Source organism: Thiothrix nivea DSM 5205 (assembly GCF_000260135.1).
In the GTDB taxonomy this organism is placed as follows: Bacteria; Pseudomonadota; Gammaproteobacteria; order Thiotrichales; family Thiotrichaceae; genus Thiothrix; species Thiothrix nivea.
Window position 1 is genome coordinate 2,458,047 of sequence record NZ_JH651384.1, and the last position, 57,549, is coordinate 2,515,595.

At 57.0% G+C, this 57,549-nt stretch carries 53 protein-coding genes and 1 pseudogene (2 of these 54 running past the window's edge); 20 read left to right on the forward strand and 34 right to left on the reverse strand.

The genetic code is table 11. The features are described from left to right. A protein-coding gene (locus tag THINI_RS12405) for a universal stress protein (protein WP_002708914.1) crosses the window boundary here: on the forward strand, positions 1–117 show its 3' end. It extends 375 nt beyond the left edge of the window; the window shows 117 of its 492 coding nt (coding positions 376–492); its start codon lies off the left edge, out of view; its stop codon occupies positions 115–117. Positions 118–272: 155 nt separating this feature from the next. Here the strand turns inward: THINI_RS12405 and THINI_RS12410 are convergent. Together THINI_RS12410 and acuI are read right to left on the reverse strand one after the other, a co-directional pair. Further along, positions 273–1,367: pseudogene (locus tag THINI_RS12410) on the reverse strand (DUF3616 domain-containing protein). Positions 1,368–1,382: 15 nt separating this feature from the next. Then, entirely contained in the window at positions 1,383–2,366 is a 984-nt protein-coding gene (gene acuI, locus THINI_RS12415; RefSeq protein ID WP_002708915.1) for an acrylyl-CoA reductase (NADPH), read from the reverse strand. 175 nt (positions 2,367–2,541) lie between these two features. Here acuI and THINI_RS12420 point away from each other — a divergent pair, with 175 nt between their 5' ends. The 4 genes from THINI_RS12420 to THINI_RS23460 are packed head-to-tail and all read left to right on the forward strand — an operon-like array spanning position 2,542 to position 5,741. Beyond that, positions 2,542–3,120 carry a ZrgA family zinc uptake protein gene (locus tag THINI_RS12420; protein ID WP_002708916.1) on the forward strand — a complete coding sequence of 193 codons (579 nt, stop codon included), beginning with the start codon at positions 2,542–2,544 and terminating at the stop codon, positions 3,118–3,120. Next, positions 3,120–3,794: an ABC transporter ATP-binding protein gene (locus THINI_RS12425; RefSeq protein WP_002708917.1), complete on the forward strand. Its 675-nt coding sequence runs from the start codon at positions 3,120–3,122 to the stop codon at positions 3,792–3,794. The genes THINI_RS12420 and THINI_RS12425 overlap by 1 nt, the downstream gene beginning before the upstream one ends. Continuing rightward, positions 3,791–5,050 carry an ABC transporter permease gene (locus THINI_RS12430; RefSeq protein WP_002708918.1) on the forward strand — a complete coding sequence of 420 codons (1,260 nt, stop codon included), beginning with the start codon at positions 3,791–3,793 and terminating at the stop codon, positions 5,048–5,050. Before THINI_RS12425 ends, THINI_RS12430 begins: the two co-directional genes overlap by 4 nt. A 1-nt stretch (position 5,051) precedes the next feature. Beyond that, a complete protein-coding gene (locus tag THINI_RS23460) occupies positions 5,052–5,741 on the forward strand; it encodes a DUF3299 domain-containing protein (protein WP_002708919.1) in 690 nt (229 codons plus the stop codon). Between the two features lies 1 nt (position 5,742). Here THINI_RS23460 and THINI_RS12440 read toward each other — a convergent pair whose 3' ends face one another. Further along, the gene (locus tag THINI_RS12440; RefSeq protein ID WP_245536621.1) at positions 5,743–6,135 is read right to left on the reverse strand and encodes a VanZ family protein; all 393 of its coding nucleotides are present in this window, start codon (positions 6,133–6,135) and stop codon (positions 5,743–5,745) included. Here THINI_RS12440 and THINI_RS12445 point away from each other — a divergent pair. Continuing rightward, positions 6,134–6,799, forward strand: coding sequence for an energy-coupling factor ABC transporter permease (locus tag THINI_RS12445; RefSeq protein WP_002708921.1), 666 nt, complete (start codon positions 6,134–6,136; stop codon positions 6,797–6,799). The two genes, THINI_RS12440 and THINI_RS12445, sit on opposite strands and share 2 nt — an antisense overlap. A 3-nt stretch (positions 6,800–6,802) precedes the next feature. On the opposite strand, the gene THINI_RS12450 is transcribed toward THINI_RS12445, so the two are convergent. The 10 genes from THINI_RS12450 to THINI_RS12495 all read right to left on the reverse strand — a co-directional run bounded on the left by THINI_RS12450 (position 6,803) and on the right by THINI_RS12495 (position 20,025). Further along, a complete protein-coding gene (locus THINI_RS12450; protein WP_002708922.1) occupies positions 6,803–7,750 on the reverse strand; it encodes a patatin-like phospholipase family protein in 948 nt (315 codons plus the stop codon). Positions 7,751–7,756: 6 nt separating this feature from the next. Next, positions 7,757–8,881: a hypothetical protein gene (locus THINI_RS12455; protein WP_002708923.1), complete on the reverse strand. Its 1,125-nt coding sequence runs from the start codon at positions 8,879–8,881 to the stop codon at positions 7,757–7,759. 234 nt (positions 8,882–9,115) lie between these two features. Further along, on the reverse strand, positions 9,116–9,592 hold the full coding sequence (locus THINI_RS12460; protein WP_002708924.1) for a hypothetical protein: 477 nt from the start codon (positions 9,590–9,592) through the stop codon (positions 9,116–9,118). Then, a complete protein-coding gene (gene xth, locus THINI_RS12465; RefSeq protein ID WP_002708925.1) occupies positions 9,589–10,356 on the reverse strand; it encodes an exodeoxyribonuclease III in 768 nt (255 codons plus the stop codon). Before xth ends, THINI_RS12460 begins: the two co-directional genes overlap by 4 nt. Continuing rightward, positions 10,353–12,425, reverse strand: a complete 2,073-nt coding sequence (locus THINI_RS12470; RefSeq protein ID WP_002708926.1) for a M3 family metallopeptidase — start codon at positions 12,423–12,425, stop codon at positions 10,353–10,355. Before THINI_RS12470 ends, xth begins: the two co-directional genes overlap by 4 nt. A gap of 9 nt (positions 12,426–12,434) precedes the next feature. After that, positions 12,435–14,858, reverse strand: coding sequence for a DNA topoisomerase (ATP-hydrolyzing) subunit B (gyrB, locus tag THINI_RS12475; RefSeq protein WP_002708927.1), 2,424 nt, complete (start codon positions 14,856–14,858; stop codon positions 12,435–12,437). Between the two features lie 31 nt (positions 14,859–14,889). Then, positions 14,890–15,984, reverse strand: a complete 1,095-nt coding sequence (recF, locus tag THINI_RS12480) for a DNA replication/repair protein RecF (RefSeq protein ID WP_002708928.1) — start codon at positions 15,982–15,984, stop codon at positions 14,890–14,892. An 18-nt stretch (positions 15,985–16,002) separates the two neighbouring features. After that, positions 16,003–17,112 carry a DNA polymerase III subunit beta gene (gene dnaN / locus THINI_RS12485; protein WP_002708929.1) on the reverse strand — a complete coding sequence of 370 codons (1,110 nt, stop codon included), beginning with the start codon at positions 17,110–17,112 and terminating at the stop codon, positions 16,003–16,005. Positions 17,113–17,335: 223 nt separating this feature from the next. Further along, complete coding sequence (dnaA, locus tag THINI_RS12490) at positions 17,336–18,730, reverse strand: chromosomal replication initiator protein DnaA (protein ID WP_002708930.1); 1,395 nt, start codon at positions 18,728–18,730, stop codon at positions 17,336–17,338. A 149-nt stretch (positions 18,731–18,879) separates the two neighbouring features. Further along, positions 18,880–20,025 carry an ISAs1 family transposase gene (locus THINI_RS12495; protein ID WP_002708100.1) on the reverse strand — a complete coding sequence of 382 codons (1,146 nt, stop codon included), beginning with the start codon at positions 20,023–20,025 and terminating at the stop codon, positions 18,880–18,882. Positions 20,026–20,231: 206 nt separating this feature from the next. Here THINI_RS12495 and rpmH point away from each other — a divergent pair, with 206 nt between their 5' ends. The 9 genes from rpmH to THINI_RS12540 all read left to right on the forward strand — a co-directional run bounded on the left by rpmH (position 20,232) and on the right by THINI_RS12540 (position 28,253). Then, a complete protein-coding gene (gene rpmH, locus THINI_RS12500; protein ID WP_002708931.1) occupies positions 20,232–20,366 on the forward strand; it encodes a 50S ribosomal protein L34 in 135 nt (44 codons plus the stop codon). 19 nt (positions 20,367–20,385) lie between these two features. Beyond that, a complete protein-coding gene (gene rnpA, locus THINI_RS12505; protein ID WP_154724409.1) occupies positions 20,386–20,769 on the forward strand; it encodes a ribonuclease P protein component in 384 nt (127 codons plus the stop codon). 26 nt (positions 20,770–20,795) lie between these two features. Next, positions 20,796–22,484: a membrane protein insertase YidC gene (gene yidC, locus THINI_RS12510; RefSeq protein ID WP_002708933.1), complete on the forward strand. Its 1,689-nt coding sequence runs from the start codon at positions 20,796–20,798 to the stop codon at positions 22,482–22,484. Between the two features lie 18 nt (positions 22,485–22,502). Next, positions 22,503–23,843, forward strand: a complete 1,341-nt coding sequence (mnmE, locus tag THINI_RS12515; protein ID WP_002708934.1) for a tRNA uridine-5-carboxymethylaminomethyl(34) synthesis GTPase MnmE — start codon at positions 22,503–22,505, stop codon at positions 23,841–23,843. Between the two features lie 219 nt (positions 23,844–24,062). Then, a complete protein-coding gene (lexA, locus tag THINI_RS12520) occupies positions 24,063–24,668 on the forward strand; it encodes a transcriptional repressor LexA (RefSeq protein ID WP_002708935.1) in 606 nt (201 codons plus the stop codon). A 115-nt stretch (positions 24,669–24,783) separates the two neighbouring features. After that, positions 24,784–25,119: a hypothetical protein gene (locus THINI_RS12525; protein ID WP_002708936.1), complete on the forward strand. Its 336-nt coding sequence runs from the start codon at positions 24,784–24,786 to the stop codon at positions 25,117–25,119. Positions 25,120–25,201: 82 nt separating this feature from the next. Then, positions 25,202–26,725 carry a hypothetical protein gene (locus THINI_RS12530; protein WP_002708937.1) on the forward strand — a complete coding sequence of 508 codons (1,524 nt, stop codon included), beginning with the start codon at positions 25,202–25,204 and terminating at the stop codon, positions 26,723–26,725. Positions 26,726–26,842: 117 nt separating this feature from the next. Next, a complete protein-coding gene (locus THINI_RS12535) occupies positions 26,843–28,039 on the forward strand; it encodes a FimV/HubP family polar landmark protein (protein WP_002708938.1) in 1,197 nt (398 codons plus the stop codon). Between the two features lie 4 nt (positions 28,040–28,043). Beyond that, positions 28,044–28,253: an esterase/lipase family protein gene (locus tag THINI_RS12540; RefSeq protein WP_154724410.1), complete on the forward strand. Its 210-nt coding sequence runs from the start codon at positions 28,044–28,046 to the stop codon at positions 28,251–28,253. On the opposite strand, the gene THINI_RS12545 is transcribed toward THINI_RS12540, so the two are convergent. Beyond that, positions 28,243–29,286 carry an IS701 family transposase gene (locus THINI_RS12545; RefSeq protein ID WP_081485941.1) on the reverse strand — a complete coding sequence of 348 codons (1,044 nt, stop codon included), beginning with the start codon at positions 29,284–29,286 and terminating at the stop codon, positions 28,243–28,245. The genes THINI_RS12540 and THINI_RS12545 overlap by 11 nt on opposite strands. A gap of 164 nt (positions 29,287–29,450) precedes the next feature. Here THINI_RS12545 and THINI_RS12550 point away from each other — a divergent pair, with 164 nt between their 5' ends. After that, positions 29,451–29,825, forward strand: coding sequence for a hypothetical protein (locus THINI_RS12550; protein WP_154724411.1), 375 nt, complete (start codon positions 29,451–29,453; stop codon positions 29,823–29,825). Here the strand turns inward: THINI_RS12550 and waaC are convergent. Next, positions 29,791–30,774: a lipopolysaccharide heptosyltransferase I gene (waaC, locus tag THINI_RS12555; protein WP_002708939.1), complete on the reverse strand. Its 984-nt coding sequence runs from the start codon at positions 30,772–30,774 to the stop codon at positions 29,791–29,793. The genes THINI_RS12550 and waaC overlap by 35 nt on opposite strands. 436 nt (positions 30,775–31,210) lie before the next feature. Between waaC and THINI_RS12560 the strand changes: the two genes are divergently transcribed. Further along, on the forward strand, positions 31,211–32,206 hold the full coding sequence (locus tag THINI_RS12560; RefSeq protein ID WP_002708941.1) for an adenosine kinase: 996 nt from the start codon (positions 31,211–31,213) through the stop codon (positions 32,204–32,206). Here the strand turns inward: THINI_RS12560 and ribF are convergent. From ribF to THINI_RS12590, 6 genes are all read right to left on the reverse strand, one after another. Beyond that, positions 32,203–33,120, reverse strand: a complete 918-nt coding sequence (ribF, locus tag THINI_RS12565; protein ID WP_002708942.1) for a bifunctional riboflavin kinase/FAD synthetase — start codon at positions 33,118–33,120, stop codon at positions 32,203–32,205. The genes THINI_RS12560 and ribF overlap by 4 nt on opposite strands. Then, complete coding sequence (locus tag THINI_RS12570) at positions 33,117–33,533, reverse strand: type II toxin-antitoxin system VapC family toxin (RefSeq protein ID WP_002708943.1); 417 nt, start codon at positions 33,531–33,533, stop codon at positions 33,117–33,119. The genes ribF and THINI_RS12570 overlap by 4 nt, the downstream gene beginning before the upstream one ends. Beyond that, positions 33,520–33,756 carry a FitA-like ribbon-helix-helix domain-containing protein gene (locus THINI_RS12575; protein ID WP_002708944.1) on the reverse strand — a complete coding sequence of 79 codons (237 nt, stop codon included), beginning with the start codon at positions 33,754–33,756 and terminating at the stop codon, positions 33,520–33,522. The genes THINI_RS12570 and THINI_RS12575 overlap by 14 nt, the downstream gene beginning before the upstream one ends. A gap of 235 nt (positions 33,757–33,991) precedes the next feature. Continuing rightward, positions 33,992–34,456 (reverse strand): tRNA (cytidine(34)-2'-O)-methyltransferase, encoded by a 465-nt coding sequence (locus THINI_RS12580; protein ID WP_002708945.1) that lies wholly within the window; start codon positions 34,454–34,456, stop codon positions 33,992–33,994. Beyond that, positions 34,449–35,723, reverse strand: a complete 1,275-nt coding sequence (locus THINI_RS12585) for a dihydroorotase (protein ID WP_002708946.1) — start codon at positions 35,721–35,723, stop codon at positions 34,449–34,451. Before THINI_RS12585 ends, THINI_RS12580 begins: the two co-directional genes overlap by 8 nt. Then, positions 35,720–36,718 carry an aspartate carbamoyltransferase catalytic subunit gene (locus THINI_RS12590; protein ID WP_002708947.1) on the reverse strand — a complete coding sequence of 333 codons (999 nt, stop codon included), beginning with the start codon at positions 36,716–36,718 and terminating at the stop codon, positions 35,720–35,722. The genes THINI_RS12585 and THINI_RS12590 overlap by 4 nt, the downstream gene beginning before the upstream one ends. Before the next feature lie 115 nt (positions 36,719–36,833). Here THINI_RS12590 and ispH point away from each other — a divergent pair, with 115 nt between their 5' ends. Further along, entirely contained in the window at positions 36,834–37,772 is a 939-nt protein-coding gene (ispH, locus tag THINI_RS12595) for a 4-hydroxy-3-methylbut-2-enyl diphosphate reductase (protein WP_002708948.1), read from the forward strand. Between the two features lie 17 nt (positions 37,773–37,789). Here the strand turns inward: ispH and THINI_RS12600 are convergent, their stop codons facing one another. After that, positions 37,790–38,374: a mobile mystery protein B gene (locus THINI_RS12600; protein ID WP_002708949.1), complete on the reverse strand. Its 585-nt coding sequence runs from the start codon at positions 38,372–38,374 to the stop codon at positions 37,790–37,792. Beyond that, positions 38,371–38,832 carry a mobile mystery protein A gene (locus THINI_RS12605; protein ID WP_002708950.1) on the reverse strand — a complete coding sequence of 154 codons (462 nt, stop codon included), beginning with the start codon at positions 38,830–38,832 and terminating at the stop codon, positions 38,371–38,373. Before THINI_RS12605 ends, THINI_RS12600 begins: the two co-directional genes overlap by 4 nt. A 216-nt stretch (positions 38,833–39,048) precedes the next feature. On the opposite strand from THINI_RS12605, the gene THINI_RS12610 reads away from it, so the two are divergent. Beyond that, positions 39,049–40,797, forward strand: a complete 1,749-nt coding sequence (locus THINI_RS12610; protein WP_002708951.1) for a sugar phosphorylase — start codon at positions 39,049–39,051, stop codon at positions 40,795–40,797. A gap of 3 nt (positions 40,798–40,800) precedes the next feature. Here THINI_RS12610 and THINI_RS12615 read toward each other — a convergent pair whose 3' ends face one another. The 11 genes from THINI_RS12615 to THINI_RS23465 all read right to left on the reverse strand — a co-directional run bounded on the left by THINI_RS12615 (position 40,801) and on the right by THINI_RS23465 (position 56,866). Beyond that, positions 40,801–42,021, reverse strand: a complete 1,221-nt coding sequence (locus THINI_RS12615; protein ID WP_002708952.1) for a glycosyltransferase family protein — start codon at positions 42,019–42,021, stop codon at positions 40,801–40,803. Positions 42,022–42,057: 36 nt separating this feature from the next. After that, positions 42,058–42,882 carry an HAD-IIB family hydrolase gene (locus THINI_RS12620; protein WP_002708953.1) on the reverse strand — a complete coding sequence of 275 codons (825 nt, stop codon included), beginning with the start codon at positions 42,880–42,882 and terminating at the stop codon, positions 42,058–42,060. Further along, entirely contained in the window at positions 42,875–45,373 is a 2,499-nt protein-coding gene (locus THINI_RS12625; RefSeq protein WP_002708954.1) for a glycogen/starch/alpha-glucan phosphorylase, read from the reverse strand. Before THINI_RS12625 ends, THINI_RS12620 begins: the two co-directional genes overlap by 8 nt. Positions 45,374–45,399: 26 nt before the next feature. Continuing rightward, entirely contained in the window at positions 45,400–46,863 is a 1,464-nt protein-coding gene (glgA, locus tag THINI_RS12630; RefSeq protein ID WP_002708955.1) for a glycogen synthase GlgA, read from the reverse strand. Beyond that, positions 46,863–49,028: a 1,4-alpha-glucan branching protein GlgB gene (gene glgB / locus THINI_RS12635; protein ID WP_002708956.1), complete on the reverse strand. Its 2,166-nt coding sequence runs from the start codon at positions 49,026–49,028 to the stop codon at positions 46,863–46,865. Before glgB ends, glgA begins: the two co-directional genes overlap by 1 nt. Then, entirely contained in the window at positions 48,994–50,376 is a 1,383-nt protein-coding gene (gene malQ, locus THINI_RS12640; RefSeq protein WP_002708957.1) for a 4-alpha-glucanotransferase, read from the reverse strand. The genes glgB and malQ overlap by 35 nt, the downstream gene beginning before the upstream one ends. Continuing rightward, entirely contained in the window at positions 50,376–52,097 is a 1,722-nt protein-coding gene (locus tag THINI_RS12645) for a glycoside hydrolase family 57 protein (protein WP_002708958.1), read from the reverse strand. The genes malQ and THINI_RS12645 overlap by 1 nt, the downstream gene beginning before the upstream one ends. Beyond that, positions 52,079–53,407: a glucose-1-phosphate adenylyltransferase gene (glgC, locus tag THINI_RS12650; RefSeq protein ID WP_002708959.1), complete on the reverse strand. Its 1,329-nt coding sequence runs from the start codon at positions 53,405–53,407 to the stop codon at positions 52,079–52,081. Before glgC ends, THINI_RS12645 begins: the two co-directional genes overlap by 19 nt. Positions 53,408–53,419: 12 nt before the next feature. Continuing rightward, complete coding sequence (gene glk, locus THINI_RS12655) at positions 53,420–54,406, reverse strand: glucokinase (protein WP_002708960.1); 987 nt, start codon at positions 54,404–54,406, stop codon at positions 53,420–53,422. A gap of 109 nt (positions 54,407–54,515) precedes the next feature. After that, a complete protein-coding gene (gene pgi / locus THINI_RS12660) occupies positions 54,516–56,180 on the reverse strand; it encodes a glucose-6-phosphate isomerase (RefSeq protein WP_002708961.1) in 1,665 nt (554 codons plus the stop codon). Positions 56,181–56,353: 173 nt separating this feature from the next. Further along, complete coding sequence (locus THINI_RS23465) at positions 56,354–56,866, reverse strand: GspH/FimT family pseudopilin (RefSeq protein WP_002708962.1); 513 nt, start codon at positions 56,864–56,866, stop codon at positions 56,354–56,356. Positions 56,867–56,990: 124 nt separating this feature from the next. Between THINI_RS23465 and THINI_RS12670 the strand changes: the two genes are divergently transcribed. After that, on the forward strand, positions 56,991–57,549 hold the 5' portion of the coding sequence (locus tag THINI_RS12670) for a fructosamine kinase family protein (RefSeq protein WP_002708963.1). The gene runs 347 nt beyond the window's last position; only the first 559 of its 906 coding nucleotides appear in the window; the start codon lies at positions 56,991–56,993; its stop codon lies off the right edge, out of view.

Consider the following 57,549-nt stretch of genomic DNA (forward strand, 5'->3'; position numbering starts at 1 on the left):
CTGATAGTGATCGGTACGCATACCCGCAAGGCGAAGGATGGCGTGCTGCTGGGTTCGACGGCGCGGCATGTGACGCAGCATAGTAAAGTGCCGGTGCTGGTGGTGCCAAACGGTTGAAAAATAGAGTAGAAAGCCTTTCAGGAAAATTATAGTAACCTGCGCAAGACACCTTATCGATCGGCAAATTACAGTTCGATCTGGATACGCCCAAAAATTTCCTGCTGACCGGGCAGGCAACGCTTGCAACTGTCAGCTGTATTTGAGGCGGCAGCTTATAGCGGGAACAGGTCGGCAATGACGGTTTTCTTGTCTGGCAGGCGTTTGGGCGAAGCCGGGTCGTACACCACCAGCAGCCCCGGTTTACCGTCAGCCAGTGGGAACAGGGCGATGCCCTCGGCATGATCCTCCGGACCGACCGGAATCCGGCGGATCGCGCGTAAGCTGTCGTTTTCCACCAGGCTTTCCCCGGCGGGATTGGCTCCGCCCTTCCAGCGGTAAACCGTCATCGGCCCGTCGAGGCTCATGGTCGGCCCGGCCAAGATCAGCAGGTCGCCACCCAGCACGCACAAATCTCGCACGCCCAGCCCATTCAGTTTGAGAAAGTGCTTGCGGTAAGGCTGGCCTTACCCCCCGATGGCAGCCAGTCTCAGCAGGGTAGGGTCGTCAGGGTCTGCCACCGGTTCCAGTTCCAGAATCACTGCCCAGCCACGTAGCACCGGCCCGCGCAGGCCAAGAAAAACGCGCCTGCCGATAGCAGCCAGCCCCTCGATGTCGAGGCCGTTATCCTTGCCGGGCAGGTCGAGAAAAGGGCTTAGATGCGGGTCACAGCGCAACGCTGCCATCAGTTCGTTGCCACTGGCGTCGCCGTGCAGGCGGGCAGCGGTCAGGGTGGTATCCGCCTGTTCCACGCTGACTTGCGGGGTGTGGATGCCTGCATCGTCTGCCACCAGCGGAATCCGCGCCAGAAGGTAGCGGTTGCCGCCACGCTTGAGTTCGGCCAGTTGCTGGAAGGCTTTTTCCAGCGGGTCATCTGTGTCCGGTTTGTTACGCGACAGGCTGTGCGAACCGGCCAGCCACAGGTAGCCGTCGGCGTAAGCCAGACCTTCCATGTCCACTTCTTCGCCTTCTTCGTCCGCTTGTGGCGGTATCGGCAGGGGGATGTAGTCCTTCACGGCAAAGCGGGTGTGGTGGCCATATTGTGGGTGAGCGTCGCTGTCGTTGCCCTGGTGGGTGAAGCGCTCCAGACTGGCGGTTTCGTCATTGACCACCCACAGGGTCTGGTCGATCTGCACAGCGCCTGATAGTGCCTCACGCAACCGGGCGTGATTGGCGGCAAAGGTGAGGTGGACAGCCCTTTTACGTGCCATGGGTATGTCAGTGCCTCACAGGCTCAGGTCGATCAGCGTCCGGCCCTGAACCTTGCCGGCAAGGATATCCCCGGCGGCTTGCGGAATGTCTTCCAGCGCAATGGCCTGGCCGATGTCGGTGTAAGCGCTTTCCGGCAGTTCAGCGGCCAGCAGTTCCCACGCACGGGTACGGCGCTCTTGTGGGCAACTAACGGAATCCGCGCCACGCAGGCTGACATTGCGCAGGATGAACGGCATAACCGTGGTGTTGAGCTTGAAGCTGTTCGCCAGCCCGCAGGCAGCTACCGCGCCGTTGTAGTCCATCTCCGCCAGCACCCGCGCCAGAATGTCGCCGCCAACCACATCGACCGCGCCTGCCCAGCGCTGCGATTCCAGCGGGCGAGCTGGTTGCGCCATTTCCTCGCGGCTGATGAAGTCCTCTGCACCCAGTTTGCGCAGGAAATCATGGCTGTCCGGACGCCCTGTCACGGCTGTGACATGATAGCCACGACCCGCCAGCAGTTGCACGGCGATGCTGCCCACACCTCCCGCAGCACCCGTGACCAGCACCTTGCCGGAATCCGGTTTCACCCCGGCATCTTCCAGCGTCATCACGCACAGCATGGCGGTGAAACCTGCCGTGCCGATGATCATGGCTTTCCGCGCATCCAACCCCAGGGGCATGGGAACCAGCCAGTTGGCTTTCACCCGCGCTTTCTGCGCATAGCCGCCCCAGTAGCGTTCGCCTACGCCCCAGCCGGTGAGGATGACTGCATCACCGGGCTGGAAACGGTCGGAAGCGGATTCCACCACGGTTCCCGCCAGGTCGATGCCGGGCACCATCGGGAAGTTGCGGATGATCTTGCCGGTGCCGGTTACGGCCAGCCCGTCCTTGTAGTTGAGGGAAGAATAGGCAACATCCACCAGCACTTCGCCTTCCGGCAGGTCGGCGACCTCAAGCTGGCGGACTTCCGCCACGGTTTTGCCTTCGTTCTGGGTGAGTATCAGCGCCTTGAACATGGTGGGGGCTCCTCAGGTGGTTATGCTTGGGTATTCGGCTCATGATAGTGGATTGGCGCAATCCAGGCTATTTTGCCGACAGGGATAAGGCACATACCATTCAGCGGTCAATTGCAGCCGTACCCCACGCTGATTAAAATGAGCCGCAACAGTATTGCAATCCCTGGAACACGACATGAAAACAACTACCCACTGGACAGGCACACTGGCCTTGCTGGCCTCCCTTATGGCCGCACCGCTGTCTGCCGACGAGCACACACACGCGGCAGGGCATGAGCAACACGGCGCGCACGAACACGGCGTCGCCACCCTTTCCCTGGCTACCGGCGAGGCAGGGTTGGAAATCATGCTGGAATCCCCCGCTGCCAACCTGCTCGGTTTCGAGCACACCGCAACCAGTGCCGCAGACAAGCAGAAACTGGCGGATGTGAAGCTGAAACTGGAAGCTGGAGCAGATCTGTTCGCCATTAACGCTGAAGCCGGGTGCGCACTCAAGGATGCCGAAATCGTTTCCGCCCTGCTGGAAGATGAAGGGCAGCCCAGCAACGACACCCATGCCGAAGCAGAAACCCACAACGACATGGACGTGACTTGGGCATTTGTCTGCACCCAACCCGCCGAGTTGAAGGAAGTTACCGTCAAACTGTTCAGCGCCTTCCCGGACGGTGTGCAAACAATCCGCGCCGAATGGGTGACGGACAAGGGCGCGTCGGCACAGGAACTGACCCAGGATGACACCCTGCAACTGAACTGATGAACGTCATCGAACTCAACAGTCTGCGCTACCGCTGGCCCGGCCACAGGCGCGACACCCTGGCAATTGACGGGCTGCAAGTGCGCCAAAGGGAGCATTTATTCATCCGTGGTGCTAGCGGCAGCGGCAAAACCACACTGCTCAACCTGCTGGCGGGGATCCTGCTACCAGCCAGCGGCAACCTCAGCATTCTGGGCAAAGAGATGCAGCACTTGGCCGGTTCCGCCCGCGACCGGTTCCGCGCCGACCACATGGGCGTGATCTTTCAGCAGTTCAACCTCTTGCCTTATTTGTCAGTGCTGGAAAACGTACAATTGCCTTGTCACTTTTCCACCCGGCGCAAACAGCGGGCAGGTGACATGCAGACCACCGCTAACCGCTTGCTGGATCATCTCGGGCTGCGTGAGGATTTGCGCCACCGTTCCGTCACCGGCCTGAGTGTGGGGCAGCAGCAGCGGGTAGCCGTGGCACGCGCCCTGATCGGCAGCCCGGAGCTGATCATTGCCGATGAGCCAACCTCCGCATTGGACACTGACACCCGCGACGGCTTCCTCGACTTACTGTTCCAGGAAGCGGAAACGCAAGGCAGCACTATCGTCTTCGTCAGCCACGACCCACACATCGCCAGCCATTTCCCCCGTATAGCCGATCTGGCGGAGGTAAACCGGCCATGATCCTCCTCAAGCTTACCCTGCGCAGCCTGTGGAATCGCCGCGCCAGCCTGTTGCTGACCCTGTTTTCCATCGCCATCAGCATCACGCTGCTACTCGGGGTCGAATACATCCGCAAGGAAGCCAAGACCGCATTCCTCAGCACGATTTCCGGTACAGACCTGGTGGTGGGTGCGCGCAGCGGCCCAGTGCAATTGCTGCTGTACAGCGTGTTCCGTATCGGCAACGCCACCAACAACATCAGCTGGCAGTCGTATCAGGAAATCGCCGGCAACCAGCTGGTGGACTGGACAGTGCCGCTGAGCCTGGGCGACTCGCACAAGGGCTACCGAGTGCTGGGGACCAATCAGGATTATTTTCGCCATTACCGTTACGGCGACAAGCAATTGCTGGCGTTTGTGGCTGGCAAACCGTTTGAGGGCGTGTTTGATGCTGTGCTGGGGGCTGAAGTTGCCCGTAAGCTGGGTTACCAACTGGGCGACAGGATGGTGCTGGCGCACGGGGCGGGTTCCACCAGCTTTGTCATGCACGACGACAAGCCGTTTCAGGTGGTCGGCATCCTCAAACCCACTGGCACACCGATTGACCGCACCGTACATGTGTCGCTGCAAGGCATCGAAGCCATCCACATCGACTGGGTGGGTGGGGCAAAAGTGCCGGGTTACCAGATCAGCGCGGAACAGGAGTTACACAAAAACCTGCAACCCAAGGTCATCACCGCGTTTCTGGTTGGCCTGAAAAACCGTGCGGCAGCGTTCCGGGTGCAGCGCGAAATCAACGACTACCAGCGCGAACCGCTGCTGGCGGCGATTCCCGGCATTGCGCTGGCGGAATTGTGGCAGGCCATCGGCATGTTTGAAACCGTGTTGCGCATCATCACCGGCTTTGTGGTGGTGGCGGGTTTACTGGGGATGCTGACCGTGCTGCTGTCCACCCTGAACGAGCGGCGGCGGGAAATGGCGATCCTGCGGGCAGTGGGGGCGCACCCTCGGCAGGTGTTCCTGCTGTTTGTGCTGGAAGCCTTGGTGCTGGTAGTGCTGGGCTGTGCGCTGGGGGTAGTGCTGGTGTATGTCATGCTGTTTGCGGCACGCCCTTGGGTAATGGCTGAATATGGCTTTTACCTGCACACCTGGGTTCCGGATACGGCGGATTTGCTGATGCTTGCCGTAGTGGCGGGGCTTGCGCTACTGTTCAGCCTGATTCCGGGGGCAATTGCCTATCGGCGTTCGTTGCAAGATGGTTTGACTGTAAGGGTTTGAGATGAAAACAAGGATTTTGCCTGTCGTATTGCTGGCCACTTTGCTGTCAGCCTGTGGGGAAGAGAAGGCTGCGGAAAACCAGACGGAGGTTCCTGCGGATACTGCCGTAACGGCTCCGGCCTTGCCTGCGGATGCGCCTGCCGTCGGTACACCAATTGCCAATGTCACCAAAACAGCCAAGGATGACCAGCCCAAACAGGATGGCGAATACACCAAACTCGACTGGGAAGACCTGGAGCTACCGGGGCAGGGTCTGGAAGACATCATCAAAAAATACCAGCCGCAGATCGACGCCATTCCCGAAGGCGACCCGGCGGAAGATGCGGTGATGGACAGAATGCAGGCAGAACTTAACGCCGCCCCGGTCAACGACGCATTAGATGGCAAGAAGATCAAAATCCCCGGCTTCATTTCCCCGCTGGAAGTGGATGAGGCCAAAGGCATGGTGAAAGAATTCCTGCTGGTACCGTATTTCGGTGCCTGTATCCACGTGCCGCCACCGCCGCTCAACCAGACTCTGCTGGTGAAACCGTTACCCGACAAAAGCATCGGTATGGAGCGCATGTACGAACCCGTATGGGTTTCCGGCACCCTTATCGCCAAACAGGCGCATACTGACCTGGCTGAAGCTGGCTACCAGCTCCGTGATGCCCAAGTGGAAATCTACCAGGATGCAGGGGAAACGCCGTAATTTAGCCGTTGGGGTGCGCAATGAAACGGTGCAGCACCTTTTTCCACAGCAACCAGTACAGCAACACGCCGATGGCGTCGGCGGCAAAATCCGCGAAGGAAAATGACCGCCACGGGGTAAGCGCTTGCAATATCTCAATGCCTGCACCGTAGGAAAGCAGTAAAGGTAACTTCCAGCACCAGAAACTGCGCGGTGTGGCGATATCGAGCAAACTGGCAAAGCTGAAGAAGACCAGCGCATGCACGATTTTGTCCTTGCCGTTGCTCAGGTCGATGCCGTGGATAGGCATCAGGGCTGTCGCCAGCCCTGCCAGTATCAGGCCGACAAACAATAACTTCAGTATCTGCCGGGTTTGCGGCATGTCTGCCAAAAGCCGTGATAGGATTGTTTCCATGGATATACCTGCTAGTGTATTTAACGAAGACTGGTTATGGCTCACCAGCTTCCTGTATTTGCTGTTGTTGGGACATGCAGCCCGTCATGCCGCGTGGGGGTACGTACATAAGCACATACATGTTTACCTGGGTGCTATCGTATTTGCAAGTTTGATCTGGATATTGCGGGCAGGCATAGGCAGCAACCTCAACTTCCATTTCCTCGGCATCACCGTGATGACCCTGATGTTTGGCTGGCGACTGGCGCTGGTTGCGGCTACGGCCATAGTCAGCATCACGTTCTGGCGGCTGGAAGCCGGTTTGCTGGCCGTACCCATTAACACGCTGGTGATGGGTGGCATCCCGATTGTGGTTACGTATGCCTTGCTGCGCTGGAGCCAACGCCATCTGCCCACCAATATTTTTGTGTTCGTGTTCGTGAACGCTTTCCTGGCCGCAGTGCTCAGCACGGTGGCCGTCATTGGCGTGGGCAGCCTGCTGCTGTGGTGGACTGGCACTTTTTCCGCCTATTACTTGCAAACCTATTACCTGCCTTACATTCCGCTGCTGATGTTTCCGGAAGGCTTGATCAACGGCATGTTGACCGCCATCGCCGTAGTGTATGCGCCGCAGTGGATTCCGGTGTTCGATGACGCCCGTTACCTGCGCAAGCGGGGGGAATAAGTCCTAAAATTCCAGCAGGCTGTGGATTTCGGCCTGCATCCGCCCCACCGTGGAGCGGCCTTCCTTGATGGCTTCCTCCGCGCGGAAAAATTCCAGCAAACCGATGTTTTCCAGCCTGGGCGCAAGCAGGATCTCCGGCGGGTCACCCGCCATGCGGCTGCGGGTAATCTTGTCCTGCATGATGTTGATGGAAGCTGCCAGCGCGTCCATCAGCCCGGGTTCGTATTCCTTGCTGGTACTGGTATCCGGCAACAGCACCGAGGAATATTCGCGCAGGGAAGCCGCCAAGCTATCGACCAGGCTTTCCCCCTTGTTGTTGGCGGCAGCCTTGGTGATGCCTGCTGGCTTTGCTGCCACCTTATCCCTGGCCTTGTGGGTGTGATGCGCATAGCGGCGCGCAACATTGCCATTCAGGTTGACCGCAATCACGACTTCAGCACCGAGGGCGCGGCACAGTGAAACCGGCACCGGGTTGACCAACCCGCCATCCACCAGCCACTGCTTGCGGTGACGGAATGGCGGAAACAGGCCGGGCAGGGCGATGGAAGCCCATACCGCATCCAGCACCCGGCCTTCCGTAAACCAGACTTCGCGGCCATTTTCAAGGTTGGTGGAAACCGTGGCAAAGGTGCGCGGAAGTTCGGTAATGCGTTGGGCTTCCTCACACACATGAGCATGGAAAAACTGTTGCAACTTGTCGCGTTTGACGAAGCCATTGAGAGACACATTCAACTCAAAAAAACGCATCAGCTCCAGCCGCGTCAGCGACAGCACCCAGCGTTCCAGCCTATCCAGATTACCAGCAGCATAAGCAGCACCCACGATGGAACCGACCGAACAGCCACAGATAATGTCGGGGTGGATGCCCATCTCTGCCAGCGCGCGCAACACGCCGATGTGCGCCCACCCACGTGAGGAACCACTGCCAAGGGCTATACCGATACGGGGCATGGGGCGCTAGTCCATCGCCAGCACGATGTTGTTGCTGCTGCCGTTCAAGACGGTGAATTCCCGCCGCCGTTCCCGCCCGTCCAGATTGGCGACCGCCTCATAATGGCCGGGTGAAACCACCAGTATGGCGGAATGCCGTCGGGGCGAAGCAATTTCCTGCCTGCCACCATCCAACCGGTACAAAGTCCAGCGCATCGGACGCATCGCGGGGGAATTTCCCAGTGTTGCCACCAGATTGACCTGACCGGTTGGCACCTGGATGCTGGCAGTGCTGACCTTTCCACTACTAACCTGTACCCGCCGTGTCTGGCTGGCGCTATTGACAGCTGCAACCACATCGTATTCACCCACTGGCAGAATTTGGCTGATAGACCCGCTACCCCTGTCTTCCAGCAAGGTGTGGCCAGCCGCAGTGCCACTAACAGCCACTACCCGCCAGTCAGCCTGATGGTTGCTGGAAACCCGCAGGCGGCCTATTTGTGTGCTAAAAACGGGAGCTGCCACACTGCCGGGGGCAACATTTACGGCCCGGCTTTCCTCATATGCGCCAATGTGCAAACTGACTGCGTAACTACCCGCAGGCAAGGCCAGTTGCAGGTTACGCCCCCCCAGTTGCTGGCTGCTACCATTGGCCTGGGAACGGATATGCCAGACAACATCAGCATCATTGACCTGCAAACCACCAGGAATATTGGCTGATAAGGCCAGATTGGGTGGCTGGGAAATCTGGCCGCCACGCCCTCTTATTTGTGAAAAGTCCCTGGAGGAGGTAGCAGCGGGCGTATTTTCCAGGCGCTGGAACATGTTATTTGACGCCACTACCCGTTGCTGTTTGCCAACCCCGGGCACGGCAACCAACCAGTGTGCAGACTCACCTGTTTCTGTCTGTTGCAAACGGGGATCATCCACCACCGGGGTAGTCCTGATCCAGCGAAAGGAAGGCACCTGATCCGTATCCGGTAAGGCAAAACGGCTCAGCCAACCAGCCACAAACTGCATCAGGGGCTGCTCATGCCCCACCTCGGGTTGGGCGTAAACCTGTGGATCAACACCTGCCCAGCTGCTACTCCCAGCTAACAACAGCCCGCCACACACAATGGCTTTGAATACCATGCCACGCTTCGTTTTCATGGGTTTTCCTCACTCAGCGCATGACGGGGCTGGTTCCCGCACCCCCACAGGTTTAATAGGCAAAATGCCCGACACCATTTTTTCAAAAAAAACGGCGCTTTTTTGTAATTCGTTGCCATTAAATCTATACCGCGTTCTGACACATTCCCAATAGAAAGCGATTATGGAATCAATAACAATAGCTGGCAGACAAACCCGGACGTTTTTACGCCTGATGGTTTTATGGGGGTAGCATTAGCGGGAGGTCGAGAATGGAAAGTCAGCCTGATAGCGTGCGCCATTTTGCAGGGTTAACAGGAGGGATGCATTCCACTGCATCGTTTCCATGGAACATACCGGCAGTACCAGCTTGCCTGCCAATGCTGTTGCAGCATCGACAGGGCGCAAGTCCGCGTATTGGTAACCCATGAACATGTTCACGCCTTCCACGGTCAGGCGGGCGCTTTGTATACCGTTGAAACCTGCTGTTTCGACGCTGACCGTCAAATCCTGCATCAAGGGGATAGTGTCAGGGGTAATGCTGAAGCGTAGGGAATGCCCGGCAGCGTCACGGGCAACACAGGGAGCCTGGTGCAGGTTACAGGGTTCCTGTAAGGGCAGAAGCGTTGCGGCGGGTTCAGCATCTGGCACTGATGCGGATGATAACAAGAAATGCTTGCCCGCCAATGCCAATGCGAAAATACCAACCCCGATCAGCACATACTGTTTCATTCGGCAAACTCTGCCACTACCGGCGTATGGTCAGAAGGCTTTTCCCAGGTACGGGGTTCGCGGTCAATCACACAACGGGTACAGCTTTCAGACAAAGCTTTGCTGGCGAGGATCAAGTCAATGCGCAGCCCGAGGTTGCGGCGGAAACCGGCAGCGCGGTAATCCCACCAGCTGAAAGCTTTTTCCGGCTGTTCAAACTGCCGGAAGACATCACTCAGGTCGAGGGACTGGATGGTTTGCAGGGCGGTACGTTCTGGTTCGGAGCAAAGGATTTGTCCTTCCCACGCGACAGGATCGTGCACATCACGATCTTCCGGGGCGATATTGAAATCACCCAATACGACCAGTTTGGGGTATTGGGTAACCTGTTCCTGTAGCCATGCAGTGACCTTTGCCAACCAGTCGAGTTTGTAGGCGTATTTTTCGGAACCGACCTCGGAGCCGTTTACTACGTACAGATTGACTACACGCACGCCATCGACGGTAGCAGCGAGGATGCGGCGTTGGGGGTCGTCCAGATATGGAATGTCGGTCACAACCTCGCTGGCTTCAACCTTACTTAGAATAGCCACACCATTGTATGTTTTTTGACCACTAAAGACAGACTTGTAACCTGCTGCTTCGATTTCTGCCAACGGGAAGTTTTCGTCAACGGTTTTGGTTTCCTGGACGGCCAGCACATCCGGCTGTGCAGCTTCCAGCCATTGCAGGACGTGTGGCAGGCGTACTTTCAGGGAGTTGACGTTCCAGGTGGCGATTTTCATGAAGAAGCCCCCCCCTTATCAGGGGAGGAGCCAACTGCCAGTCCGTTATGGCGTAGTAGAGCGTCTACGGTTGGCTTGCGGCCACGGAAAGCAGTGAAGGATTCCATGGCCTTGCGGGAACCACCCACTTCGAGAATTTCGTGCAGGAAGGATTCACCGATTCCAGCATCGAACAGACCTTCTTCCTCGAAACGGGCGAAGGCGTCGGCGGATAGCACTTCCGCCCATTTGTAGCTGTAGTAGCCTGCGGCGTAACCACCGGCAAAAACGTGCGAGAAGCTGTGCGCCATGCGGTTGAAGGCTGGCGGCTTGATCACTGCAACCTGATCGCGGACTTGCTGCTGGATGGCTTCCAGTTTGCCCGGTTCAGCAGATTGCGGATCAAGATGCAGGCGCATGTCGAACAAGGCGAATTCGAGTTGGCGCACGGTCGCCATGGCGGTTTGGAAATGGCGGGCAGCCTGCATTTTCTGGTAGAGGTCTTCCGGTAACGGTGCACCGGTTTGCCAGTGGGCAGCGATCATGTCCAGCACGCTGCGTTCCCAGCACCAGTTTTCCATGAACTGGCTGGGGAGTTCGACCGCATCCCATTCTACGCCGTTGATACCGGCGACATCCGGGTAATCGACCTGGGTGAGCATGTGGTGCAGGCCGTGGCCGAATTCGTGGAACAGGGTAACGACTTCATCATGGGTGAACAGGGCTGGCTTGTCGCCAACCGGGGCACTGCTGTTGCAGGTCATGAAGGCGACCGGAATCTGCAAACCATCGTGGCGGCGGAAACGCCCGCAAAAATCACTCATCCACGCACCGCCACGCTTGTGCTGACGGGCGTACAGGTCGAGGTAAAAACACGCCTGTACAGTACCGGTACGGTCGTGCACCAGATAGAAACGCACGTCCGGGTGCCACAGGTCGATGTGTGCCTGTTGCTGTTCGATACGCACGCCGAACAGTTTTTCTACCAGCGCAAACAAGCCGCTGATCACCCGGTCGGCAGGGAAGTAGGGCTTGAGGTCTTCCTCGGAGAAGTCGAAACGCGCCTGTTTCATCTTTTCACTGATGTAGGCGACATCCCATGCCTGCACGTCTTCCATGCCCAGTTGTTCGCGGGCGAATGTTTGTACTTCGGCGAATTCGGTTTCGGCAAACGGCTTGGCTTTTGTTGCCAAGTCTTCAAGGAATTCCAGCACCTGTTGCGGACTTTCCGCCATCTTGGTCGCCAGCGACAATTCAGCGTAATTGCCGTAGCCGAGCAGGGCTGCTTCTTCCTGACGCAGACGCAGGATGTCACGCATCACTTGGGTATTATCCCAGTCCGCATTGCTGCCGAGTTCGGAAGCGCGGGTGGTGTAGGCACGGTACATTTCCGCCCGCAATTCGCGGTTGTCAGCATAAGTCAGCACGGCTATATAAGATGGGAATTGGAGGGTTAGCACCCAGCCTTCCATATCGCGCTGTTTGGCCGTTTGTGCTGCCATATCGAGGGCGGATTCCGGTAAGCCTGCCAGTTCAGCTACATCAGTAATCTGTTTAGTCCACGCATTGGTAGCATCCAGCACGTTGTCGGAGAAACGGGAGTTCAGTTGCGACAGTTGCTGGCTGATTTCGCGGAAACGTTCTTTCTGCTCTGGGGGAAGGGCGACACCGGACAGTTTGAAACCGAGCAGGCTGTCATCCAGGTCTTTCTGCTGGGCAGCATCCAGACTTCCATCCTGTTCACGGATGAAACGGATCGCGTTGTAGAGCTGCTCGTTCTGCCCCAGTTCGGTGTGGTAGTCGCTCAAGCGTGGTAGATTGGCGTTGTATTCCTTACGCAGTTCGTCAGTGTTGACCACCGCGTTCATGTGGCTGACCGGCGACCACGCACGTTCCAGTTTGTTACCGGCTTCGTTCAGCGGGGCAATCAGGTTGTCCCAGCTGAAACTGCCATCGGCTGTCAGTCGTTGCGCCAGCCAGTTGCGGTTTTCCTGCAACACCACATCCAGTGCGGGAGTGATGTGTTCCGGCTTGATTTGGGAAAACAGCGGCAGCTTGCCGATGTCCAGCAAGGGATTTTCCTGTTTCACGTGAAACCTCTATACGTCCAGATTGACAACTGACAGTGCGTTTTTCTCGATGAAATCACGGCGTGGTTCGACTTCATCGCCCATCAGGGTGGTGAAGACTTCATCTGCGGCGACTGCATCTTCGATCCGTACCTGCATCAGGCGGCGGCTTTCGGGGTTGAGGGTGGTTTCCCACAACTGGTCGGGATTCATTTCACCCAGACCTTTGTAGCGGCTGATTTGCAGGCCACGGTTGGCTTCTTTCATCAGCCATTCCACCACCTGATCGAAACGGGTCACGTCCTGTTTGCGTTCGCCACGCACGACTACCGCCCCTTCACCCAGCAGACCATCCAGTTCGCGGCTGGTTTTGATCAGCAGTTTGGTTTCCGGCATCAGGAAGAAATCGCGGTCGAGCACAATTCGGTGATCCAGTCCATGCTGGCGACGGGTGACGGTGATCGTCCACGCACTGTCATCTACCTTGCTTAATAGCGAAGAATAGGTGCGCGCACCATTAGCCCCAGCGTTGAGGGAGGTAATCGAGCTGTCGACCCAAGCTGCGAATGACTCGGCATCGACAGCACCTGCATCCTCGGTAGAGGGTAGGGACTCAAACAACATCGCTTCCAGCAGGTTGCGGTCATAGCGACGCGCCAGACGGCTGATCACCTGTTGTACGGCATTGTACTGGCGCACCAGGGTTTCCAGTGCTTCGCCACTGATGGCCGGGGTATCAGCATTCAGATGAAGATTGGAACCGTCCAGTGCCAGTTGCAGCAGGTAGCGTTCCATTTCGGAATCGTCCTTGACGTACTGTTCCTGCTTGCCGCGCTTGACCTTGTACAGCGGCGGCTGGGCGATGTAGATGTAGCCACGGTCAACCAGTTCCGGCATCTGGCGGTAGAAGAAGGTCAGCAGCAGGGTACGGATGTGGGAACCGTCCACGTCCGCATCCGTCATGATGATGATGCGGTGATAGCGCAATTTGTCAGGGTTGTATTCCTCGCGTCCGATGCCGCAACCGAGAGCGGTGATCAGGGTACCAACTTCCTGCGAGCTGATCATCTTGTCGAAACGGGCTTTCTCAACGTTGAGGATTTTACCCTTGAGCGGCAGGATGGCCTGAGTACGACGGTCACGGCCCTGCTTAGCGGAACCACCCGCCGAATCCCCTTCCACCAGGAACAGTTCGGACAGGGCAGGGTCTTTTTCCTGGCAATCGGCCAGCTTTCCGGGTAGCCCGGCGATGTCGAGCGCACCCTTGCGGCGGGTCATTTCACGCGCCTTGCGGGCAGCTTCGCGGGCGCGGGCGGCTTCGATCATCTTGCCTGCCACCAGTTTGGCCTCACCGGGGTTTTCCAGCAGGAATTCCGCCAGCTTGGCATTCATCGCTGATTCGACCACGCTTTTCACTTCCGAGGAAACCAGTTTGTCTTTGGTCTGGGAAGAGAACTTGGGGTCAGGGACTTTCACCGACAATACAGCCGTCAGACCTTCGCGGGAATCGTCACCGGTGGGGCTGACTTTTTCCTTTTTGGCCAGACCGGCTTCTTCGATGTAGCTATTGAGGGTACGGGTCAGGGCAGCGCGGAAACCGGACAGGTGAGTACCGCCATCACGCTGCGGGATATTGTTGGTGAAGCAGAACACATTTTCCTGATAGGAGTCATTCCATTGCAGGGCGACTTCCACTCCCATGCTATCCTGTTCAGTGCTGAAGTAGATGATGTTGGAATGGATCGGCGTCTTGTTGCGGTTGAGATGCTGGACGAACGCGCGGATACCGCCTTCGTATTCAAACACATCTTCGCGGCCTTCGCCCCGGCGGTCGATCAGGTTGATGCGAACCCCTGAGTTGAGGAACGACAGTTCGCGCAGACGCTTGGCGAGGATGTCGTAGTGGAATTCGGTCTGGGTGAAAATGGTCGGGCTGGGGTGAAAACGCACCGAGGTGCCGGTGCCTTCAGTCTCACCGACTTCGGCCAGTGGTGCTTCCGGTTCACCCAGATGGTAAATCTGTTTGTAGAGTTTGCCGTTGCGGCGGATGGTGAGTTCCAGCTCATCCGACAGGGCGTTCACCACTGACACACCTACACCGTGCAAACCGCCGGAAACCTTGTAGGAATTATCATCGAATTTACCACCTGCGTGCAGCACGGTCATGATGACCTCGGCAGCGGAACGGCCTTCTTCCGGATGGATATCGACCGGGATACCACGCCCGTCATCCGACACTTTCACCGAGCCATCACTGAACAATTCCACCTTCACTTCCGAACAGTAACCGGCGAGGGCTTCGTCGATGGAGTTGTCGACGACCTCGAACACCATGTGGTGCAGGCCGGTGCCGTCATCCGTGTCACCGATGTACATGCCGGGGCGTTTGCGTACCGCTTCCAGCCCCTTGAGTACCTTGATATTCGATGAATCGTAGGTGTTATTGTCAGTCATGTCGTGTCCATTGTTATGTAGGCAAACGGTCTCACCGCAGGCTGGCCTTACCGTGTTCCACGTGAAACACGCGGGCGTCGGCAAACCTGTTACGCAGTGGCTCATGGTGAGTGCCGGTAATTATCAACTGTTGTTGCGTCGTGCGTAGGGTATTGTACAACGCTTGCTGGTTTTGCTCATCCAGTTCCGAAGCAAGGTCGTCAATGGCGATTATACCCCTTTTTGCGTCAGTCTCGGCAGCTGCGTGGCTTTGCGCCAATAACAGGGCGACAGCCAGTATTTTGAGTTGGCCGCGGGAAGCTACCCGCACGGCTGGAATACCATCAAGCAGGATGTGCAGGTCGGCACGGTGTGCGCCGTATAAACTGAAACCCTGCTTCTGTTCCTGCTCGGCTTTCTCGCGGAAAAACTGTTGCAACTGCGCCGTGTCTTCCGGATTGATACTACCGGGAAAGCCGCTGGTCAGTTGCAACTGCGGTTCTCCCAGATTCATCAGTAATTCGTGGCTGATTTGCAGGTCATGCTGTAAGGTTTCCAGAGCTTGTACCCTGTACCGGTACAGTACCGGTTGCAATGTTATCAACTGTTCCGTCCACTGGGGGAAGGCATAGCGCTGTTTGGGGTCACGCAAGCAGGCGTTGCGTTGCTTGAGGATGCGTTGGTAATTACGCCAGGCGGAGTTGAAATCAGCGAAGCGGTAAAAGGCAATCCAGTCGATAAATGCGCGACGTAGGGAAGGGCTGCCAGTAACCAGTTCCACCGAGCCGGGATGGATCAGGGTGAGGGGGATGTGGGTGCTGAGTTCCGCTTGCTGTTGCACATCAGCGTGATTGATACGGATACGGCTGGTTTGGGAACGCTTGCTGATACCAACCGGATAACTACCACCAGCCACCCCATCTTCCACTCGGGCAGAAACGGTTAATTCCTCCTCCCCGCGTTTGATCAGTTCAGCTATCCGAGGGGTACGGAAAGAACGACCGCGCGACAATACAGCTAATGCTTCCAGCAGGCTGGATTTACCGGAAGCATTGTTGCCGTATATAACGTTAGCGTGCGGAGCCAGTTCCAATTCAGTGCTGGCGATAATGCGGCAGTTGCTGACAACAAGCTTGCTCAGCCACACGGGGACGGGTTCCGTAGCTTACAGGCGGATTGGCATGATGACATTGTGCACGCTGTCATCATCCGGGTTGGTCACCAATACACTACTTTCCGGTGAATTGCATTGCAGACGCAAGGTATCACCGGACAAATGGTTAACCGCATCCAGCAGGTAAGTAACATTGAAACCGATACTGAAGTCGTTGCCGCTGTAGGCAACATCCAGCTCGTCAGTGGCCACTTCCTGTTCCGGATTGTGTGCCTGCACCTGCAACAGGTTTTCGCTTAAGGAAAGGCGTACCCCACGGAATTTTTCATTGGACAGGATGGCAACCCGGCTAAGCATGTCGCGGAAGGTCTTGCGGTCGAGATCCACCTGAATCTGGCCACCACCGGGGATGGCAGCTCGGTAATCCGGATAACGCCCATCCACCAGCTTGGTGGTAAAACGCAAGTTGTCGAGTTGTACCCGCAGGTGGTTCTGGCTGGCTTGTACCTGTACGGGAACTTGTGAATCGCCGCGTAGCAAACGTGCCAGTTCCAGTACCCCTTTACGCGGGATGATCAGTTGCCGGGCTTGCTCGACATCAGGCATCTCGGAGGTCTGGAAACACAAGGCAAGACGATGGCCGTCAGTGGCAACGGTACGCACGCCTTCCGGGTTCACTTCCAGCAACATGCCATTGAGGTAATAGCGTACATCCTGGTTGGCCATGGCGAAGGCAACGCTATCGAGCAGGTGCTTGAGGGCATTCTCCGCAATCCCGAAGGTATGGACTTCACCGATGTCCTCGAGGTCGGGGAATTCACTGGCAGGTAAGGTGGCCAGCTCAAAGCGGCTGCGCCCGGCAGTGATCTTGGCGCGTTTGTCGTCCTGGATTTCCAGGTTGACAATACTTTCCGCCGGCAGGGATTTGCATATGTCAGCCAACTTGCGGGCAGGCAGGGTGATGTCGCCATCAGCGCCATCCATAACCGGTGCTTGGGTGGCTATTTCCAGTTCCAGATCCGTACCACGCCAGAATGACTGGTTACCTGCGATGCGCAGCAACACATTTTCAAGAATAGGCGCAGTATGGCGTTTTTCGATTGCCCCCAAGGTGGATTGAAGGGATTCGAGCAGATGTTCGCGGGTTTGGGTCAGTCTCATTACTTATCTATCTTATCTTGTATATAAAAGAAGTCATAATAATAATGCCGGGCCTGTTGTGTGGATAACTGCATAACCTATTGATTTAACAATCGTGTTTGCAGATTATCCACAGCAATAACGTTGTGGCTTAAGCATGGTTTTGCTTGTCAGCAACCTGTGGATAAATTTCCATTCACATTTTATCCACAGGTTGCCCCGAAACTTGTCCGGGGGGTTATCCTCAACTTGTTAAGGTGCGGAACAGGATGCGGTATTCCTCTTCCAGCTTGGGGTCAGATTCCCGCAATTCTGCCACCTTACGCTGGGCGTGCAAGACGGTGGTATGGTCACGCCCACCAAAGTCATCACCGATTTCCGGCAGGCTGTGGTTGGTCAGTTCCTTGGCCAGCGCCATGGCAATCTGGCGTGGGCGTGCCAGCGAACGGGTGCGGCTTTTGGAATCCATGTCCGTTACCCGAATATTGTAGTACTGCGCCACCACTTTTTTGATATTGGCGATTGACACCATTTTGTCCTGGCTGGCCAGTTGGTCGCGCAGCGCATTTTGCACGAAATCCATCGTCACCTGGGTGATGCATTTAAGGCGCATACTGGCGATCACCCGTTGCAGGGCACCTTCCAAATCGCGGATATTGGAGTGGAAGCGTTTGCCAATAAAAAAGCTGACATCATTGGGCAGGCGCAACCCGGAGTCTTCGGCTTTCTTTCTGAGGATCGCCACCCGCGTTTCCAGGTCAGGGGATTCGATCTGTACAGTCAAACCCCAGTTGAAACGGGTTTTGAGACGGTCTTCGATGCCATCCAAATCGCGCGGGAATTTGTCACTGGCCAGGATAATGCGCTTATGGCCTTCCAGCAGCGCATTGAAGGTGTGGAAAAACTCTTCCATGGAACGGTCTTTGCCAGCAAAAAACTGGATGTCATCAATCAGCAGGGCGTCAACGCTGCGGTAATGTTGTTTGAACTCTTCCATGCGCGAGTTGCGGATGGCGGAAATCATGTCGTTGACGAAGCGTTCGGCATAAACATAGATAACCCGTGCCCCCGGTTCCCGTTCCAGGATGCGGTTGCCGATGGCGTGCATCAAGTGGGTTTTGCCGAGGCCGACCCCGCCATAAATGAACAATGGGTTGTAGGACGTGTCGGGGTGGTCACCCACCTGTTGGGCAGCAGCGCAGGCCAGTTGGTTGGACTTACCTTCAACGAAATTGTCGAACGTCATGCGCGGGTTAAGGGCATTGGCAAAACGCTCGCTGACCGGCGCAGGGGTGGCGGCAGGTGCTTGCCAACCTTTCGGGCTGTTGGTAAGTGCGGGCACAGGGTAGGCTGCTGTTGGTGGCACGGGGGCAACAATAGGCGTTGGGGCAGGTGTTGCCGGTACGGATGAGCCAATTTGCAGCAGCACATCAAATTCATTGTCGCCGGTCAGGATACGTGAGTGGAACAGGATGCGCGGCAGGTATTGTTCATGCACCTGTTGTAGCACAATGGTGTTGGGCGCCAGCAGATAGAGGGCATGGCGTTTTTCAACCGCGTGCAGTGACTTGAGCCATGTGTTGATTTCGTAGTCAGGAACTTCCTGTTCCAGTTGGTGTAAGCATTGTTGCCAGAGCATAACGGGGCAGTTCCAAGGTGGTTGAAACGGGTGGTAAATTCTGTGTTGGAACCGCTAATTATAGATGCCCAGCAGAGTTATCCACAAGCGCAAGCTAGCGCCACTACCTGTAGGGCAATCGCATTAAAAACATCTTGTTTTACAATGGTCTAAATTTTAATCTTGGTAGCCCCCAGTCTGCCGGTGACAATTTTTAGCAGATAATCTTCATCCCACCCGGCATTGAGGCGTTTGTTTTTCACACCGACCTTGATGGTTTTGTCAGTTTTAACCAGATTGAGGGCAATGTGGCGGACGACAGCCATGTTGGCGTCGCTGTTGCCGGAACGCATCCGCTGGTCATCTTCGCGGAAAGCGTAATCCAGCACCCAGTGCAGGTTGTTTTCAATGCCCCAGTGTGCCCGCACGACCTGTCCCAGCCGCTCCGGGTTGGAGGCATCCATGCTGCTGATGAAGTAACGGGTTTCTTCAGTGGTCTTATCCTTGCATTCACGGATGGCAGTGACAGCGATAATGCTGGTCAGTTTTGTCCAATGGGGATGGTCTTTCTTCAACCAGCCAATGTTGGAGGTAGCCCGCACGATGCGGGTTTCAATCCGTCCATGCCCGCCGTCATAACGGGTATGGCCAATGGGTGGGCAGGTGTTGGCCGATTCAAAAAATAGCTTCACGTCCTGATGGAGCGTGCCCTGGTTGCCTTTCAGGCTGAGCAGGTAATCGGCTTGCTGGTCGATGATCTGCCTGGCAATGGCCGTTTGGCAACCCATCGCATCCAACGTCACTACCGCTCCTGTCATGTTCAGTTGCATCAATAGTTTAGGGATGGCAGTGATTTCGTTGGATTTATCATCCACCCGCTGTTGTCCCAGCACCAATTGATTCCGGGTCGCCCAGGCACTGACCATGTAGATGGCCGCTTTGTCCGAAGCACTGTCCAGGCTGCGGCGCAGGCATTTGCCATCAATCGCGATGATTTCGCCATCACTGAGGTCGGACAGGTCAGCCACCCAGCGGCTGAAACATTCACTGAACTGCTGTGTGTCGATCAGGCCAAAAACCCGGCCAAAGGTATCGTGTGACGGGATGCCGTGTTGCAACCCCAACACCTCCGTGAACCATTTTCGTTTGGATTTGCCGAACAGCTCAATGGAAGCCCAGTCATCCGCCCCGCAAATCACTGCGCACAGGGTAATGAAGAAGATGTCACTGAGTTTGTGCCGCTTACGGCGGTTCAGACGTGGGTCAGGGATGGAGGCAAAATGGTCAACAATAGCGGCGGTTGGGTGGAGTTTCATGGGCTACCAAAATACCCGCAGCTAACCCTCGGCACAGCAGTTTGTCAATAGCGTTTTAATGCGATTACCCTGCCACTACCTGATCACAGTCTTGACAAAATTGATGCAATCCCTTAATGTGCCTCACCTTTTTGGCCGTCAGGGGACTTGGAAAAAATTTCCAGGCGGTGCATCCAGAGATTTTTTGAATTAATTGGTGTTTTGTCATGAAAAGAACCTTTCAACCTAGCAAGATCCATCGTGCCCGTACCCACGGTTTCCGCGCCCGCATGGCGACTGCGGATGGCCGTAAAGTCCTGAGCGCCCGTCGTGCCAAGGGCCGCGCCCGCCTGATCCCGTAAGCTGGTGCAAAAGCAGGGAGTGAGCAGCTTCCCGCGCCAGGTGCGCCTGACCCGTCCGGCAGAGTTCCAGCGGGTTTTCCAACAAGGCAGGCGTTGTTATGAAGGTGGGCTGAGCGCCCGTACTGCCCCGAATGAAGCAGGCTACCCCCGTTTGGGAATGGCCATTGCCAAGAAAGCCCTGCGCCGCGCCCACGACCGTAACCGCATCCGTCGGCTGGTACGGGAAAGCTTCCGTCAGCATCAAGCCACCCTGCCTGCGACCGACATTGTTGTCATGTGCCGGTCGGACGTCCTCACCCTGAGCAACAAAGACCTTTTCCAGCAACTGGAAGGTTTATGGTTGCGCCTGCACAAGCTATACTCTGCCGGGTCTGGGCAAGCCGACAAGACTGCCCTGCCCTAACCGCCAATAACCGGATTGCACTACCCATGGATTCGCAACGTCCTTTCCTGTATCTCACCCTGTTATTCATGCTGTTCCTGATCTGGACGACCTGGCAGCAGGATCATGCCCCTAAACCGCCACCAACGGCGGCAACAATGGCCAGCAGCCCAGTTGACGGCGGCACTGCCCAGGATGTACCGACACAGGGAGCCAGCCCGGCTTTGCCAGGTACGGATACGGTAGCCCCACCGGGTGATGCTGCCGTCGGCCAGACCATTACCGTGCGTACCGATACACTCCTGATGCGTATCAATACCCGTGGCGGGGAAGTGCTGGAAGCCGATTTGCCTACCTACCCTGTCAGTCTGGATGAGCCTGACAAGGCGGTAAAAATCCTCGATTTGAACGGGCGCAACTACGTGGCGCAATCCGGCTTGCAACATCAGGCGGTGACAGGGCAGGATGTCAAGGCATTGGCTCCCGACCATCTGGCTACCTTCAGCACTGCGCAAACTGAATACACCTTGGGTGAAGGTCAGGACGAACTGGTGGTACCATTGACCTGGCAAGGCGCGAATGGGGTCAGCGTAACCAAACGCTTTATCTTCAAACGCGGCAGTTTCCAGGTAGGGGTTGAGCATGAGGTAGCCAACAACTCTGCGGCAGTCTGGAGCGGTACTGCTTACACCCAACTCAAACATGGCCCACCACCGCAAAAATCAGGTGGATTCTTGACGGGAGTGCAGGCTTATGTCGGCACGGCGTATTACCATGAAGGCAAGTTTGCCAAGCTGTCTTTCAGCGACATTGAAAAAATGTCCAAGGAAAATACGCCGCTGAATGAGATTGCCCAAAATGGCTGGGTGGCAATGTTGGAACACTACTTCATTAGCGCCTGGGTTCCCGCCAAAGAGCAGGATGAACAGTACTACAGCATGTTGACCGAAAATCAGGGTAACAAGGCGTATGTTCTGGGTATCCGCAGCCCTGTGCAACAAATAGCGCCAGGTGCTACTGGCACCTTCAAGGATAGCCTGTACGTCGGCCCCAAGGATCAGGATACGCTGGAAAAAATCGCTGATGGCCTCGACCTGACGGTGGATTACGGCATTTTCGCGTTCATTTCCAAGCCGATTTTTTGGCTGATGCAAATGATCCACAATGTGGTGGGTAACTGGGGCTGGACGATCATCATCCTCACCATCATTATCAAGGCAGCATTTTTCTGGCCATCAGCAGTCAGCTACAAATCCATGGCCAAGATGAAGGCGGTTTCCCCCAAGCTTAAGGAAATCAACGAGCGCTATGCCGATGACCCGCAGGGCAAGCAAAAGGCGATGATGGAGATTTACCGTAAGGAAAAGATCAATCCGCTGGGAGGTTGCCTGCCGATCCTGATCCAGATTCCGGTGTTCATGGGGCTGTACTGGGTGCTGCTGGAAAGCGTGGAATTGCGTCAGGCACCATGGATTTTGTGGTACAAGGACTTGTCGATCATGGATCCTTACTTCGTGCTGCCGCTGATCATGGGGGCTTCCATGTTCTTGCAACAGAAGCTCAACCCACCGCAGGTTGACCCGATGCAGCAGAAGATTTTCCAGTTCATGCCGATCATTTTCACCGTCATGTTCTTGTTCTTCCCGGCAGGTTTGGTGTTGTACTGGGTGGTCAATAACGTGCTGTCGATGGCGCAACAGTGGTACATCAACAAGAAAATTGTGGGGCACGCTTAGTCAGGAGTCTGATGTTTGATGTGGAACAATCCCGACACCATTGCGGCTGTGGCTACCCCGCCGGGGCGCGGTGGGGTCGGGATTATCCGTATTTCCGGCCAGCGGGTTCCCGAGCTGGCGGCCAGTATCCTGGGTTCCCTGCCCCCCCCGCGTAAAGCTTCCCACCGTTTGTTCCGTGCTGCGGATGGTACGCCGCTGGATGACGGCATCGCCCTGTATTTCCCGGCACCGCATTCGTTTACCGGCGAAGACGTGCTGGAATTGCAAGGTCACGGTGGCATGGTGGTGCTGGATATGCTGCTCAAGCGTTGTGTGGAACTGGGTGCGCGGCTGGCACGACCGGGCGAGTTTTCCGAGCGTGCATTCCTCAACGACAAGCTGGATCTGGCGCAGGCCGAAGCGATTGCCGACCTTATAGATTCAGGGTCGGAACAGGCGGCGCGTTCCGCCCTGCGTTCGCTGCAAGGTGAGTTTTCCGAGGCGGTCAATACCCTGCTCACCGGTTTGATCGAATTGCGGGTGTATGTGGAAGCTGCCCTCGACTTTCCGGATGAGGAAATCGACTTCCTCGCCGATAACGCAGTCACCCGCCGACTGGAAACCATCAAGCAGCAATTGCACACCATTTTCCAGAAAGCCCACCAGGGTAGCCTGCTGCGTGACGGGATGCATTTAGTGATTGTTGGTCGACCCAATGCCGGTAAATCCAGTCTGCTGAATGCGCTGGCCGGACAGGAAACCGCTATCGTTACTGACATCGCCGGTACTACCCGCGACGTATTGCGCGAACGCATCAACTTGGATGGAATGCCCCTGCACATCGTCGATACTGCGGGTTTGCGCGACAGCGACGACCCGGTGGAAAAGATCGGTATCGAACGCGCCTGGCAGGAAATCGAACGCGCCGACCTGATCCTGCTGCTGGTGGACGACACCCGCCATGATGAACCGGAAAACGCCGATATTCTGGCGCGCCTGCCCCCTCACCTGCCGCGCATTACCGTGCACAACAAGATTGACCTCAGCGGCAAACAGCCCGGCAAGCAGGGTGAACACATCTACATTTCAGCCAAACACGACCAGGGCATCGCAGCTTTGCGTGCCGAACTCAAAACCCGTATGGGCTATCAGGGTGAAGCGGAAGACACTTTCATCGCCCGCCGCCGCCACTTGCAGGCGCTGGAAGAAACCCAGCAAGCTGTCCAACGCGCCGAATTCCAGTTACGCGGATTTAATGCGGGCGAGCTGATGGCAGAGGAATTGCGGTTGGCACAGAATGCTCTTGGGCAGATCACCGGCAAATTTACCCCGGATGATTTGCTGGGTGAAATCTTCAGTTCCTTCTGTATCGGAAAGTAAACCCATAAAGCCAGCCCGCTTTCTGAGGTGGCTGCTGCTCCACACACAATCCCTGAAATTACTGCCAGCAAGCCCACCAACTTAAAGCCAATTCTACCGCTCATCGGAAAAAACGAACAAAAAACGAATCTATGGCAAGTATTTTTGATTTGCCTGATTCGGTCTTTGTTCGTATATTTAGTTCGTGTTTTGTTCGGTTTGTTGGTAAGGAAGAGAAACATGCTCACACGACGACAGCAACAGATTTGGGATGTGATCCAGTCCCTGTACGCCCGCAACGGCTACGCCCCTACCCTGGATGAAATTGCCCTGGCCTGTGGCATCAATACCCGCAGTACCATCCACCAACACGTGCAGGCGCTGATTCGGGAAGGCCGCCTGCAATCAACTGAGGGCAAGCGCGCCTACCGGATGCCAGAAGTGGTAGTGGCGCGTCACCCACAACTTCCCCTGGGTCTGCCGCTGGCAGGCCGTATCGCTGCTGGTAAACCGATTGAGGCGATTACCGGCAAGGATGAAATCAACCCCAGCGACATGTTCAGTGGCAACGGGCGCTACGTACTGGAAGTGCGCGGCGAATCCATGATCGACATTGGCATCATGGACGGCGATTTCGTCGTCATCCAGCAACAGGACAGCGCCCGCAACGGCGACATCGTGGTAGCGCTGGTGGAACGTGAGGAAGCGACCCTCAAGCGCCTGTATCGCCTGGCTGATGGCCGCATTGAATTACGCCCGGAAAACAGCACCATGCAACCCATGGTCTACCCGGCGGAAAGCGTACAGGTACAAGGCAAAATGGTCGGCCTGTTCCGCAGTTATTAAAACCATACCGGTATCTTCGACAGCCCGCTGCCCGGCGGGTCAGCCCATTGGGCAGCCGCCATCCTCGTGCTGCCCGCTTTTTTCCACATTCAACAGAAATAGAAGGAGTAACAACATGAATACTGACATGCAAGCCAATAACCTGGCGACTTTAAACCCGGCTACGGCACTGCCTGACATGCCCCGCGCGCAGGGCAAACCCGAATGGGGGCAGGTCTGGAAAATCACCCGCGCCCTGCTGGTCGTGTGGGCAATGGCGGTGTGGGCGTTGCTGATTTTACTGCCCGGCATCGACCAGATCAGCAATGTGGAGACGGCCACCTTACACCTGCCGTACATGCTGATTGGCTTGGCACTGGTAGGGGCAGTCGTGGCGGCGCACAGCCTGCGCGCGGATCGTCACCTGCTGTGGTTCCTCAGCGTGCTGCTGATGCTGGCAGGCTGGATGTAAAAAAAAGGCGTGATGAAAGTTGCCGCTTCCAACACGCCATGTTCCCGTATTACTGGGTAAGTTATGACAGGAAGGTTTCATTATGACTGATTCCACTACAAATACCAACCTGGATCGACCAACGTACTTGGTTGAAACCAAATCACTACGCGACATTTTGGCAGACTTGCGCAAGGCGCAAGCCTGGCTGTTGATGGCAGCATTTGCCGCCTTTCTCGCCTCGGCCTTTTTTGTCGTGAAATACTTTGTTGGCGGTGAAATGGCTCCGCTGAACTGGACAGGCGAACAATGGGCGAATGCCTCCCTGGGTCTTGGGATCACAGCGGTGATCACGGCGGCACAGGCATTCCTGTACGCTAGTGGCTACAAAGGGTCAGCGGCGCTGATGGCCACTTTCATCGTGGTGTTTTTCGGCCTGTTCTCCGAAGTGTCACAGTCGATGGAACGGGAAGACGCCACCGTGCGCCAGCGTTCCACCAGCTCACCGGTGTTCCAGGCGGCGCTGGGCAGCATCCAGAACCTGAGTGCGCAGGCGACGACGCCGACAGGTTCTGGCCAGCTTGCTGCTGCCAGTGGCAAACTGGCCCGGCATGAAGCCGAATTGGCAGCCTGTAAGGGCAAATACCACAGTGCCGCGCGTATTCAGCAGTGCGAAAAGTATGAATACGGCAAAATCGCCGAAGCCAAAGGTGAAATGGCGGCTGCACAAGCCTCTGCCAGCGGGTCGGCGGCGGTGGTCGGGACTGCCCTGAGCGCGGCCATCAGCCAGGCCAAGACGTTGGAATATGATGAAGACAAGCACTACGCCATGATCCGCCTGATCAAGGGGCTGTTTAATGTGGGTGGAATCTGGGCTTCATTCCTGTTCTCGATGATCATTATTGGCACATTTGAATATGCTTTCCATTTCGTCGGTGGCTACGTGGCCGACCACAAGCGGGCCCTGCTGCTGCTGGGGCGTGATACCCGGGGTGACCTCATCCACCCGGGTGGGGCCATGGCGTTGGCGGGCGTAGGCGAAATTCCACGCGATCACGGTGCTGGTTTGCGTGACCAATACCTGAACCAGGTAATGCCGGAACGCGCCAACGCTGCCGATATCGCCAATGTCCGCCTGCATCCAACTACAGAGCCAGCGCCACCAACGGCGGAAGTGGAACCTACAACGGGTAGACCTGTACAGGGGGAACAGGCGGAGGCGACCGATACCAAACTTGCCACCGCAACGGAAACCGAAGCCGAGCGTCCGGAACCGTTACCCTCCAAGGTACGCGATCTGACCCGCGAACGCTTTTTCAAGCTGATTTACATGGAGGTGCGTTCCCGCGTCATCAACGGTGACCTCAAGCCAACGGTGCGCCCGGTGACAGATGCCGTGACCGATGTGATCCGCCAGCACACTAAGGTACTCGGTTTGCAGCCATCCCTGATTGGCAAGCCGGAACGGCAGAAAATAGCCGAAAAAATCCTCGAAAAGCTAGAGCGGGAAGCCGTGTTGGAACTCAACCCCGAAACAGGTGTCGGAAAACCCAAGTACCTGCTGGCCAGCCGCTGGGCAGATCGGACGCTACCGGAAATTCCACTCCCGGGGCACGCTGTCCGGTAATCCGTGCATGACTGGCCGCTCTCAGGTTATGATCGGGGCTATTGGCGACCCGGCTGCATTTGCAGCCCGGGTCGTCTATATAAAAGATTAACCTTGGATTGTCTGCGCGGAAAAGCCATGAAACACAAAACCTTTGCCGCCGCCACGGGGCTGTTGCTGGCGGCGTCCATCTTCCTGCAACCTGCCTATGCGGAGCAGTACGGCCCGATCAAAAGCAATGAAACCTTGTGGGACATCGCCAATCACTACAGTTCCAGCCAGGGCGTAAGCACAGCGAAAATGATGCAAGCTTTCCGCGCCGAGAATCCCCACGCTTTTATTGCCGGCCACCCGGGCATGTTGAAAAAGGGTATTTACCTCAAGGTGCCTGCTCTGGGGGGAGTGGTTGAACAAGCGGAAGCAGCACCGGTAGCGGGCAAACCGGCGGCAGTTACAGATTCCCAACCTTCTGCTGAAACCACCGTCAACATGGCCAGTTTACAGGGCGAGATTGACAAGCTGCGCAATCAGCTCAAGAAAGAGCAGGAAAAAAGCGCCAGCATGGCTCTGCAAATCAAGGCATTACAGGGGCAATCCAAGCAATCAGGCAAGGCAGGCCAACAGCAAGTATCCACTTTACAATCAGAACTATTGATCAAATTACAGACTGATTTGGCTGGTCTCAAGCAACAATTGCAGCAAAAAGATGTCCGTATCGTTGAATTGCAGGCCATCTCCAAACAGTCCAATGCCAAAAACAGCAAAGCCATGCAGGCGGAACTGGCCGACCTCAAGGCATTGTTGGAACAGCGCGATACCCATATCCAGAACCTGCAAGCTGCTTTGCGTGAAGCCAGCATTTCCATCAAGCGCCAGTTTGCTGAAAATCAGGCACTACACGCCCAACTTAAGGCGGAACAGCCTGATGCCGGGCTTGCCGCGCCGCAACCACCTGCGGAACCAGGCTCGGGTACACCATCCAGCCTGACGCTGGCAGGTGCTGAAGCAGCGGGTCAGACAGCGGAACCCCCACCTGCTGCCAGTGCCTCCACCCCGGTTGTTTTTGCTGACCAGATCGCTCCCGCTACCCAAGAGCCTACCGAGACTGACAAAAAGCCGGTTTCGTTGCAAAACATGCTGCAACAGCAGGCTACCGATAATGGCAGTGCCAACCAGGACGATGGGTTTCCCATGCCTTCCCGTGTGTCGGTCGTGATTGCGCTGATTTCCCTGATGTTTGTGTTGGCACTGGCTTGGCGGGCGTTCTCCCAGCAACGCGCATTGCGTGAGGAAGAGGCCCGTTTGCGCGCAGCACTGGGCAGTGAAGCCGTTTGATTTATTGATTTCGCAGCGGGAAACCATCGTGCTGTTGCACGGTATCTGGATGCGGCCATGGCTGCTGAACCCGCTGGCGGAACGCTTGCGTACTGCTGGCTATCAAGTCAATGTGCCGGGGTATGCGTCTGTCAGGCTCACCCCGGCGCAGAATGCTGACCAGCTTTACCGGCTTATCCAACACTTTTCCACAGATTTAGGACTTACGCATTGACGGCGGCCTGAAATTGTGGGTTGAGGTGCTGCTTGCCTTGCATGAAGCGGCTGACAAAAGCAGCCACAGCATCCGTGTACAAGTCGCGTTGCCATTGGTAGGCGTTGCTGATGATGTCAACAAACTGCATCTGTTGCAGGTGGACATAGCTGCACAAGGCGGCAAAGATATGGTTACGTATCGGGACGTTGCCGCGTACCTGGAATTTCTCGATATGGCAGACCTGCTTGATCATGCGGTGGTATTGCTCAATCTGCCAATGCTGGTCATGCAGGGTCTGGAAATCCGCTTGCTGGAAGGTGTCATAGGCGTCAGCATTCGGGAGGAAAACCACGTAATGGCGCAGTTGGTCTTTTAACTGCGTCCGAAACAGCTTTACCTCGCCAAATTCGCGTAACCAGACCCTCAGCCCGTCAGCAGGGATGTCCAGTTTCTGTACCTGCACCCATGACCCCTTTTCGGTGGATACCCGGCGGTTGCTTTCCACAGCGAACAGGAACCCCATGCGGTGGTTTCTTACCGTTTTGAGGTTGCCCACACAGGAATACCAGCTATCCCCGGTCATGAAGGCGGGTTGCAGCCCCCATGCCAACACGTCCTCCAGCATGTCGAGGAAATAATCATTCTTGGTCTTGCCCTCTGCCTTGTCATACACCCGGTAGTTGACCGGCAGGCTGCGCCCTTGCGGGTCACTGTAATACAACGTGATCAGGTTCAGCCCCTTGACCACCCGGTGGTGCTTGCCTGACCAGAAGTGTCCAACCAGCTCCATATGCTGGCTGTAGGGTTTGTCCAGCGTACTGTCATCCACATTCAATGTCCCGCCCACCAGGTTCAGCAGCCGCGATGCTTCGTTGAACAGGTCTTTTGGCTCATAGGCTTCCCGCAACAGGAAGCGGTTTACACTGTCATGCGAGATGCCCATCACTTCCGACAGGCGGGTGCAGGTGCTTGATTTCGGTTCACTCATCAGAAACCCCATGTACATTGGCAGGGTGCAATTGGCTGTCGGTGGGCGTTTGGGCCTTCTTATCATTGGCTTTTATGTCGCGTGAAAAACTTATTCCTGACACAGACAGGGCTGCTTCGTCAATGCGTAAGTCCTAAGATTATCTACACATTGTCGCCCATAGTCTGGGCGGCATTGTCGCTTTGCATTTGTTGGGCCGACACCCGGATTTGCCGCCGGGTCGCTTGGTGACACTGGGTACACCGGTACAGGGAAGCCTGGCTGCCCATACCCTCAGCCGCCTACCCTTGCTGGGGCTGGCGTTTGGCAGCAGCATGGAGCAAGGGCTTTCCGGTCAGGATGTGCCTGCTGGCAGTGGGCGTGAATGGGGGGCAGTGATTGGTACGCGCCCGCTGGGGTTGGGGGCACTGTTCCTGCGCGGGGAATTGAGTGATGGGGCGGTGCGGGTGTGTGAGGCGGAGCATCCGGCACAAACGGCACGTATCCACCTGCCCCTTTCGCATACGGGCATGTTGTTTTCACCATTGGCATCCCGGCATATTATCGGTTTTTTGCAAAATGGTGATTTTAGCCTTCCAGCAGTGCCAGCAAACGGCGGGTGACGTTGGCAGCATCTGCCGTTGCCGCACCGCTGAGATTTTCCAGCCGTTGGCAGCCATGGCTGTTGCCTTGAATGCCGGTGAGTTCCGGCACGGTAACGGGGTAAAGTGCCAATGCCGGTTTGTCCAGCGCGGCGGCGATGTGCATCAGGCCGGTATCCATGCCGATCACGCCACTGGCCCCTTGCATAATGGCAGCCAGTTCACCCAGGTGGCTGCGCGGCAGTACCTGTACACTATCATTTGCTTGCGCCAGCCGTTCGGCGCGTTCCCGTTCACGCGGGTTGCCCCACGGCAACAAGGTCTGGATGCCTTGTCGGGCGAGGGTGGCAGTCAGGGTGAGCCAATGGCTTTCTGGCCATTCCTTGTCCACCCGGCTGGTACCATGCAAGGCGACGATGTAAGGTTGCGGCAGTTTGTCAGCAGGCTCAGGAAATCGGGTGTTGGCAATGCCATGGTCGAGCGGCAGGCTTTCAATCGTGTAGCCGAGGGCATGGGCCGTTAACAAACGGTTGCGGGTAATGGCGTGGCGTTGTTTGGAGACGCTGAAGGTATGCTGGTAGAACAGGCTGGCCATGGGTTCGCGGATGCTGTGGCGATCGTAACCGCTGGTTTTTCCTCGTGCCATTTTCCCCAGTAAGGTGCTTTTCATCAGACCCTGGCTGTCAATCACGGCATCGTACTCTTCCTGTTGCAGGCTTTGGCGGAATGCCTGAATCTCTTGCCAGCTTGTGCGTTTGAACAATTGCCTGCGCCAGCGACGAATGGCAACAGGAATGACATGCCTGACAGCAGGATGCCAGGAAGGCACTTCGGCAAAATTTTCTTCCACCACCCAGTCAACCACTAGCCCGGGATTAAAATGGGTGGCATCGGTGACTGCGGGCAACATGTGTACAACGTCCCCCAGAGATGATGTTTTTATAATCAGAATTTTTTGTATGGATGTCATACAAGCTCCACGTGGAACATCGCCACAACGGGGTAGCCCAGTAACCCTGTTTTGTGGATAAGTCGGTCAAAATGACAAGAATAACGGCAGTTTTGCTGCTGGTAAACTTCTCTCTGAATTGGATATAAGAAAACTATTTCCCAATAAAAAAATAAAGCTATCAGATCAAATGCAGTATTTTCTAGGTTAACGGTAGGATGTGGTGCTTCCATAGGGCTTTTTAGTATGCTAGGGATTCTGCTTTTTATCCAGACTGAAGAAATTGTTGAAAATGTGTTTCCTGTGGATAACTTCGTGGATAAGTTCATGGACTTGTTAGCAACATTAAGCCGATTCATGCTGGCAAAGTGTAGCAGAAGCCGGTGAAATGCTGGAAAAGAATAACCGGATACGGTACAAGGCAGTTTCAATTTGATGATGATTTGATGGGGACAAGATGAAATACGACGTTTTCGGCATTGGCAATGCGCTGGTGGACAAAGAATTTGAGGTCACTGAAGATTTTCTGGCGGCAAACGGCATCCAGAAAGGCATGATGACGCTGATTGACCAAGCCAAACAACAGCAGTTACTGGCCGGGCTGACAGAAACCTTCGGCATGAAAAAGCGTGCCAGTGGCGGTTCTGCCGCCAACAGCATCGTGGCAGTCAGCCAGTTTGGTGGCAAGACTTTCTACGCCTGCAAGGTGGCGAATGATGAAACCGGCGAATTCTACATGCACGACCTGCACGCAGCAGGTGTTGCCACCAAACTGGATCAGGTGCGTTCCACTACCGAAGGCGTCACCGGCAAATGCATGGTGATGGTCACGCCGGACGCCGAGCGCACCATGAACACCTTCCTCGGCATTACCGCCGACTTTTCCGAAGCCGAACTGCATCTGGACGAACTCAAGCAGGCCCAGTACCTGTATATCGAGGGCTATCTGGTGACTTCCGACCTGTCACGTGCCGCCGTATTGAAAGCGCGTGAAGTAGCCATGGAGCACGGCGTGAAAACGGCCATGACCTTCTCTGACCCGGCGATGGTGACCTATTTCGGCGACGGCGTGCGCCAGATGTTGGGCGATGGCGTCGACATCCTGTTCTGCAACCGCGAGGAGGCCTGTACCTTTACCGGCAAATCCGATCTGGAAGAAGCCCTTGCCGCAATCAAGCCGTATGCGGGCAAATTGGTGATAACGTTGGGCAGCAAGGGCGCGTTGGTGGTGGATGAGACAGGCCGTACCGAAATCGCCGCCCACCCGGTCAAGGCCATCGACACCAATGGCGCGGGCGATATGTTCGCAGGCGCATTCCTGTACGGTGTTACTCAGGGGATGGACAACGCGCGCGCAGGCAAACTGGCGAGTCTGGCGGCATCAAGGATTGTAACCGTGTTTGGCGCACGTTTGAGTAATGATGCGCACCGGGAAGTGCTGGCAGCGGTTTAAAACCCTGCCCTTGCCTGCGCCGCATCCCGCGCGATTTGTGCTTTCAACTCATCCAGCGAGGCGAATTTCATTTCGTCACGGATGAAGGCGACCGGCTCCACGCAAATGTGCTGCCCATACACCTGCCGGTTGAAGTCGAACAGGTGGGCTTCCAGCCGGTTTTCCACCCCATGTACGGTTGGGCGTGCGCCGAGATTGGCCACGCCCGTGACAGGTTGTTCGCCTAGCCCGTAAACCTTTACCGCATACACGCCTTTGCGCAATGCCACATGTTGCGGCACGCGCATGTTCAGGGTCGGGAAACCGATGGTGCGCCCGCGCTTGTCGCCGTGGCGCACCCGCCCGGAAATGCGGTAAGGCTTGCCCAGCAGTTCCGCTGCCAGTGCCAGTTCCGCCGTGCTCAGCGCCAGCCGGATGCGGGTGCTGCTGACGCGCTCGTCGTCGTGCAGGAAGGTGGGCGTATCTACCACCTGCATCCCCTGCTCCGCGCCCATTTGTTGCAACATACGGTAATCACCGCGCCGCCCCTTGCCGAAACGGAAATCATCGCCGACCACCAGATAACGTACTTTCAGCCCATCCAGCAGGATGTTTTGCACGAAATCTTCCGCCTCCATGCCCGCCAGTTGCTGGTTGAAGCGCAGGCAAGCAAAGCGGTCAACGTTCATGCCGCTGAGCAGGCGCAGCTTGTCGCGCAAGGCGTAAATGCGTGGCGGCGGTGGGGAACGGAAAAACTCGATCGGTAGCGGCTCGAAGCTGATGACGGTGGCGGGCAAACCCAATGCCTGCGCTTTCCACTCGACGTGCTGGATAACGGCCTGATGCCCTTTGTGCAGGCCATCGAAGTTGCCGATGGTGGCGACACAACCGGGGTCGGAAGCGGGGGCTGGCAAGATGCGGCGTATCAGTTTCATGTAAACGGGTTCAGCAGTTGGGTTCCTGTTCCCGCAAAATCATCCACGTTACGGGTCACAACGGTCAAATTATACAGCAAAGCGGTGGCGGCTATCAGTTTATCCAGTTCGTGTTCGTAATGGGGAACCCGCAACCTGCCCCATAGCTGGGCGATGTCGGCGTCAATGCCGATAATGGCGTCCTGGTAATCGGTCAGGATAGTTTCCAGCCAGCGTTCCAGTTGGTCTGCCTGTTCACGGTCGTTGCGGTGGCGGATCAATTCCAGGCCACGGCGTAATTCCCCAAGGGTGACGACTGACAGGAACAGTTTGTCGCGGTTAGCGATAACTTGCTGGAAAAATGCCTGCACACCGGGGTTGGCGCGTTCACCCTTGCGGATTTCGCTGATGACGTTGGTATCAAGCAAATACATCGGCGACAGGTTGTTTGCCCTGGATACGCTCAAAATCGCTGTCTTGCCCGACATTGGGCATGGCCGCCAGCACTTCGGCAAGGCTGCGTTTTTTCAAGGCCATCAATACCTCGCGCAGGATGGCGCGGTGCTCCATTTCGGCGCTCCTGCCATTGCGGGCGGCGCGCTGTTTGAGCGCTTCGATGATTTCAGGCTCCAGTTTGCGGACAATGAGGTCTGGCATGGCATTTTACCCTACTCCAATACGATGCTATCAATGATAGCATCGTATTGGAGTTTATTAACAATAATTTTAGGTTCTTTGGGATCTCCCGTGGTTTCGCTTCTCTCTTGCTCTCGAATCAGCGGAAAACGCCAAGCTTGAGCTTACAAGTGGCTGATTTTAAATGAATTATTTGATTGCTTTTTATGCGAATAAACGCCTAACCACGGGAGATCCCAAAGAGCCTGTAAAAAATCTAAATTAATTCCGCAAACTTTTGTTGCCGCAATGCTTCATACGTCACCACGGCCACTGTGTTCGACAGGTTGAGGCTGCGGCTATCGGGCAGCATCGGCACGCGCAGTTTCATCTCATCTGGCAGGCTGAACAGTAATGGCTCCGGCAAGCCACGGGTTTCGGGGCCGAACAACAACACATCGTCGGGCTGGAATGCTGCCTGCGTGTAAGGCTGATTAGCCTTGGTACTGAGGGCGAATACGCGCCGATCCTGCATGGCGTGGGCAAAGCTGGCAAAACTGTCATGTTCCTGCACGACCGCAAGGTCACGGTAGTCCAGCCCGGCGCGGCGTACCTGTTTTTCATCCAGTGAAAAACCCAGTGGGTGGATCAGGTGCAAACGGCAGCCGGTATTGGCGCACAAACGCATGATGTTGCCGGTATTGGGGGGAATTTCCGGCTGGTAGAGGGCAATATCAAACACTGAATACAGTCTTCCCTGCCAACAGGGTACGCTTGACGGCACCGTTGAAATTCCAGCCGCCAAATGGCGAATTTTTGCCATCGCTGCGCATGGTGTTCAAATCCAGCTCCCATAAGGTATCTGGGGCGAACAGCACCAGATCGGCAGGCGCGCCCACGCTGATGCGCCCGGTTTTGCCGCCGATGATGCGGGCAGGCGTGGCGGTGACTTTACGCAAGGCTTCCGGCAGGGTCAGGACGCCCTCTTCCACCAGCCGCAAGGTCAGTGGCAGCAGGGTTTCCAGTGCGGAAATGCCCGGCGCGGTCTGCTGGAACGGTGCCAGTTTGGCATCCACTTCATGCGGTTGGTGGTCAGAACAGATAGCGTCGATGGTGCCATCGGCCAGCCCTTCGCGCAGGGCTTCCTGATCACGGGCGGAACGCAACGGTGGCATCACATGGCACAGTGGGTTGAAGTCCACCACATCCACATCGGTGAGGAACAGTTGGTGGGCGGCCACGTCAGCACTGATGTCGAGGCCACTATCCTTGCCTTGGCGGATCAGGCGCACGCTCAGTTTGGCGGACAAACGGCAGAAATGCACCCGTGCCCCGGTATGGCTGGCCAGTGCCAGGGTTTGCGCCACTGCCACGGTTTCTGCCGCTGACGGAATGGCAGGCAAGCCCAAGCGTGCCGAGATTTCGCCCTCGTGCATGTAGCCGCTCGCTGCCAGCGCCTGTTCGGAGGGGTAAATGAACACGGTCAGGTCGTGGGTGGCGGCATATTCCATCGCCCGACGCAGGGTTTGCAGGTTATGGAATGGCTGTTGGCCGTTGGTGACGCCCACGCAACCGGCACGTTTGAGGCTGGCCATATTGCTGAGCTGTTCGCCTTTCAACCCCTTGGTCAGGTTGCCCAGCACTTCGACGTTGGCGAATTGCAGTTTGCGGTTGAGGTCGTCGATCAGCTTGACCTGGGCAGCACTGTCGAAATTGGCACCCGGTTCCGGCTGATAGCACAACGTGGTAATGCCGCTGGCAGCGGCGGCACGGGTTTCGCTTGCCAGGGTTGCCTTATGGTCAAGGCCGGGTTCGCGCAACCAGGCAGCGAGGTCAACAGCGCCGGGGAACAGCCATAAGCCGCTGGCGTCGATTTCTTCGTCGGCGGAAATGGCGGCGTTGGCCTCGGTCAGGGCAGCGATCTGGCCATTATTGACCAGCAGGTTGCGCAGGCCATCCAGCCCGCTGGCAGGGTCGATGATACGGGCGTTGCGGATCAGCAGGCTCATGCTGCACCTCCCGCCTGTGGCCCCATGATCATGGACATGACCGCCATGCGCACGGCGATGCCGTTGGTGACCTGCTCCAGAATGACAGATTGTGGGCCATCCGCCACCCGCGAGTCGATTTCCACCCCACGGTTGATGGGGCCAGGGTGCATGACGATGGCGTCGGGTTTGGCAAGTTGCATCCGCTCCTCGGTCAGGCCGTAGAGTTTGAAGAATTCGCGTTCGGAAGGCAGCAGCGCAGTCTGCATCCGCTCACGTTGCAGGCGCAGCATAATGACGACATCCACGTCCGCAATGCCCTCTTCCATGTGATGGAACACGTTCACGCCCATTTTTTCCACCCCGGCAGGGATCAGGGTCTTGGGCGCGATCACCCGGACTTCGCCGGTAGCCAACGTGGTCAGGGCGTGGATTTGCGAACGCGCTACCCGCGAATGCAGCACGTCGCCGACAATGGCGACTTTGAGCGGCTGGAAACTGCCTTTTTTCTGGCGGATGGTAAACATGTCCAGCATCGCCTGGGTGGGGTGGGAATGACGCCCATCACCTGCGTTCAGCACGCTGATGTGAGGCGCGCAGTAACGGGCGATGAAATGCGCCGCACCCGCGTGTTCATGCCGCACCACGAACATGTCGGCATTCATCGCCTCCAGGTTGCGCACCGTATCCAGCAGGGTTTCGCCCTTGGAGGTGGAGGAGGTGCGGATGTCGAGGTTGGTCACGTCCGCGCCTAGCCGCTGGGCAGCGATTTCAAAAGTGACGCGGGTACGGGTGGAATTCTCGAAAAACAGGTTCATCACCGTCTTGCCGCGCAGCAGGGGGGCTTTTTTCTGCTGTTTGTTGGGCAAAGTGACGAACTGTTCGGCGCGGTCGAGGATTTCTTCCAGCAACAGCGGCGGCAGACCTTCAACGGTCAGGAAATGTTTCAGTTTGCCATCCTTCGTCAGTTGCATACGGGATGGCAGCGGCCCGGGGGACAGGTGTGCGTGGAGCATTCATGCACTCGCTTTTATTTTGAACACTTGAGGTGGGGCTATCTTACAAGGTTGCGCCCCCAAAACGAATAGCGTAGCTTAGCTTTCCTGTAACAAACGACCAGTGGGAACCCTCATGCAAGCCATCCTCGCCAATCCGCGCGGCTTTTGCGCCGGTGTTGACCGCGCTATCGAAATCGTCGACCGGGCGCTGGAAGTGCTCGGCGCGCCCGTCTACGTGCGTAATGAAGTCGTGCATAACCGCTTTGTGGTCAACAACTTGCGCGATAAGGGTGCAGTGTTCGTACAGGAACTCGACGAGGTGCCGGATGATGCCACCGTAATTTTCAGCGCCCACGGCGTTTCCCGCGCAGTGCAGGAAGAAGCGAAACGGCGCGGGTTGAAAGTGTTCGACGCCACCTGTCCGTTAGTCACCAAGGTGCATATCGAAGTCACCCGTTACAGCCGTGAAGGGCGCGAAACCATCCTGATTGGCCACAAGAACCACCCCGAGGTCGAAGGTACCATGGGGCAATACGATACCTCGTTGGGTGGTGCGGTTTACCGGGTCGATTCCCCCGAGGAGGTGGCGGAACTGCATGTCAACAACCCTGATAAGCTGGCCTTTGTCACCCAGACCACGCTGTCGGTGGATGACGCCTCCATCGTGATTGATGCCCTGCGTGCCCGTTTCCCCGCCATTATCGGGCCAAAAAAGGATGACATCTGCTATGCCACCCAGAACCGTCAGGATGCGCTGAAAAAGCTGGCTGATGAAAGCGATTTGATCCTGGTGGTCGGTTCCCCCAACAGCTCCAACTCCAACCGTTTGCGCGAAATTGCCGAGAAGCGCGGTACGACCGCCTACCTGATCGACGGCGCGGAAGACATCCGTGACGAGTGGCTGCAAGGCAAGCGCAGCATTGGCGTAACCGCTGGCGCATCCGCCCCGGAAGTGCTGGTGGAAGGCGTGATCGCACATTTGCGGGCGCGTGGCGCACAGGTCAAGATGCAGGATTCCGGCATTAATGAAAACGTGTCCTTTGTACTGCCGAAGGCACTACGCCGCGGCTAAATGGCTAAGCCCAGTTTTCAGGAACGTGCAAAGCGCAGCAGCGGTGCAATATCGTGCCGGTCTGCTGCCCGTAATGCAGCAATATAAGCGTCGCGGATATTGCCTGCATCGCCCAGTGGATAACCTCCTCCCCAGCTAAAGCGCGGCAGGCCCAAACGTTGGATCAGCAAATCAGCCATTAGACGTGCATGGCGTCCGTTGCCGTTGGGGAATGGGTGAATCATGACCAACTGATGGTGGAACCGCACGGCCAACTCGTCTGCGGAAAAGATCTGGTACTCCATTTGATAGTGGGTGTTATCCAGCAGATTACGTACTTGCATCCCTACCTGCATCCAGTCCACGCCGATATTTTTGTTGGTGGAACGAAAAGTGCCCGCCCATTTCCAGGTCTGGTCAAACATGCGCTGGTGCAATTCACGCACAAACCTTTCCTCCAGCAGGTCGCGCTTGCTTTGCCTGGTTGCCCACAATTCACCGTGCAGGATATTGGTCTGCTCCCAGGTGTTCAGGTCGCCTTGGGTAGTGATATGTCCAGCCAGCAAACCTTCGGCTTCGTCGGGGTCTAGCGGTGTAGCGCCGGGCGGGTAAATAAAGTTCACTTCCATAACTCCCGTCGGGAGCCTTCCAGCAGTTCCTTGGCCAATTGCTTGATTTGCTTGTCTGTGAAAGCCTGATAGACAGCCTGATCTTCCAGCATCATAGAATGCGCTACCGGCAAAACCCGTTCGCGGGCAAGTTGTTCCGCACGTTGCTGCAGCATGTCTTCGAGGGATTGGCGGGGGATCAGCGCATACTTCAGTTCACAATCCAGCGCCTCGGCAAGTTTGCGCAAGGACGCCAGGGTGATGGCGTCATCGGCTTCCGCTTTTTCCAGGTTGCGGACACCTGCATCAGTTATGCGGAGCCGCTTGGCCAGAGCCACAGAAGTCATCCCCAGTGCTTCACGGATACTGCGAATCCAGCCACTGGCAGGGCGGGAAGGCAAGCCGACATTCCGCCACTTTTCCAATGCGGTGCTGGTTTGCTGTAATTTAAGTTCGCGGAATGCCTGTTTCATAGGGTTAAATAGAAAAGTTATGAATTTTGATTTTATAAAATAAAAAAAGTTAAAGCTATCATTTTTATTTTAAAATAAAATTTTTAGGTATCTTTTTTTGTGTGCTGGTACTATACCCTTGTTCCAGTGACAATCAGGGGTGTAAACGTAGTGGTTTTGGCCTGTTATTTGCCTGTCCATTCCATGATTCAACTGGAAAAACAAGGATGAAGGCTCATGGGGTATGAACAAACCGAAGCCGAACGCTTCCAGAACCTGCTGGAACATCTGGGCTTCCTGTACGGCGATGAAACGGCAGTCGAGGTCTGGAAGGAATTGCTTACCCTGATAGACAAACACCGCACTGCCTCTGGCTGTAAGCCCTACAAGGTGCGTTGGGATGAGCAGGATATAGTGCTGATCACTTACGGCGACAGTATCCGCAACCCCGCCGAAAAAGCTGCTTTGCGCACCCTGAAAGGCTTTGCTGACCGCTGGTTGCAGGAAGCTTTCAATGTGATCCACCTGCTGCCGATCTTTCCCTACACTTCGGATGACGGGTTTTCCGTGGCGGATTTCCGTTCGGTACGCACCGATTTGGGGAACTGGCAGGATGTCAGCGAACTCGGCAGGCATTTCAGCCTCATGTTCGACTTCGTGTTGAACCACTGTTCGCGTGTCAGCCTATATTTTGCCGATTTCCGCGCCAACCGGGAGCCATACATCGACTTTTTCATTTACGAAGACCCGGACAAGGATTGGTCGCAAGTGGTGCGCCCGCGCAGTTCCCCGTTGCTGACTGAAATCCCCACCCGCGAGGGGATGCGCCATGTGTGGACAACCTTCAGCGCCGACCAGGTAGACCTGAATTACCGCAACCCGCGCGTGCTGCTGGAAATGCTCGACATCCTGCTGTTCTACATTGGCCAGGGTTCACGCATTACCCGGCTGGATGCCATCGCCTTCCTGTGGAAAGAGGCAGGCACCAGTTGCCTGCACCTGCCACAAACCCACACCGTGGTCAAACTGATGCGCGATGTGGCGGAACTGGTTTGCCCCGGCGCACTGCTGCTGACCGAAACCAATGTGCCGCACACGGAAAACATCAGCTATTTTGGCCAGGGCGATGAAGCACACATGGTGTACCAGTTCAGCTTGCCTCCCCTGCTGCTGCACGCCATCCATACTGGTAGCACCCAGTATTTGTACCAGTGGTTGCGGAACCTGTCGCCGCCGCCGGAGGGCTGCACCTATTTCAACTTCACCGCTTCCCACGACGGTATCGGCGTGCGTCCGCTGGAAGGTTTGCTGCCGCCGGATGAATTGCGCCAGTTGCTGGACGATATGCGTGCCAAGGGGGCGTATGTCTCCACCCGGCGCAATACTGACGGCAAGAATGTGCCGTATGAAATTAACATCACCTATTTCGACGCCTTCCGCAATTCCGGCAACCGCTCTGCGCCGTGGCAGGTGTCACGTTTCCTGCTGTCACAGACGGTGGCGCTGTCGATGCGCGGGATTCCGGGCATTTATATCCACTCACTACTGGCCACCCCCAATGACTACGAGCGGGTGGAAGTGACCGGCGCGACCCGCTCCATCAACCGTCACCAGTGGGATGAGGATGAGCTGGAAGCCTTGCTGGAAGTGCCGGAAAGCAGCACCAGCCTGTTGTTGCGTGAGTATCTGCGGCGCATCCGCCTGCGCCGCGCCCAGGCCGCGTTCCACCCCGATGGTTTACAGGAAGTGGTGGATGTGGGTGACCAGTTGCTGATGTTGATCCGTGCCGCGCCGGATCATTCGCAAAAGATCGTGGCGCTGTTCAATTTCACCAAAACGCCGCGCAAGCTGGATATGCATCGGGTGCAGGCAGTATTGGGCGACCCCGGCCAGTGGTGGGATGTGCTGTACGATTGCCCGCCTGAGCACGATACGGATGGCTTGCTGCTCAAGCCGTATGACTGCCATTGGCTGACCCCGCGCTAAGCCTCAATTACCGGCGTTGTCCCGTTCCACCGCTTCCAGCAGACGTTGTGGCAAGTCGGGGATCGCACTGAACACCCGCCGCCAGTTGGGGATGAAGGGCGTTTCCAGCGGCTTGTTCAGGTACTTGCTGCCTGCGTCGAGGATGGCGGCGGAGAACAGTTCCACCGATTGTTCTTCGGCGTGGATGTCCAGCTTCAGGCCGTTGATGTGCGCATCGGCGTCGTAGCGTTGCAGCATGTCCAGTGCTTCGCGCAGGTAGACGGCTTTGAGGGTGCGGAAAAAGGCTTCGTCCATCACCACCCCTTCTGTGCCCAGCTTGCGGAAAATGGCTTTGCCGATTTCATAGCTCATGCGTGCCAAGCCGCCGCTGTAGTCATCGTTGCCAATGTCCTGATGCTTGTGGTCGTAATTGTCGGCAATGTCGACCTGACAGACGCGGCGGTTACTCATGTTGCGGAAGGTTTCCGACAGGATGCCAACTTCCAGCCCCCAGTCGCTGGGGATGCGGATAGCACCCAACAGGTCGGAACTGAGCGCGAACTCCCCGGATAGCGGGTAGCGGAAGGAACTCATGAATTCTAGATAGTCGCTGCTGCCCAGCATTTTTCGCAGCGAGTCCAATAGCGGGTGCACGAACAGGCGCGTCACGCGGCCACTCAGCTTACCAGCGGCGTTGATGCGTGCGTAATAGCCCTTGCAGAATTTAAAATCCAGCGCCGGGTTGGCGATCGGGTAAAACAGGCGTGCCGGAATTTCCCGCGAATAAGTGAGGATGTCACAATCATGCAGCGCCACCGCACGGCTGTTGTTGGCAGCCATGATGTAGCCGATGCAGTACCAGACATTACGCCCCTTGCCCAGTTCGGTGGGGCCGAGTGCTTCCGCTTCCAGCTCGGCGGCGATGGCTTGCAGGCGCGGGCCGTCATTCCACAGGATGCGCTTGTCCTGCGGCAGACGGGCGAAAAAGTCGCGGGCAAAGTGGAACTGTGCCTCATCCGCCCGATCCAGCCCGATCACGATCTGGTTGATGTAATCGGCGTGCTGCAATTCGTCGAGAATGTTGCTGAGCGCAGGGCCTTCCAGTTCGGAAAACAAAGAAGGCAGGATCAGGGTCATGGGGTTGCGGCTGGCGAAAAGGCGCAATTCGCTTTCGATATGTTCCAGCGAGGAACCCGGCAGGCGGTGCAGGGTTGTGATGACGCCATCCTGTTTGAAGTCGGACATATTGTTCCCCTTGTTTGATGGTTATGCGTGCGCCTGTTACGCGGCGCTGTTGGCCAGCAGCATCGACATGGCCTCCGCCCAACCAGCGGGGCCGGGCAGGCTGGTGTGGGTGCGTTGCTGGGTCAGGCTTTCCGCCAGCGTGGGTGGCGTACCGTCTGGATTATACACAATCACCGCCACGTCGGCGGCAGCCAGCATGTCGGCATCATTCGGGCCATCGCCCAAGGCAATAACAAAGGGTTTGGCTCCCCACCGCTGCTGGTATTCGGCGGCCAAGTGGTGCATGGCCTGCACTTTGTCGGTTTGCCCCATGACATGCCAGAAGCGCCCGCCGCGTTTCAGGCTCAGGCCAGCGCTGATGAGTTGCTGGTGAAAGGGTTCTAGCCGGTTTTCTGCATCCTGCCACAATAGGGGTTCGCTGGCGCAACGTTGGGCGGCAAGGGCTGCGGCTGCTAGTGGCAGGCCGGTAAGGGCGGCGATTTGTTCAGCAGGCCAGTCGTGGAAGCCAGCAAAGCGATAGTGTTCGCGGGTGCGCAGTTCATCCAGCTGGGCACAGATTTCAGCATAATTGCTCCCCAGCGTCAGGGTGTGCTGACGGACGGGATAGTGGATGACGCTGCCGTTTTCGGCCACCAGCGGGGAATCCAGCGCCAGTTCGGCGGCAATACTCGCCAGTTCCGCCAGGGTTTTGCTGGAATTGAGGATGACCGGAACCTGCAAGGCGCGCAATTGCGCCAGTACCGGCTGGGCGGCGGCATGGCTGTAGGTGTGGTGATCCAGCAGAGTGCCGTCCAGATCGGTGAAAATCAGCCACTGCCTGACGGGCGGCAATGGCTGCGGGTGGGTGGTGGCCTCAGTCACCGTTTCCGCCCGGCTTCAGCTTCCAGATGTCTCGGTTGTACTCTTCCATGGTGCGGTCGGTGGAGAAGAAGCCACTACCTGCGGTGTTGAGGATGCTCATGTGCGTCCAGTGTTCCTGATCCTGCCACGCCAGTGACACCCGCTCCTGTTCTTCCACATAGCTGCGGAAGTCGGCCAGCGTCATCCACGGGTCGTGCGGGCTTAATAGCGCATCCAGGATCATGTCGAAAATGCCCGGTTCGGTCATGCTGAAATGGCCGCTGCGGATCCACTCGATGACCCCGCGCAGGTCGTCATCGCGTTCCACATACGCCCATGGGCGGTAGGCATGGCGCAGTTCTGACACGTCTTCAGCGCGCAGGCCAAACAGGAAGAAGTTTTCCTGCCCAACCGCTTCGAGGATTTCGATATTGGCCCCGTCATACGTGCCGATGGTGAGCGCTCCGTTCATCATGAACTTCATGTTGCCAGTGCCGGAGGCTTCCTTGCCTGCGGTGGAAATCTGTTCCGACAAATCTGCCGCCGGGGCGATGATTTCCATGCTCGATACCCGGTAGTTGGGGATGAAGGCGACTTTCAGGCGGCCATCCACTTCCGGGTCGGTGTTGACCACTTCCGCCACGCTGTTGATCAGCTTGATGATGCGTTTGGCCATGGCGTAACCGGGCGCGGCCTTGCCGCCGATCAGCACGCAGCGGTCAGCCCAGTTGTGCAGCCTGCCCAGCTTGATGCGGCGGTACAGGTGGATGACATGCAGGATATTGAGCAGCTGGCGCTTGTATTCGTGGATGCGTTTGACCTGTACGTCGAACAGCGCATTGGGGTTGAAATCGACCCCGCACTCCTGTTTCACCAGCGCAGCCAGCCGTTGTTTGTTGGCGTGCTTGACTGCCCGCCATTGTTGGTGGAATGCTGCATGTTCGGGAACGGCAAGGGGCTTGAGCTTGGCCAGCTGGCTGAGGTCACGGATCCAGCCGTCGCCGATCTGTTCGCTGATCAATGCAGTCATGCCGGGGTTGGCATGCGCTACCCAGCGGCGCGGGGTGACGCCATTGGTCTTGTTGTTGAATTTTTCCGGCCACAGTTCGTAGAAGTCGCGGAACAAACCGTCTACCAGCAGCTGTGAATGCAGCGCGGCAACCCCGTTGACGGAGAAGCTGCCAACAATTGCCAGCCAAGCCATACGCACCTGCTGCACCGGGCCTTCCTCGATGATCGACATACGTTGCTGGCGTTGGGTATCGCCCGGCCAGCGCATTGACACTTCGCGCAGGAAACGGGCGTTGATTTCGTAGATGATTTCCAGAATGCGTGGCAACAGGCGGGCAAACAGTGGCACTGGCCAGCGTTCCAGCGCTTCCGGCAACAGGGTGTGGTTGGTGTAGGCCATGCAGTTGCGGGTGATTTCCCAGGCTGCCTCCCAACCCAGCCCTTTTTCATCGATCAGGATGCGCATCAGGCAGGCAACCGCCACCGTTGGGTGGGTGTCGTTCATCTGGAAAACATTTTCCGCCGCGAACTTGCTGTAATCGGTGTTGCCCTGGCGTTCCCACATGCGGATCGCGTCCTTGAGGCTGGCGGAGGCGAGGAAATACTGCTGGCGCAGGCGCAGTTCCTTGCCGTTTTCGCTGCTGTCGTTGGGGTACAGTACCATGGAAATGTGTTCGGCATGGTTCTTGGCTTCCACTGCTTCGGTGTAACTGCCCGCGTTGAATTCAGCCAGGTTAAATTCATCGGTAGCTGTGGCTTTCCACAGCCGCAGGGTGTTGACCGTGTTGTTCTTGTAGCCGGAAATCGGCATGTCGAACGGGATCGCCAGCACATCATCCGTACTGACCCAACGCACCCGGCGCTTGCCGTTGTCATCGGTATAATGCTCGGTATGGCCGCCAAACTGCACGCGCTGGGTGTATTCGGCACGTTCCACTTCCCACGGGTTGCCGTCACGCAGCCAGTGGTCGGGGTCTTCCACCTGATAACCGTTGTCGATGTGCTGGCGGAACATACCGTATTCGTAGCGGATACCGTAGCCCACTACCGGCAGTCGCAAGGTGGCGCAACTGTCCATGAAGCAGGCTGCCAACCGCCCCAAACCGCCGTTGCCGAGGCCAGCGTCCGGCTCCTGTGAGGAAACCTCTTCCATGTTGGTGCAGTATTGCAGCAGCGCCTGTTTGGTGGGTTCGCAAATATCCATGTTCAGCAGGTTGTTGCCCAGCGAGCGCCCGATCAGGAATTCCAGCGACATGTAGAAGGCACGCCGTTTACCGGGTTGCAGGTGGTCGCCCCAGGTATTGCGCCAGTCCACCATCAGGCGGTCACGCAGGGTGTAGGAGAGCGCCTGATACAAATACACGGGCGGGCAGCCCTGGAAACGCCCCAGGTGGTAGGACAGGTAGCGCTGAAAATCGCTGCCCAGTGCTTCCGCATCATTCGGCAACGGATCCAGCGGCACCGGTATGTAAGGGATATAGGTGGATTGATGGGCAGTCATGTCGTCCTCCTGGGTGTGGGGGTGAACTATGGTTGTTGTTGGTAAAGCTTGATGTATTGGGCGGCGCTATACTCCCAGCCGAAATCCTGTTTCATGCCGGTAGACTGCAACTGCTGCCAAATCTTGGGCTGGGTGAAGCAGTCCAGCGCCCGCAAGATAGCACCTTTTAATGCACGGCTGGTGGGTTCGCGGAACACAAAGCCGTTGGCCGTGCCGTCCTGCAAATGGGTTTGGCTGGCGTCCACCACCGTATCGGCCAGCCCGCCGGTAAACAACACTATCGGCGGCGTTCCATAGCGCAGGCTATACATCTGGTTGAGGCCGCAGGGTTCAAAGCGCGACGGCATCAGGAACATATCCGCACCCGCTTCCAGCAGGTGGGCGAGTTGCTCATCATAGCCGATGTACACGAAGACCCGGTCGGGGTGTTTCGCCGCCAGATCCAGCAGGCGTTGCTCGAAATAGCCGTGGCCTGCGCCAACCAGTGCAAAACGTGCGTCGGTGGAAGCCAGCAGGTCGGGGATGGCGTTGAGGATCAGGTCAATGCCCTTCTGTTCGACCAGACGGCCTACGGTTCCCAACAGCGGGAACGGCTGGTGTAGGCCGGGGTTTTCCACGCCGAGGCGCTTCAGGAGTGCTGCTTTGTTGACGCTTTTGCCCGGTTCAACCTGGCCGTCGAAATAGTACGCCGCCAGGTTGGGGTCAGTGGCTGGGTTCCACACCGCCATGTCGATGCCGTTGAGGATGCCGTGCAGTTTGTAACTGCGCGATTTCAGCAGGCCATCCATGCCGTAGCCAAAGGCTGGGGTACAAATTTCGTAGGCATAGGTGGGGCTGACCGTGGTTACGGCGTCGGAATAGACAATACCGGCCTTGAGCATGGAAAAACCGCCGTAGAATTCCACCCCTTCCCCCGACCACCAATAGCCCGGCAGGTGCATACTGGTGAAATCAGCCTGCGAAAAATGCCCGCCGTAAGCCATGTTGTGGATGGTGAATATGCGCTGCGGGCGTTTCGATAGCGTGTCCAGGAAGGCGGGAACCAGCCCGGTTTGCCAGTCATGCGCGTGCACCACGTCCGCCATCCAGCCGAGATCCAGCGCGTCACGCGCCAGTTCTACCGCAGCGCGGGCGAACACGGTGAAACGTTCGGCGTTGTCCGGCCAGTCATAGCCGTTGGGTTGCAGGTAGGGGTTGCCGGGGCGGTCAAACAGTTCCGGGCAGTCCACGATCCAGAGCGGGAATGGGTAGGCGGGATGATGGCTTTCCAGTATCCGCACCGTGTGGGTACGGCCCATACCCCACAGTTCCAGCCAGCCGAGGATGCGCGTTTCAGGCAGTTTGCGCAGCAATTCCCGGTAGCCGGGCAACAGCAAGCGTACATCCACGCCCGCCCCATGCAGGGCAATCGGCAAACTACAGGCAACATCCCCCAACCCGCCGGTTTTGACCAGGGGGTAGGCTTCACTGGCAACAAACAGTAATTTCATCAGCACGCTTGCAAGAACAGCGCCGCCAGCGGCGGCAGGGTTACTTCGACCGAGTGATCAAAACCCATCCAGGGGCGGGTCTGCACCGGAATTTCTCCCGCATTGCCACAATTGCTGCCGCCGTAATACTCGGAGTCGGTGTTGAGCATTTCACGGTAGTGATCGGCAGCGGGAACCCCAATACGGTAACGGTAACGGGGCACGGGTGTAAAGTTCAGCAATATGATTATTTTATCCTGCGGGTTTTCACCGTGGCGGATCAGGCTGAGGATCGACTGGTCAGAGTCGTGGCAGTCAATCCACTGAAAGCCGCGCCCGTCGAAGTCATAATGGTGCAGCGCGGGCTGTTCCCGGTACAGGTGGTTCAGGTCGCGCAGCAGGTGGCGGATGCTGTCATGCGCGGGGAAGCTGGTCAGCGCCCAGTCCAGTTCCTTTTTCACGTTCCATTCCGACCACTGGCCGAATTCGCTGCCCATGAACAGCAGTTTCTTGCCAGGGTGGGCGTAATGCCAGGCATAGAACAGGCGCAGGTTGGCGAATGCCTGCCAGTAATCACCCGGCATCTTGTCGAGCATACTGTGTTTCAGGTGCACCACTTCGTCATGCGATAGCGGCAGCACGAAGTTTTCGGAATACGCATACATCTGGCTGAAGGTCAGCTGGTTGTGATGGTATTTGCGGTGCACCGGGTTTTGTTCGATGTAGGCCAAGTTGTCGTTCATCCAGCCCATGTTCCACTTCATGCTGAAACCGAGGCCGCCGATTTCCACCGGTTTGGAGACCGCAGGCCAGGCGGTGGACTCTTCGGCAATGGTCAGCACGCCAGGGAAATAACCATGCACCACCGTGTTCATTTCGCGCAGGAAGGCAATCGCCTCGATGTTTTCGCGCCCGCCGTACTGGTTGGGCAGCCATTCGCCTGCCTTGCGCGAGTAATCCAGATACAGCATAGAGGCGACCGCATCCACCCGCAGGCCGTCGATGTGGAATTCCTCAATCCAGTACAGCGCGTTGGAGAGCAGGAAATTTTTCACCTCATTGCGCCCGAAATCAAAGATCAGCGTGCCCCAATCCTGATGCTCGCCCCGGCGTGGGTCGGCGTGTTCGTACAGCGGTTCGCCGGTAAACCGGGCCAGCGCGAAATCATCCTTGGGGAAATGCGCTGGCACCCAGTCCAGCAGCACGCCGATATTGGCTTGGTGGCAAGCGTCGACGAAGGCGCGGAAATCATCCGCCGCGCCATAACGCGCGGTGGGGGCGTAATAGCCGGATACCTGATAACCCCAGGATTCATCCAGTGGGTGTTCCGCCACCGGCAGCAGCTCGATGTGGGTGTAGTTCAGGTTGGTGATGTAAGGGATCAGCGTTTCCGCCAGTTCCGCCCAGCTGAAGAAGCTGCCATCCGAGTGTTTGCGCCAGGAGCCGGGGTGCAGTTCGTAAATGCTGATCGGCTGGTGTTGCCAGTCGAAACGTTCGCGCGCGGCGATCCACTCATCATCACCCCAGCTATGTGGGAGATTGGTGGGGACGCAGGCAGTGGTTTCCGGGCGCAGGAACATCTGCTGTGCATACGGGTCGGTTTTCTTGACGATCTGCTCGTGGCGGTTGAGGATTTCGTATTTGTAGGCAGTGCCGGGTTCAAGGCCGGGGATGAAGAGTTCCCACACGCCGGATGCGCCGAGTGAACGCATGGGGTGGCGGCGTCCGTCCCAGGTGTTGAAATCGCCGATCACGCTGACCCGCTGCACGGCTGGCGCCCACACGGCAAACAGCACGCCCTTGACGCCATCCACTTCGGTGGGATGTGAACCCAGTATTTTCCAGGCATGGTGATGACGCCCCTGTTGCAACAAATACAGATCCATTTCGCCGACTTGGGGGGCGAAAGTGTAGGGACAGATGGCATCGTGCCAGTTGCCTGACTGCTTGTCTTGCCAGCGCAGGGGAGGATGCGCGGCTGGCTCAGTCGGTGAGGGCAGTTTTGCTTCAAAGCAGTCAGTGCCTTCCAGACGTGCCATCGCACCGTGGCCTGCAACCTCAACCGCTTCGGCTGCAGGCATGAAGGTGCGTAACGCCCATTGGCCATCCGGCAGAGGATGCCATCCCAGCCAACTAAACGGGTCGTGGTGTTTACCGTGTTGTAACCGACTCAGATTTTCGTTCATTTCGCTGGTGTCCCTTTAGTTTGTTATGCAATTGTGATGCCAGAGCACTGGGTATGTCTGACCAACTGAAGCGCCATTGCCAGTTGCCATGGGCGACGCCGGGGATATTCATGCGGGCTTCGGAACCCAGCCGCAGCAAGTCCTGCAACGGGATAATGGCCAGCAAGGCCGGGCTGGCGAGGATGGTGTCGAGCATCGCATCCGTCAGCGCGTCCGCAGAGCTGATGTTCAGTACCTGCATGACATGCTGCTGCATAGCGGCATCCAGGCTGTTGAACCAGCCCAGCAAAGTGTCATTGTCGTGAGTACCGGTGTAATACGCCGTGTTTTCACGCACATTGTGCGGCTTGTGCGGGTTATCCTCAAAATGGTCGAAGCCGAATTGCAACACACTCATGCCCGGCAAGCCGTATTTGTCGCGCAGCGCGGTGACATCGGGGGTAATGACGCCGAGGTCTTCCGCCACCAGCGGGATTTCGCCCATGGCCTGCTGGATGCTGGCCAGCATGGCGTCGCCGGGAACGTTTTCCCACGCGCCGTTGATGGCGGTTGCCTCGAACGCGGGAATCATCCAGCTGGCCGCCAGCCCACGGAAATGATCCAGCCGTACCAGATCGAAAAACTCGAAGTGGTATTGCAGCCGTTGCCGCCACCACAGAAAGTTTTCCGCCTGCATGTTTGCCCAGTTATAGTGCGGATTGCCCCAGCGCTGCCCCGTTGCGGAGAAATAATCGGGCGGAACCCCGGTCACGAAAGTGGGTGCGCCGGTCTGATCCAGCAGGAAACGTTCCGGGTGCGCCCATACGTCGGCGCTGTCGTAGGCAACGAAAATCGGCATGTCGCCGAACAGATATACCCCGCGTTCCGCCGCATACGCGCGCAATGCCTGCCACTGCCGCCAGCATTCGTACTGCTCGTGGATGATGGCGGCAAGTGCTTCCGCCTGTTCGCCTCGCAGTTTGAACAGTGCCTGCGGGTCACGGCTGCGGAAGGCTGCAGGCCATTCGCGCCATTCCTGCCCTTGGAATTGCCGCTTGAGCACCATAAACAGTGCGTAGTCTTCTACCCAATGCCTCTGGTTTTTATACCACTTGGCGTAACTGTCGCTGTCGAACTCCCCCAGCTCCGCAGTAAACAACCCCGGATTCACCGCAAACGCCGAAGCGCACTGGTACGGTGACAGCTCCACCAGCGGCACGCCCAGCGGCAACATCTGCCAGACACGGAAACCCGCTTCCGTCAGCCAGTCCACCCAGCGGCGTGCATCAGCATCCAGCTTGCCGGAGGGCAAAGACGTCGGGTGCAGCAGGACACCTGCCGCCCGTCCAATTCCTTGTAATGTACTCATCAAGTATTCCTGCGCATGGTGCCAGCGTTTTCAGCGTTACTGCCGCCGGTGGAAATAGTCTGTTCCAGATAGGTCGGGGGCGCGACGGCCAGCATTTCGTACAGCTTGCGCAATTGCTGCCGGTACAGGCGCTCGAAGTCGCGCACGCTATCCGCCGGGTTGTAATCGCCAAACCACCAGAACCAGTCGGAGCCTTCGCAGATGCCCAGTTGGTGGCTGGCCAGTTCCTGCTGCGTTTTATCCAGCGTGTCGGCAGCCATCACGGTGTCAAAGGTTTGTTTGGCATCGACCAGATAATCCCAACCCCGGTTTTTGTCGGTGGAGCCGATCCAGGTGGAAAACGAGCCGTACACCCAGCTACCGGCGCACAGGGCAGGGAGCGGGCGGGCGGGCAGTTCGCTGGCCTCCGCAAACGTGCGCATCCGGATGTGCTCGGAATCGGATAGCGCCGAGTACAGGGCTTGCAGGAAATAGCCGCCGTTTTTCGGGTAATATTCCCAGGCATTTTCCCCGTCCAGAATGATGGGAACCACCTGATTGGGCGCGTCGTGGTTGAGGAACACAGCAATGTTTTCCAGATGCTGGACGAAATCTGCCACCGCATCGCGTGCGTGCCAGTCGCTGTATTTGAAACCGATCAGGTCTGACAGGCCGTCATCGCGGAAAAACAGCCGCACTTCACTATCCGCCAGCTGGTAGGGCATGAACAGGCTGCGCTTGCTGAGCTCATCCGCGCCGTCGTAGCCGGACAGGCGGCAACTGTTGCGCCATACACCCTCGCCGGAAGCCGTCCAGCGGATGCCTTCCGCATCCAGCAGGCGCACCGCATCTTCGCTGACGCCGCCTTCCGACAGCCATACGCCTTGCGGTTTCATGCCAAAGAAATGCTCGAATACCTGGATGCCACGTTGCAGATGCCAACGGGAACGGGCTTCCCCGCCCGGATAATGGGTAGCTTCCGGGGCAGGCGCATTCGGCAGGGCGCAGCGCATGTTTTCAAAATCGTTCAACAGCGGCACAATCGGGTGCATGTATGGGGTCATCGACAGCTCGACCTGCCCGTGTTCCGCCAGCGCCCGATAGCGCGGGATAAGCCCGGTCAGACAGTTGCGCATCACTTCCAGCAGCTCACGCCGGTCAGCTGTGCTGAATTCGCTGCCCTGTTGCAACAGGCGCTGTATCGCGGGCAGCTCCTGTAAGGATTGCCCGACCCACGCCAGGTGATACCAGGTCAGCAAGTCGAGGAAATACTGCTCGCTCAGGTAGGCCAGTGAGCAGCGGAAACGCTGGCTGCCGATGCCGGACTCATCCGTCGCCCCGATCATCTTGAACAAGCGCTGGAACGGCAGGTGCGGATGCACCATGGTCGGTGCATGGCAGCGCTGGCAGTCCGCGATCAGTTCCGCGCGGGCGGCCTTGTCCTGCGGGATGGCCTCCACCCCTGCCAGCAGGTTCAGCAGCTTGTCCTGCATCGGCGTGCCGTTTTTCAAGAAAGCGCTTAACTGGCGGGCGTAATCATCAATCTGTTCCAGCAGGACTGGCGCGAAGTTGACTACGCAACGCATCTTCGGGTGCTGTTCCAGATGCGCAGCCATGTCGCTGTAATCCTTCATGCCATGCAGGTAAACCCACGGCAAGCGGTATTCGCCGTCCAGCCCGTTGCGGTACCACGGCTGGTGCATGTGCCAGCACAGGACGACGTTTAACTGGCCATGCGCCATAACATATCCTTGTCACCTGAGTGTAGTTTTTGCCCCATCATTTCTGCCGTCACCAGCACAATGCCTTCCGGCGTGACATGGAAGCGCTTGCGGTCGAGATCGAGGTCTTCGCCGATGATCATGCCATCCGGGATTACTGTACCCTTATCGATGATGGTTTTACTGATTTTGCAGTTTTTGCCAATGTTGACCTTGGGCAAGATCACGCTATCACGGATATGGCTGTAGCTTTCGATATTGGTGGCGAAAAATACCAGCGAACGTTTGACCCGCGCCCCGGAGAGAATACAGCCTGCCGAAACCAGTGAGTCGATGGCTTCACCCCGGCGGCCTTCATCGTCGAATACGAATTTGGCTGGCGGGAATTGCGGCTGATAAGTCCATATCGGCCAGTCACGGTCGTACAGGTTCAGTTCCGGCTCGACCGAGCACAGTTCCATATTGGCTTGCCAGTAGGAATGCACCGTCCCCACATCGCGCCAGTAGCCTGGTTCGCCATTGTCCTTGCGGAACGGGTGGGCTATCGCCGTGGAAGTATGGATGTTGGAGGGGATGATGTCCTTGCCGAAATCGCGTGAGGAATGGATCTTGCTGGCATCCTCATGCAATACCTTGTAGAGGAAGTCGCGCGAGAAAATGTAAATGCCCATCGACGCCAGCGCCATGCCGGGCTTGCCGGGGATTTCTTCCGGGTGGGGGGGCTTTTCGACGAATTGGGTAATGCGCAGGTTGTCATCCACCGACATGACGCCGAAACCCTTGGCCTCTTCTACTGGCACTTCGATGCAGCCAACAGTAAAATCCGCGCCGGACTCGACGTGATGGATCAGCATCTTGGAATAGTCCATGGTGTAAATGTGGTCGCCCCCCAGAACCAGCACGTATTCCGGGTCATGGCGCTGCACAATGTCGATGTTCTGGAACAGCGCATCCGCCGTGCCCTGATACCACTCTTTCTTGCTGGTGCGTTGCTGGGCGGGCAGGATTTCGACGAACTCGCCAATTTCCGCGCGCATGAAACCCCAGGCGCGTTGCAGGTGGCGGATCATGGAATGGGATTTGTACTGGGTCAGTACGCCCACGCGGCGGATGCCGGAGTTGACGCAGTTCGACAGCGCAAAGTCGATGATGCGGTACTTGCCGCCGAACGGCACGGAAGGTTTTGCCCGCCACATGGTCAGGTCTTTCAGGCGCGAACCTTCGCCGCCGGCCAGCACCAGTGCCAGCGTTTTGCGGGTCAATTCCGTGACCATCTTTGGCTCGGTGTAATAGCGGTACAACTTTGCCTGTTGGTTTTTATCCAGTGTCATAATATAGCTTCCTCATCCCATAGTGTGGTGCATTGCAGCCGCCAGCGCCCCTTGTACGCCCAGCCGCGTATTGGTAATCAGGTAAATAGGCATCTGCCGAGCCAGATCCGACATGCGCCCCTTGTCAAAACAGGCATCCAGAAAACGTTGCGTCTGCAACCATGGCTGGATGCGGGCAGAAATGCCACCGCCGAGATACAGGCCGCCACGCGGCTGGTACAGCAGGGCGACATTGCCCACCCAGTTAGCATACAAATCGGTGAACAGCTGCATCGCCGCCGTGGCCACCGGGTCGCCTGCCAGCGCCGCTTGGTTGACGATTGCGCCGTTACGTTCCCGTAAATCTGCCGGAATTTCGCCGGTCATGTCCTGCAAACAAAACTGGTATACCTGGTTCACGCCGGGGCCGGATACCAGCCGTTCCCAGGATACGTGTGGGTAGCGCTGGCGCATAAAGGCCAACAGCCGTTCCTGTTGTGCATTGGCGGGGGCGAAATCGGTATGCCCGCCTTCGGTGGCGAAGGTGTGGTAGCGGCCATTGGCTTGCGGCTGCATCCATGCCAGCCCCAAGCCCGTGCCCGCACCGGTAATGGCGCAGGTTTGTCCCTCGTCTTCAGGGGTTTCCCCCACATTCAGGACAACATAACCGTCTGTTGTCAGGGTGGAAATGCCTTGCGCGGCAGCCTGGAAATCGTTGATGAACAGCAGCTGGCGTGCACCCAGCTGCGTTTGCAAACTGGCCTTTTCCAGCGTCCAGTCCAGATTGGTCAGGCGGGTCGGCTGGCCTGCCTGCACCGGCCCTGGCAGGGCAAGGCAGACGGATTCCGGCTTTACGGTCTGGCGTGCGTCAGCCATGAATTGTTGCAGTAAGGTTTCGGCATCCGGAAAATCTGCACTGGCGTAAACCTGCTCAAAACAGGTTTCCGCTACGCTCTCCTTTGCCTTGACCCATACCAGCCAGCTTTTGGTGCCGCCAATATCGCCCGCGATTATATCCATCCGCTACCCTGTGGTTATGTATATATCCTTGTTGCCGTTTTACTTTTTTCATTCAAATGCTATCACCGCAGCATCCTGTTTGCCGTGCTGCAAGTCAAGAGAGCATTGATTATCCCCCGGTTCCTGTGCGCAAGCGCCGGTAATGGTTGATCAGGCCATTGGTGGAGGCGTCGTGGGTGGTGACGGCGGTGCTGGCCTGGAGTTCAGGCTGGATGCGTTTGGCCAGTTGCTTGCCCAGTTCCACGCCCCACTGGTCGTAGGAATTCAGGTTCCAGACAATACCTTGGACGAAAATCTTGTGTTCATACAGCGCAATCAGCATCCCCAGGCTGTGCGGGGTCAGTGCATCCAGCAATAGGGCGTTGCTGGGGTGGTTGCCCGCAAATACCTTGGGGGCGACGGGGGCGGGGACGCCATTGGCAATGGTTTCTTCCAGCGTGCGCCCGTGCATCAGGGCTTCGGTTTGCGCGAGGAAATTCGCCATCAGGATGTCGTGATGTTCGTGCAGCCCGGTGGGGGCGGTGGCGGAAATGATGAAATCCGCCGGGATCAGCCGGGTTCCCTGGTGGATCAACTGGTAGAAAGCGTGCTGGCCATTGATGCCGGTCGTGCCCCAGATGATCGGGCCGGTGCTGTAATCGACCGTATTGCTGTCGCGGTCGACCGATTTGCCGTTGCTTTCCATGTCGGCCTGTTGCAGATACAGCGGTAGGCTGCGCAGGTAATGGTCGTAAGGCAGCACCGCTTGCGATTCCGCGCCGAAGAAATTGCTGTACCACACGCCCAGCATGGCGAGGATCACCGGCATGTTTTGCTCCAGTGGCGCGGAGCGGAAATGCTTGTCCATGTCATGCGCGCCACCCAGCAAGGCGGCGAAGTTATCAGCGCCGACCGCCAGCACGATGGAAAGGCCAATCGCCGACCACAAGGAGTAACGCCCGCCTACCCAGTCCCAGAATTCAAACATGTTGGCGGTGTCGATGCCGAAACCGGCAACTGCATCCTGATTGGTGGAAACCGCGACGAAGTGTTTGGCGATGTGCGCCTCATCCCCGGCGCGTTGCAGGAACCATTCACGCGCATAGTGGGCATTGGTCATGGTTTCCTGGGTGGTGAAGGTTTTGGAGGCGACGATGAACAGGGTGGTTTCGGGGTCGAGGCTTTCCAGCTTTTCCACCACATGCGCGCCATCGACGTTGGAAATGTAGTGCATGTCCAGCCGTGGGTGGCGGTAGGCTTTGAGTGCCTGGTATACCATGTGTGGGCCGAGGTCGGAACCGCCGATGCCGATGTTGACCACATCCACAATCGGCTTGCCGGTGTAGCCCAGCCACTCGCCATTGCGTACCCGTTCGGCAAACTTGCCCATCTGTTCCAGCACCGCGTTGACGGCGGGCATGACGTTTTCACCGTCGACCATCACCGGGGTATTGCTGCGGTTGCGCAGGGCGGTGTGCAGCACGGAGCGGTGTTCGGTGTTGTTGATCTTTTCGCCCTGGAACATGCGTTCGCGCCAGCCAGCCACGTCGGCGGTTGCGGCAAGCTGCATCAGCAGTTTGAGGGTGTCGGCGGTGATGCGGTTTTTGGAATAATCCAGCAGGATGCTGCCGACTTGCAGGGAAAAGCGTTCAAAACGCTGGGGGTCTGCGGCAAACAGGTCGCGGAGGTGCAGGTCGCGAACTGACTGGTAATGTTGTCTCAATTCAGCGCAGATGGGCTGGTGAAACGGAACCTGCTGATTGTTTCCTGACAGGCTTTCCTGGGTAGTTTGCATGGACTCTCCTTTTTCGCATTACCGGCAGATATTGTTGTAAATGCAAATTCTATGCCGGAGAACAGCGCGCTGCCTTGACCTTGCGCATGGTTATTGTTGTAAAGACTACAATAATTTTCCGCGAAACAGGGTGAACACGCAATGAAATTTTATCCAGGTGTGCTGAGTTTCAATCAACAGCTTGTGTCGCCTTCCGGTATCTTACAGGAACTGATCCTGCCAGTATTTAAGGCAATTTTGATTTGGTAACGGTTTACCCCATCCCATCCCATAGTAAATGTGCCCGCTTCTCTGGTTTTTCCGCTTGGTGTATAGGTGATCTTTTGTGAAGTTGTAAAGTTGTTGGTGATGGTAACGCCTGATGTATCTGGAGTGTTGTCCTTCAATATTTCCCCTGTGGTTTCATCAAAGACGATCCAGCCATTACTAAAGTCATCAGCAGCATTTGTAGTGCAACCAGAGCCATCAGTGTTACGTACACACATGCTTACGTTATGGTTCTTTGTGACTGCTTCTGAACGCGCATATTGGAGGTAGGAAACAATCTGGTTGTTCAGGGCGGTCAGGCGGTTGTTCTGGATCATTTCCTTAACCGAAGGGGCGGCTACGGAAGCCAGTATCGCTACAATTGAAAGCGTGACAATCAGCTCGATCAGCGTCATGCCGGTTTGGGTTGGCTTGTTCATGAGGCTTTCCCTGTGAGATGTGTTATTTTTTAATTCAGGAAAGAGAAGGCGTCCTTGCCATGCACGTCTTCCTTGTGGGGGGAAGTATACACAGAAGCAGCTGCACGCAGCAGGACGGAAGAAGATGAACGGTTACCCAAAGCAGACCAATAACCTGATTGAATCCGCCTTACAACAGCATTTGGGGGGCGCTGCCGGTTTACGGTGCATACAACCTGTCGGTGGCGGTTGCATCAATGAGGCCTGTATGGCTGAACTGGGGGATGGTTCCCGCTGGTTCATCAAGCTGAACCAGGCCAGCCAGTTGGAGATGTTTGCCGCCGAAGCCGATGGCTTGCACGCAATCAGGGCAAGCAACACCCTGTATGCGCTGGAACCGGTCGGTTACGGGGTGCTGGACAACAAAGCCTACCTGATCCTGGAATATCTCGATTTGGGCGGCAATGGCAACCCACAACTGGCGGGGGAACAGCTTGCTGCCATGCACCGTTGCACCGCTGAGCGTTATGGTTGGTTCCGCGACAACACCATCGGTGCTACCCATCAACCCAACCGGCAGCATGACGGCTGGGTGGAGTTCTGGCGGCAGGAGCGGCTGGGTTTTCAGCTGGAACTGGCGAAGCGCAATGGCTACCCCGGCAAGGCTTACGAACAGGGCTTGCGGTTGAAGGAACGGCTGGGCG

Excerpts from the sequence above, each read along its gene's own strand:
- THINI_RS12575 (WP_002708944.1), bottom strand. The coding sequence starts at position 33,756 with ATGCCAGACCTCATTGTCCGCAAACTGGAGCCTGAAATCATCGAAGCG.
- rpmH (WP_002708931.1), top strand. The coding sequence starts at position 20,232 with ATGAAAAGAACCTTTCAACCTAGCAAGATCCATCGTGCCCGTACCCAC.
- glgC (WP_002708959.1), bottom strand. The coding sequence starts at position 53,407 with ATGACACTGGATAAAAACCAACAGGCAAAGTTGTACCGCTATTACACC.
- xth (WP_002708925.1), bottom strand. The coding sequence starts at position 10,356 with ATGAAAATCGCCACCTGGAACGTCAACTCCCTGAAAGTACGCCTGCCA.
- THINI_RS12420 (WP_002708916.1), top strand. The coding sequence starts at position 2,542 with ATGAAAACAACTACCCACTGGACAGGCACACTGGCCTTGCTGGCCTCC.
- ispH (WP_002708948.1), top strand. The coding sequence starts at position 36,834 with ATGCAAGCCATCCTCGCCAATCCGCGCGGCTTTTGCGCCGGTGTTGAC.
- ribF (WP_002708942.1), bottom strand. The coding sequence starts at position 33,120 with ATGAAACTGATACGCCGCATCTTGCCAGCCCCCGCTTCCGACCCCGGT.
- THINI_RS12430 (WP_002708918.1), top strand. The coding sequence starts at position 3,791 with ATGATCCTCCTCAAGCTTACCCTGCGCAGCCTGTGGAATCGCCGCGCC.
- waaC (WP_002708939.1), bottom strand. The coding sequence starts at position 30,774 with ATGACATCCATACAAAAAATTCTGATTATAAAAACATCATCTCTGGGG.
- acuI (WP_002708915.1), bottom strand. The coding sequence starts at position 2,366 with ATGTTCAAGGCGCTGATACTCACCCAGAACGAAGGCAAAACCGTGGCG.
- mnmE (WP_002708934.1), top strand. The coding sequence starts at position 22,503 with ATGTGGAACAATCCCGACACCATTGCGGCTGTGGCTACCCCGCCGGGG.
- THINI_RS12625 (WP_002708954.1), bottom strand. The coding sequence starts at position 45,373 with ATGACTGCCCATCAATCCACCTATATCCCTTACATACCGGTGCCGCTG.
- THINI_RS12570 (WP_002708943.1), bottom strand. The coding sequence starts at position 33,533 with ATGTATTTGCTTGATACCAACGTCATCAGCGAAATCCGCAAGGGTGAA.
- THINI_RS12645 (WP_002708958.1), bottom strand. The coding sequence starts at position 52,097 with ATGGCGCATGGCCAGTTAAACGTCGTCCTGTGCTGGCACATGCACCAG.
- THINI_RS12450 (WP_002708922.1), bottom strand. The coding sequence starts at position 7,750 with ATGCCCCGTATCGGTATAGCCCTTGGCAGTGGTTCCTCACGTGGGTGG.
- THINI_RS12460 (WP_002708924.1), bottom strand. The coding sequence starts at position 9,592 with ATGAAACAGTATGTGCTGATCGGGGTTGGTATTTTCGCATTGGCATTG.
- glk (WP_002708960.1), bottom strand. The coding sequence starts at position 54,406 with ATGGATATAATCGCGGGCGATATTGGCGGCACCAAAAGCTGGCTGGTA.
- THINI_RS12590 (WP_002708947.1), bottom strand. The coding sequence starts at position 36,718 with ATGCTCCACGCACACCTGTCCCCCGGGCCGCTGCCATCCCGTATGCAA.
- malQ (WP_002708957.1), bottom strand. The coding sequence starts at position 50,376 with ATGAGTACATTACAAGGAATTGGACGGGCGGCAGGTGTCCTGCTGCAC.
- yidC (WP_002708933.1), top strand. The coding sequence starts at position 20,796 with ATGGATTCGCAACGTCCTTTCCTGTATCTCACCCTGTTATTCATGCTG.
- THINI_RS12605 (WP_002708950.1), bottom strand. The coding sequence starts at position 38,832 with ATGAAACAGGCATTCCGCGAACTTAAATTACAGCAAACCAGCACCGCA.
- THINI_RS12455 (WP_002708923.1), bottom strand. The coding sequence starts at position 8,881 with ATGAAAACGAAGCGTGGCATGGTATTCAAAGCCATTGTGTGTGGCGGG.
- dnaN (WP_002708929.1), bottom strand. The coding sequence starts at position 17,112 with ATGAGACTGACCCAAACCCGCGAACATCTGCTCGAATCCCTTCAATCC.
- THINI_RS12445 (WP_002708921.1), top strand. The coding sequence starts at position 6,134 with ATGGATATACCTGCTAGTGTATTTAACGAAGACTGGTTATGGCTCACC.
- THINI_RS12560 (WP_002708941.1), top strand. The coding sequence starts at position 31,211 with ATGAAATACGACGTTTTCGGCATTGGCAATGCGCTGGTGGACAAAGAA.
- THINI_RS23460 (WP_002708919.1), top strand. The coding sequence starts at position 5,052 with ATGAAAACAAGGATTTTGCCTGTCGTATTGCTGGCCACTTTGCTGTCA.
- THINI_RS12425 (WP_002708917.1), top strand. The coding sequence starts at position 3,120 with ATGAACGTCATCGAACTCAACAGTCTGCGCTACCGCTGGCCCGGCCAC.
- THINI_RS23465 (WP_002708962.1), bottom strand. The coding sequence starts at position 56,866 with ATGAACAAGCCAACCCAAACCGGCATGACGCTGATCGAGCTGATTGTC.
- THINI_RS12495 (WP_002708100.1), bottom strand. The coding sequence starts at position 20,025 with ATGAAACTCCACCCAACCGCCGCTATTGTTGACCATTTTGCCTCCATC.
- THINI_RS12585 (WP_002708946.1), bottom strand. The coding sequence starts at position 35,723 with ATGAGCCTGCTGATCCGCAACGCCCGTATCATCGACCCTGCCAGCGGG.
- pgi (WP_002708961.1), bottom strand. The coding sequence starts at position 56,180 with ATGCAAACTACCCAGGAAAGCCTGTCAGGAAACAATCAGCAGGTTCCG.
- THINI_RS12610 (WP_002708951.1), top strand. The coding sequence starts at position 39,049 with ATGGGGTATGAACAAACCGAAGCCGAACGCTTCCAGAACCTGCTGGAA.
- lexA (WP_002708935.1), top strand. The coding sequence starts at position 24,063 with ATGCTCACACGACGACAGCAACAGATTTGGGATGTGATCCAGTCCCTG.
- glgB (WP_002708956.1), bottom strand. The coding sequence starts at position 49,028 with ATGAACGAAAATCTGAGTCGGTTACAACACGGTAAACACCACGACCCG.
- THINI_RS12535 (WP_002708938.1), top strand. The coding sequence starts at position 26,843 with ATGAAACACAAAACCTTTGCCGCCGCCACGGGGCTGTTGCTGGCGGCG.
- dnaA (WP_002708930.1), bottom strand. The coding sequence starts at position 18,730 with ATGCTCTGGCAACAATGCTTACACCAACTGGAACAGGAAGTTCCTGAC.
- THINI_RS12525 (WP_002708936.1), top strand. The coding sequence starts at position 24,784 with ATGAATACTGACATGCAAGCCAATAACCTGGCGACTTTAAACCCGGCT.
- THINI_RS12615 (WP_002708952.1), bottom strand. The coding sequence starts at position 42,021 with ATGTCCGACTTCAAACAGGATGGCGTCATCACAACCCTGCACCGCCTG.
- THINI_RS12440 (WP_245536621.1), bottom strand. The coding sequence starts at position 6,135 with ATGGAAACAATCCTATCACGGCTTTTGGCAGACATGCCGCAAACCCGG.
- glgA (WP_002708955.1), bottom strand. The coding sequence starts at position 46,863 with ATGAAATTACTGTTTGTTGCCAGTGAAGCCTACCCCCTGGTCAAAACC.
- THINI_RS12530 (WP_002708937.1), top strand. The coding sequence starts at position 25,202 with ATGACTGATTCCACTACAAATACCAACCTGGATCGACCAACGTACTTG.
- gyrB (WP_002708927.1), bottom strand. The coding sequence starts at position 14,858 with ATGACTGACAATAACACCTACGATTCATCGAATATCAAGGTACTCAAG.